The organism is Acidimicrobiia bacterium (genome assembly GCA_035471805.1).
Classification (GTDB): Bacteria; Actinomycetota; Acidimicrobiia; order Spongiisociales; family JAHEDJ01; genus JAHEDJ01.
Window position 1 is genome coordinate 1 of record DATIPS010000023.1, and the last position, 56,777, is coordinate 56,777.

The following is a 56,777-nucleotide window of genomic DNA, read 5'->3' on the forward strand; positions in this document are numbered from 1 at the left end:
CAGTCCCATCGCCGGCCACATCGATGGCATCTGGGCCAACGATTACATCGAGACCCCTGCCCCGCCGGGCTTCCTCGACCGCCTCGACATTCGCGAATCCGAGCGACGGATCACCCGCCTCGGCTACACGCTCGACAACACCGGAAAGACCAAGGCCGTCTTCGAAGTCAACAAGGGCGTGAACAAGAACCCCCAGGTCGACGTGAACTCGCGCATGTCCGAGGAGCAGCGCCGGGTGCCCATCCGGCACATGATCTATATCGCCGACGGTCCCAGCGATGTGCCGGTCTTCTCGATTCTCAACCAGCACGGTGGCAAGACCCTCGGTGTCTACAACACCGAACCGGTGAACAACTTCGCACAGGTGAAGAGACTTCAGGAGCAGGGTCGTATCCAAGGCATGGCCAAAGCCGATTACCGCGAAGGAGAAGCGGCCTTCCTCTGGTTGATGGACAGCCTCGACCAGATCGCAGATGAAATCGTCACCGCCCGCCGCCGCGCCTTCGCCCAGATCCCGCGCGCCCCCGGCCACGTCGACGAGGACTGAAGGAGTCTAGGGATCCGGTATTCAGATTCCGGATCGAGCGAAGCAGAACCTGAGCTCAGAACCCGTCAATCGGAAGGTGCCGCCGGGGCCTACCGTCCTTTGAACTCCGGCGCCCGCTTCTCCACGAACGAGGCAACCCCCTCCACCAGGTCCTCGGTTGCGAAACAGATCACCTGGCCATGATGCTCCTGCTCGAGTGTCTCCTCGAACGAGAGCTCGAAAGATCGATCAAGGTTGCGTTTGGCGAACATCTGGGGAATCGGAGCACCGGCGGCAAGTGACTCGGCGAGGCGCTGTGCCGTCTCTCGCAGGGATCCGGCATCCACGACGTCGAGAACGAGACCTATCTGCTTGGCTTCCAAAGCATCGACGATCCGGCCGCTCAACACGAGTTCCTTCGCTCTCTGAAGACCGACCAGGCGCGGTAGCAGCCAGGTGCCTCCAAAGTCGACGGTCAGTCCGCGCCGCACGAAGATCTCTGAGAACCTCGCTCGATCCGAGGCGATGACAATGTCACAACCGAGGGCAAGATTCATCCCCGCACCGGCCGCCACACCATCAACCGCAGCAATCGTCGGCTTGGTCAACCGGTGCAGAGCGAGCGCCGCCGCGCCGACCTGCTTCATGCGCGCCACCTGCACATCCACCGACTGCACACCTGAGTTCTCGGTGCCGAGTTCGGCGCCCGAGCAGAACTCGCCACCGGCGCCGGTGACGACCAGGGCTCGCTGTGCGGACAGATCGAAGTCGGTGAACGCGGAGGCGAGTTCTTCCCAGCCGGGGACGGGGATCGCGTTCAAGTGTTCCGGATGATTCAGGGTGAGCCAGCGAACCGGACCGTGATCGACAGTTTCAACGAACATCACCCCAGCCTATTAGTCATTCCCGGCAGAGTCCCGCTCACAGTCCCGCTCCCCGATACCATGGGCGCCGATATGGGATTCAATCCGTTCCGGGAGCAACGCAGCACTGCATTCGATATCGGGATGGTCGTTGTTGCACTGGCGGCCACCGCCGGAGTAATCATCTGGGCAATCGCAGGATGAACGAAGCCGTTGTGCCGGTCCAGCCGTACGCGGCGAGAAAGCACTACATCTGCCCGGGCTGCGAATCCAGCATCGATCCCGGCACCTTCCACGTCGTGGTAATCCCGCAGGACACCCCCGACTTGCGGCGGCACTGGCACCGGGGATGCTGGTTCAAGGAGCGTCGCAGACGTTTCGGTCGCGCTTCCTAACACACCGACCTGAGCCAACGTATGCGAGCACCGGAGTCGATGAGCGAAACCGCCACCAGATCGATTCGCGTTGCCCTGGGCTTGAGACCCTCGGCAAGTCGACGGACGGTGTGGGCCTTTTCGTCGGTGAAAGCTTCCTCGGGCAGGAAATGATCGTCCCCGACCGCCACTGCGGTCTTCACCTCTATTGCGACGCGCCGCCCGTGATCGTCCGCGAGGATGTCGATCTCACCGCGACCGGCCCTGACGTTGCGATCGACGACCACCAGACCGTGCCGCTCCACAAAGTCGGCGGCTATCCGCTCGCCGAGTATTCCGACTTCCGCTCTCGTCAGATTTGAACGCCGGCTTCGAGTTCCTCGATGTTGACGTCCCGGAATGTCATTACGCGTACCTTTGAAAGGAATCGCGCCGGTCGGTACATGTCCCAAACCCAAGCATCCTCAAGCTCGATCTCGAAATACACGGAACCGTTCGACTCTTGTTTGCCGACGACAACAGAGTTGGCGAGATAGAAGCGGCGTTCGGTCTCTACGACGAACTTGAACATCGGGAGGACGTCGCGATACTCCTTGTAGATCTGGAGCTCGGCTTCGGTTTCGTATCGTTCGAGGTCTTCTTCGTGCATTCACAGACTCCCTGTGTGGTGCCCGGGGATCGAGATCTTACAGATTCCCGGGCCCAACCGTTGTACCTTCTCGGTGAGACAGATTCGCTACAGCGAACCAAAACGGTCGAACGGCCAGAGACGGACAAAGGCCCTGCCGACGATCGAGTCCTGTGGGATCGAACCGAACTTGCGACTGTCCTGGCTGGAGCTCCGATTGTCTCCCATGACGAACACCATTTCATCCGGAATCGTCTGAGGACCGAAGTCCTGCATTATCACGCCCGGCGACAGGTACGGTTCGTCGATCGGCACTCCGTCTATGAAGACCCTGTTGTCTTTGATCTCAATGGTCTCGCCGGGAAGGGCGATGATGCGCTTGATGAGATCGTCCGGAACGAGAGCGGTCTGGATCCCCAGGGATTCCTTCACGGCCGTCCAGGCGGCTTCCACGAAGGACTGGTCTTTCGATGCGGCCGCAAACGGCGAGTCGAAGACAACGATGTCTCCCCGATCAGGTTCGCCGAACGTGTAGCTCAGCTTGTTGACCATCACCCGGTCGTCCACTTCCAGAGTAGGAATCATCGATCCCGATGGAATGAAGAAAGCCTGGACGAAGAAGGTCTTGATCAGAACGGCGACGACGAGCGCCACCAGGATCAGAATGGGAAGCTCGATCAGGAACGAAACGAATCCGCCCCGCTTTTTGTGTTTGGGGCGAACCCTGCGCACCGGCTCCTGATTCTCGGGCCGATCGCCGGCTTCCGGACTGTTGCGAAATGGACCGATATCGAACGGATCCGCTCCGGCCCAGCCATCATCGCCATCGCCGCCGGGGAATCCAGCTGCGTCAGCCACGTCTGGGTCCATACTCCGGCCGACACCGGATCGAGACCACTAACGCTGCTCTTTGATTCGCGCAGACTTGCCGACCCGGTCCCTCAGGTAATAGAGCTTGGCCCGTCGCACATCGCCGCGACGCACGACCTCGATCTTCTGGATGATCGGAGCATGAACCGGAAACACCCGCTCGACACCGACGCCGAAGCTCATCTTTCGAACGGTGAAAGTACTTCGGAGGCCCCCGCCATCTCTGGCGATGGCAACACCTTCGAATGCCTGCACGCGCTCGCGGCCACCCTCGACCACGCGGACGTGCACGCGGACGGTATCGCCGGCTTTGAACTCGGGGATGTCGTCGCGTATGTACGCGCTCTCGACCTGGTCAAGCATGTTCATTGGAAACTCCTTGAGACGCGCCGGAGAAGGCCGGCGGCTAGAGATTGTATACCGTTGGGACCGTCTAGTCCAAGATGGATCAGTCGAGTAGATCGGGTCTCCGCCGGCGCGTCCGCTCGAGCCTTTGATCGGCTCTCCACTCTTCGATACGGCCATGGTCGCCGGACAACAGCACCTCCGGCACCTTCCACCCGCGATAATCCGCCGGCCGCGTGTAATGGGGCTCCGCCAGGAGGGAGTCCCGAAACGACTCGCCGGCGATCGACTGCTCGTTTCCCAGCACTCCGGGAATCAGCCTTCCGATACCTTCGATCACCGTCAGCGCGGCGGCCTCTCCACCCGGCAGAACGAAATCACCGACCGAGACCTCTTCGTCGATGAAATGCTCGACTACCCGCTCGTCCACTCCCTCATACCGGCCGCACACGAGGGTCAGATGGTCGAGAGTCGCGAAACGATCCAGCATCTCCTGATCGAGGGGCTTCCCGGCCGGGGTCATGAGCACCCGCACGGTATCGGACAACGGCTCGAGCGCCTTCGCCAACGGTTCGATCATCATCACCATGCCGGCCCCACCCCCGTAGGGGGCGTCATCCACTTGACGATGAAAACCCGTGGCGAAATCACGCAGGTCGACCGTCTCAATCTCGAGGTAACCCGCTTCAATTGCCCGGCCGACGACGCCGGCGTTCAACGGGCTCGAAAAATATCCTGGAAAGATGGTTATGACAGTGATCTTCACGACCGAAAGAAAGGTAGTACGACTTTGATCATGGGGTATGCTCGCATCCCGGCTTCGCGGAGGGAAACAGACCGTGGCTGACACAACGAACTCAAGCGCAGACCCGTGGGGCTTGCCAGAAAACGACTCGATATCGGTTCCTAGTCCGGATTCGGTCGACCATGAGGCGGTATCTGCACCGATCGAACCGGTCGAACCCGCTGAAGAATCACTCGAGATATCGGAGCCGGCCACCGGCGATTTCGGTTTCGAGTCGGTCGGTGAAGAACCGGCCGAAGGTTCCCTGCCCGACGAGGAAGCCGACCCGACGCCTCCGTCCAAACCTGAATCGCGCGGGCCTCTCTCTCAAGTTCTCGCCGCCTCCGGACTTTTCGGTGGATACCCGCTCCCACCTGCGGCCGAATCAACGGATGAGGAAGAGACCGGAGAAGCCGGGCAGATACCCGAGCCGGTCGAAGAGAGCCTCGACACGTTCACTCTCGAAGCAGCGGCGGAGGACGATGCGACCGAACCGCCCGGTCTCACCGAACCTACGAGCGGCGCGGCGCTCGGCGTCGGGGCCACCGATGCGGATCTACCTCCCGAACCGCCGCCGTGGATGGTCATCGAGTCGACTCCAGCCGTACAAGACGCAGTCACCGAAGAACTGCACGAAGCGGCGGTGGAAGAAGTCGCCACAAACGGAATCGAAGCGGCCGTCGATGAGGCTGCCGCGGCGTTTGCCGAAGTCACTCTCCCGGCGGACGCAGACGTCGAAACGCCGCTCGAAGAATTGTCCGAACCGGTCGAAATCGCCGAAACGACCGCCCCGGATGCCGAGTTCGAGTCTCTTGTCGCCGAACTGGCCGACACGGCCCTCGACATTGCCGGGGACGCAGGTAGCAGTCCGGCAGACGGAGGTTTCACAATCGATCGCGACGACACCCCTTCGGTCTACAGAGAACTCGAGGGTCTGGCCACGCCGGAGCCGGTTGCCGATATCCCGCCGGTCGATGAGGCCACCGTCTCGTTCGAGGAGATCGCCGAAGAGGATTTCGCCTTCTCGGCGGGAGAGACCGCCGATGACTACCAGGCCGAGGCCGCCGGTGAGATCGAACCTGCCGGCGAGCCGGCGGCGGCCCCCGCCGAGTGGGGCGTCTTCGAGTTCTCCGATGAGCCATCCGAGCCCGACGCTCCGGTCTTCGGCGTCACCTTCGGAAGGGACGGCGATCCGGAACCTGCACCGGAACTAGTCGATGAACCTGAGCTAGTCGATGAGCCCTCCGACGAAAGCGAGGAGGATCACGCCCAGGTCTTCCCCGAGCCGGGAGCAGAGTTTCCCGGCGATGCAACTCTCGAACCGGAGGTCGGAGCGGCGGAAGTTACCGATCCCCTGCCGGACACGCCGTCGGGAATCGACGAGATGGTCTACGAATCCGCCGACGATTCACCGGAAGAGCCTCTGATCAGCTTCGAACCCGCCCTCTCGGTCGTCGACGAAACCCCTGAGCACGAGGAACCCATCTTGCCGGAACCGGCAGATACCGAAGCGCTGATCGATGTCCTCGCGGAGTCGGAGGAGCCGGTCACTTCGCAACCGTCGGAGACCGCCCCAGCCCCATTCGATGCGACGCCGGACGCCGGCGGTTCGGCTCCGGAGGAGACGCCTGTCGAAACGGCGCCCGAACCGGAGCCCGATGCGGCACCAGCCATCGAGTGGGGCTCACGCTGGCAGGAGTCCGCCCAGGGATGGGTCGAGGATGATCAGGGTCGCAGCACGTGGCGGCCCATCGTCACAACCAGTCCGCTTCTGTCTGAATGGCAGATCGACACCTACCTGGGCGTGGTGTCGGCGGACGTCGTGCTCGGGTCGGGGCCGGTCGAGTTCGAAATGACTGCGGGGCGTACCAGCGCCATGCGCTCGATGGTGGATGAAGCGATGTTGCGCGGTGCCCACGCAATCGTCGGTGTGTCCACGACCGTGGCACCCGTCGGACGGGCAACGGTACTGACGGCCACCGGGACCGCCGTGACCCTCAAAGCTCAGGACTGACCGGTCGTCCGTGGCCGGTCCTCAGCCGGCCGCGGACTTCCACAGGACGAATATCCCCAGAATGATCAGCGGTACGCCGACGATTGATCCCACAACCGTCAGGCTGAGCAGAATACCCACGGCAACCAGGACAAGCGCCAGCGCACCCCCGGCCAACCGGAGCGCCAAGCCGATCAGACCACCCACCGCCCGTAACGGCCAGGTGATCATGCGCGATCCAGCCGAACATCGCCCGACACCGACCTGAACCGGATCGAGACGGACTCACCATCCACGACTTCGGTCGCGTCCTTGCGGCTCTCCGGCAAGTGCACGTTGCCCGTCATGGTTTGGAGGTCTACTTGAACGCGCCGGCCCGAAGGTATCCGGGCGGTCAAGTCGCCGGAGACGGTCTTGCAGTCGACCTCTCCGCCGAGAAAACGATCTACTTCGATGTCACCCGAAGCCGTCTTGATGCGAAGATCTCCGGAGGCGGCTCCGATCTCGATATCGCCCGAGGCAGATGAGATCGTGCAATGGCGCCCAACCGTTCGGATGTCGATATCGCCGGAAGCCGTCGTGATCTGCACCCGCCCCTGCACCTCTTCGACGTCGACGTCGCCCGAAGCCGCCTTGAGGGTGAGATCTCGTTCGATCTTTCTCGCAGATACGTCGCCCGAGGCGGCCGACACGCGCAGATCCCCGATCGTGCTCATCACTTCGACATCGGCAGAAGTCACGGCAATGTCGACCTCGGAGTCGTGCGGAACACGCAGGGCCACCCGATGAGATCCGGACGAAAAGCTTCGCTCGGATGACTGGCGAATGGAGACCGCATCACCATATCGTTCGACCGTGAAGGCATCGGCATTCTTACCGTCGATCATCACCTCGACTCCACCGTCGTCGTGACCGTCGACGAGAATCCGACCTGTACGGGTCCGCACCTCGATGCGGGGCCTGGCCCCGACCTCATAGAACTCTCTGCGCACGCTCATAGATCGAAGCTCCCCGTTACCTTCCCGCCCCGCTCGGTACGTTTTCTTGCCTTGGATGAAAGGGTCTTGACGACCCAAGTGTTCACCGAGTCGCCGGCCTGACCGGCGTTCTCTTCTACGAGATCCTTCAGAACCTCCGGCAGGCGGAGGGTGAGACGTGCTTCGTAGTCTCCGGTTATCTCGCCGCCGTCTTCCTCGGACGGCCTGATGCGCAGAGCAGGTTCACCATCTGTGAGCACTACTTCAACCTCGTAGTCGGACAGTTGGGCTCCGACCTCGAGAGCTGCCTGCTGGGCAAGATCGAGAGCTATTTGCTTCATTGCCGGTTCGATGGCGGCGAGCATCATGCGCGTCGCTGCCTCTACCCCGGGGTCGTCACCGCCGATCATGACCTGCTGCGCCACAGCTTGCTCGAGAGCGGCGATCGCTGCTGTTGTGTTCATCGACCCACCTTTTCGCGGTCTTCCCAGCGGCGCCTCACAGGCATGAAGCTCCTGATGAGCTCTCGCCGGTGCACGCGGTGGTATTCCAAACCCATCTCCGGAGTAGTAAACATTTGAGCGTCCTTTCGTGCTGACATCATTATGATGTCACAATGCTGTCAGACTGTCAAGGACTTCCGAACGGCGCCGGATCCCCTAGATGAGCTTGCGGTCCTGCGCCCAACGGCTGAGCTCGTGGCGATTCGAGAGTTGCAGCTTGCGAAGAACGCTGGACACATGAGTTTCCACCGTCTTGACCGAGATGAAGAGCTGCTCCCCTATCTCCCGATAGGTATATCCGCGCGCGATGTGCTGGAGCACCTCGCGTTCACGCGGTGTCAACTGGTCCAAGTCGGGATTGATCTCGGTTACCGGAATCGAACTGAACGCATCCAGAACGAAACCGGCCAGCATGGGCGAGAACACTGCATCGCCTGCCGCAACTCGCCTGACTGCTTCGGACAGCTCGGCAGACGAGATCGTCTTGGTCACGTAGCCGCGCGCTCCCGCACGGACGACGGCGACAACATCTTCGGCAGCGTCGGACGCCGAGAGTGCCAGGAAGGCTATCTCCGGATGTTTGGGAGAGACGGCCTCGATCACGGCCCTGCCTCCGCCGCCCGGCATATGAACGTCGATGAGCACGACGTCGGGGAGCCGCTCGGCGATCAACTCAATCGCAGCGCCGACCTCCGAAGCCTCTCCGACGACCTCGATGTCGTCTCCGACCTCGGCGCGCACTCCCGACCGAAAGAGGTCGTGATCATCCACGATGAAGACTCTTATGGTCAAGCTCCGAACCCCAACTCGAGAATCACCTCTGTACCGGCTCCCTCATTGGACCGAATCGTTGCCGATCCACCATGTCGTTCCAGGCGTGCGACTATCGATTCGGTGATGCCTTTCCTGTCCGCCGGCACCTGACCCGGATCGAACCCCGAACCCCGGTCGCGCACGAACAGGCCGGCGGACCCATCCGTCACCTCTGCAAAGACGGAGAACTCGTCCACAGAAGCATGCCGTGCCGCGTTGATCGCTGCCTCCCGGCCCGCTTTGACCAGCGCGTCGACGGCCGGACCGACCGTTGTGTCACCCACGACGATCGTCTGAATCCGAACCCCGAACAACTCCTCGACTTCCGCAGTCATGGCGCGTACCGCGGCCGCGAAGCTCTCCGCCGGAGACGCACCAGATCCAAAGAGCCAGGCTCTGAGCTCGCGTTCCTGGCGGCGGGCAAGCGATACCGTCTCGTCGAAATCGCCGGCGCGCTGAATCAGCGCCAGAGTCTGGAGAACGGAGTCGTGCAAGTGCGCGGCCATCTCAGACCGTTCCTCCGCTCTGGCTCGCGAAGCACGCTCCGCGGCGAGGGCGTCCTCGGCTTCCCATCGCAGACGATCACTCCGCCGGATGACACCCACCGCCCAACCTGCCAGCAGGCCGCCGAATATGTAGATCAGCACGGCAGCCGAATCGGTCGTCGGGTCGGATCCGGTGCTCTCGATGAGGCGCAGAATCGTGGCCGTCGAAAGTGCCGCGGCGGTGGCAAGGCCCCCGGCGATGGCAAAGCTGAATACCCCCATGAAGACCGTTGACATCGGGTAGCCGCCGTAGAAGTTCGAGGCCGTCCCGGCTATGTCGCTGCTGAACAAGACCCAGATCGTCACGCAGACGTCGGCCACGAGCCACCACCAGGTCCGTAACACGAAGCTGTCTCTCCGATGAAACCAACCGGTCAGAAACGACCATCCGCCGACCCCGACCATTGTGGCGACCACGACGGCTGGTCGATCGGGTGACGCCGACCCGGCCAGAGTTATCAGGCCGAGCATCCCGAGCCAGATGCCGCCCACCACCCGGTAGCCGACGACCACCCTGCCGATGACGCGGTCGATATCCGCCGGGGCAATGGTTGATTCCATGCGCGGAGGCTACCCGGCGAGTATTCACAATCGGCGCCATATCCGCCGCCGTGAGGTCCGGCTACCGTGGAGCGCGCCATGACGAAACCGCTCTCACCCGCAGCAATCGTCTTCGCCATCGTTGGAGCGAGCATTCACCTGGTCATGGGGTTCTTCGTGGCGTTCAGCGGACTGCTCGTCCCACCGTGGGGAGTGGGTGTCCTGGTCGCAGTGTGGTTGGGGCTTACGGTGTGGGGCGGACGGAGCTGGCGGAACGGGCCGTCCATAACCATGGGACTGCCGCTGCTGATGGTTGCCTTCTGGTTCGCCTTCCTGACGTTCGGCGACCTCGTCCTGGGCTGGACCGCCTAACCCAACGTTCAGGTTCGCTCGACTACCTCATACAGCGTCGTCCGCTGAGAGGGCGTCCTCCCGGCCTCCCGAATGACCGTCTCGAATTGTTCAGACGTCATCTCTTCACCGTGTGACGCGCCGGCCGCCCGCGTGATTATCTCGCCCATCAGGGTGCCGCCGATATCGTTGGCCCCGGCATTGAGAAGACGTCCGACGCCGTCCAAGCCCAACTTGACCCAGGATGCCTGGATGTTCGGGATCAACCCGTCGAACGCGATCCGTGCAAGTGCATGGATCAGCACGACCTCGTCCCAGGTCGGACCAGGACGGGCGCGCCCCCGCAACCAGATCGGCGATCCCATGTGAACGAACGGAAGCGGCACGAACTCTGTGAACCCGCCGGTACGTTTCTGGATCTCTCCAACCACCTCGTAATGGTTGGCCCACGAAGCAGGTCCATCGATGTGGCCGAACATGACCGTGGCCGTGGCGCGCAGGCCGACCTCATGCGCCGTCAGCATCACCTCCGCCCATTCGGCCGTCGTTATCTTGTCCGGGCACAGATGGGCGCGCACCCGGTCATCGAGAATCTCCGCAGCGGTGCCGGGGAGCGTGCCGAGACCGGCGTGGCGGAGCCGCACGAGGTAATCCCGAAGATCCGACCCGAGAGTCTCAGCACCCTGCCAGACCTCGAGCGGCGTGAATCCGTGTATGTGGACGTGGGGCAGACGCTCCTTGATCGCTTCGACTACTGCCACATAGAAGTCGCCTGTGTAATCGGGGTGAATTCCGCCCTGCAGAGTCACTTCCGTCGCTCCCCGCGCGACGGCCGACTCCGCCAGATGAACGATTTGCTCGACCGTCATCGAGTAGGGCTCGCCCCGCAGGTTCAAGCTGCGCGGTCCCTTTGAGAATGCGCAGAACCCGCAGCGGAAGTAGCACAGATTGGTGTAGTTGATGTTGCGATTGACAACGTAGGTGACGGTCTCGCCGGCCGTTTGCTGCCGCAGCGTGTCGGCCGTGAAGCCGACCGCATCGACCTGAGCCCCTCGGGCGTGGAAGAGCATCTCCAATTCGTCACGGGTCGGCCGGTGTCCCTCGAGCGACCGTTCGAGAATGGGTCTCAACGCCCCCGCTCCTTCCAGGCCTTCCGGGCCCGCCGCGCCGACCCAGGCGGCGTCTGCCCATTGCGCCGAGAACCGTCGGGCCGGCAGAGGCACTCTCTGGTCCTTGCCCGGCGCCCACTCATACCGGGGTCGCACAGCCCCCCGCCCGTCGATCTGGTTCAGCCAGGTTGTGAACAGATCATCCGACAGTTCTCGCCGCACCGAGTCGAGGTCCAGATCGATCGGGAAGGCCGGACGTTCGATCAGCGCGCCGAGCGCGTCACGCAACTCGCCGATCCTCTCCATACCCCAGTCGCGCAGCAGCAGATCGGAGGCGCCCTCCTCAACTGCTCGCACGGCATCGTCGACGGTGTCGACGAACACCGAGACCGACGTCTCCACTCCCGGCAGAGCAGCCAACGATGCCGCCGCGGCCACGTTTGAACGGCCGGTTCGCAAGAAGGCCGCCCGGCTCCTGGCAACACCATCGAGCACCACGGACCGCGCTCCCTCGTCGAGCACCGTTATCCGCCACCCGGCGACACCGAGTTCCGCCAGCCGCACGGCTTGCTCCGGTGCTACCACCCAGGCTGCGGGTGATCCGTCCGTCCCCGCCGTCTCTACGGGCAGAATCCCGCCCGCGAGAGCGGCCGCACGATCGTCCCCGCGGACGCCGATCATCTCGAGGGTCGTCGTTCCTTCGCGACGCCGTGTGACGGCGGACAACTCGGTCACTTCCGAAGCCGGGCGAACCCTGCAGAATGTGATGGTCACCTACCCACTCCCTCCCGAATCGCCGCGTAGCCTTCGTCGTCCGTCGCCGCCCGGATGGCGGACAGCACGCCCTCGTCTATCCACCTGTCGGTGATGAACTCGGGATACACGGGTAGGCGAGGACGGAGTGTATAACCGGCCGCCGACGTCCTGTGATCGAGTTCGGCCAGGTGAGGCCATGGTTGTTCCGGGTTCACCCAGTCGATCGTCAGAGGGGACACGCCACCCCAGTCGTTGATACCGGCCCGCAAGTAGACCTCGTACCTCTCGGTCAGGTTCGGCGGAACCTGGATGTTCATCTCGGGTCCGAACAGCCATCGGGCCACTGCTACGACCCGGGCGAAGTAGAGGGGCACCGGCTCGGCGCTGCGTTTCATTCGTGTATCGGCCTTGGCCCTGAAGTTCTGGACGATGATCTCCTGAATGTGGCCCGAACGGGAATGAAGGCGTTCGAGGGCCAGGAGCGAGTCGACGATCTCCCGGTTGGTCTCACCGATGCCGATGAGCACGCCCGAAGTGAATGGCACCGCAGCGCGGCCGGCCGCCTCGATTGTGGCCACTCGCCCGACCGGGTCCTTGTCGGGACAATCGAAATGAGGCATCCCCCTCTCCATCAGGCGAGGTGAGATGTTCTCGAGCATGAGGCCCATCGAGGAGTTGGAAGGCCGCAGCATCTTGATGGCGGCCTCATCCATGAGCCCCGGATTCGCATGCGGAAACAAGCTGGTGGTAGTCGCGACCAACTCGGTCATCTCCCGGACGTAGTCCAACGTCGAGTCGAGCCCGCGTTCGTCCAGGAATCGACGCGCTTGGTCCCAGCGGTCCTCGGGCCGGTCTCCGAGAGTGAAGAGTGCCTCGGTGCAGCCGTGCCTTTCCCCGGCCCCGGCTATGGCGAGAACTTCATCCGGCTCGAGATATTCGCCGCCCGCCCCGGGCGGCTTGGCGAACGTGCAGTACGTGCACCGATCCCGGCAGAGCGTCGTCAACGGAACGAACACCTTGCGGCTGTAGGTGACCGTTCTCCCGTGACCCTCGTCTCGAAGTCGGCCGGCTTCGTCAAACAGCGGAGCGGCGTCGACCGACCCATCCAGGTAGGCGACTGCGAGATCGGGGTCGAAACGCGGGTGAGGCATGAATCGACACGCTAGTCCCGGTCGCGCCGATAGATGGGGCCGGTCCACGGCTACTCTCATGGGAATGCGGAGATCGTTCCTCATTCTGCTCGTCGTTCTGTCCGCAGTTGCCTGCGGAAGCCTGGCGCCGACCGCTTCTTCGGATGCGCCCGAGACGACGGTTCAGACGAGCTCACCCACCACCGAGGGGCCGGTGGCGGCCCCCTGTCTCGAAGGTTTGAACAGTTTCTTCGGCGACGGCCCACTGGGTTCTCAGTCCGGCGATGCAGCCGACGCCGCGACCATCACCGGGCTTGCAATGACCCCGTATGAAGGTTGCGAACGGTTGGTCGTTGAACTGGCTGCGGCATCAGGCGCACCGGCAACGTCGCTCGGTGAGACCCGTGCCGAGTTCATCCGGGCAAACGGCATAGTCCGGGTACATCTCGATCCGTCGATTACCGGAACGGCTCTGTCGGATGTCGTGTTCGGCGGGTCGCTGATAGACCGTGTCTACGTAGTCCGTGATTTCGACAACTCGTTGTTCTTCGACGTTCACCTGTCCGGGCCCGCTGTCGCCAGATTCTCGGAGGTCTCCAGTCCCGCGCGGCTCGTGGTCGACCTCGCCCCGGGTGGTGGCGAAATACGCCGAGCCGCCCACGAGAGCTTCATCGTCGTCATGCCTGTTGACGACACCTTGACTCCGCCGGTCTCCGTCGAGGGATACGGACGCACATTCGAGGCGAACGTCGTTATCCGGGCGCGCCGGGACGGCAACATCGTGGCCGAGGCCTACACGACCTCGACCGACTACCTGGAGACGTGGGGCCGATTCGAGGTCGGCCTGCCGGCCGACATCACCGGAAACCTCGAACTCTTCATCGGTGAAGATTCAGCTCGCGACGGTGCGGAACAGGGTGTTCGCCTCGAGGTGACCGTGGAGGGTTGAAGGCGAACTCCCCTTCAGACCAGCCCTTCGATGAGGGTGACCCGGATCTTGCCTTGTTCGGGCAAGACCTCCGGCACGAGTTCGTCCACAAAAGGAACTTCGATCGTCTTTCCGGTAACGGTCTCGATGACCAGGCGGTCTTGAGCCGATCCTGCAATGACGCCAACGACTTCTCCGAGCCGATCGCCGTCGGCATGCACGGCCAGTCCAATGAGATCCTCCGGCCAGAATTCGCCCGAGTCGAGCTCTCTCAGCTCGACCCCCCGCGCCACGAGCTCGAGACCATGCAGCGCTTCTGCGTCGTTGCGCGATGTCACCTCTGCAAACCCGACCAGCAGAGTGTTCTTGTGAGGACGGGAATGGATGACTACCAGTTGGCGGTCCCCCGCTTCGAGCCGGGCGCCGGGTTCGAACAAACGGTCGTCGTCGACCAGCACCCGCACTGATACCTCGCCCCTGATTCCGTGGGCCCGGCCGATACGGCCGACGGTCAGATCAGTCGACGAACTCAACGCCGGCGCGCAGGCCTTCTTCGTCGGCCGCAGCCTGGGCGAGCGTGCGAATGGCACGGGCGACCCGACCGCGACGTCCGATGACCCGGCCCATGTCGGACTTGGCCGTGCGGACCTCGGCTGTGACCTCTTCGGGGCCCTCTTCGATGATCGTTACCTCGACCTGTTCGGCGTCGTCGACGATTTCTGAAACGACGTAGCGGACCACCCGCTCGACGATTTCTCCCTTACTCACTCAGATTCCTCTCCGGCTTCGGCCTCGGGTTCTGCCGGTGCTTCTTGAGCATCCCCGGCTTCTTCAGCTTCTTCGACCGATTCCTCGACCGGTGTCTCGGCGGCGTCGTCAACGGATGCCTCTTCGGCATCCGCATCAGCGTCTGCTTCTTCAACGGTCGGAGCAGCCTTCACACCCACGGTGTAGATTTCGCCCTTGGCCACTTTGAACCGGGCCCATGCGCCGGAAACCTCGAGCAACTTCTGTGCGGTCTCGGTTGGTTGTGCGCCCTTCATCAGCCAGTCGAGCGCCCGATCGTTGTCGATCTCGATCAACGACGGATCCTGACGTGGTTCGTAACGGCCGATGGCCTCTAGATAGCGCCCGTCGCGGGGCCTGCGGCCGTCCATCACGACGACCCGGTAGACGGGCTGCTTCTTCTTTCCATACCGCTGGAGGCGGATCTTCACCGCCATCTCGTCACCTCTTCCCTTTTCGTCCCGGCATCAGCCCTCCGAGACCCGGCATTCCCGGGAAGCTTCGGCCGTCAGCCATCATCTTCATCATCTTCTGTGTTTCGGCGAATTGCTTCAGCAGACCGTTCACTTCCTGAGGGGTGGTGCCCGATCCTGCTGCGATTCGCCGTTTGCGACTCCCGTCGATGCTTTTCGGGTTGTGCCGCTCATCGGGAGTCATCGAGCGGATGATCGCTTCGACTCGACCCAAGTCCTTGTCGGAAACCTCAATGTTCTTCAGCGCCGACGAGGCGCCTGGGATCATAGCAAGCAACCCGTCGAGTGGCCCCATCTTCTTCAGCTGTTGAAACTGACCCAGGAAGTCCTCCAGCGTGAAACTGGCTGTTCGAAGCTTGTCGGCCATGAGTTTGGCCTCTTGCTCGTCCCAAGCGGTTTCGGCTTTCTCGATCAGGGTGAGGACATCTCCCATACCGAGAATCCGCGACGCCATCCGATCCGGATGGAACGGTTCGAAGTCGCTGAGGCTTTCCCCGAGCCCGGCGAACTTGATCGGCCGCCCCGTGACCTCGCGCACCGAGATTGCCGCTCCGCCACGAGCATCACCGTCGAGCTTGGACAGGACTATGCCGGTGAGATCGGTGTACTCGAGGAACCCCTTGGCAACGTTGACCGCGTCCTGGCCCGTCATCGCGTCGACCACCAGAAGTACTTCGGAGGGGTTTGAAGCCTTTCTCACCTCTGCCAGTTCGCCCATCAACTCGGAGTCGATTTGCAGGCGACCGGCAGTATCGACGATCACGACGTCGTTGCCGAGCCGCTTGGCTTCCTTCAGCGCGGCCTTGACCAGTTTCGCCGGCTTGCCTCCCCGCTCGGTGTAGACGGGAACGTCGATCTGGCGGCCCAGGGTCTCCAGCTGATCGATTGCTGCGGGCCTCTGCAGGTCTGCGGCCACCAGCAGAGGGCGCTTACCCTGTTTGCGAAGGTGAAGGGCGAGCTTGCCTGCAGATGTGGTCTTGCCGGAGCCTTGCAAGCCAACCATCAGGATGGTCAGCGGCGGCGTGGAGGACGAGTTCAGGCGGGCGACTTCGACACCGAGAGTGGTGATCAGCTCCTCATGGACGATCTTGATGACCTGCTGGCCCGGTGACAGGCTCTTTGAGGTCTCTTCTCCGACCGCCCGCTGCTTGATCCGGGCAAGCAGGGTCTTGGCGACGGTGACGTTGACGTCGGCCTCGAGCAGGGCCAGCCGGACCTCTCTGAGCGTCGCGTCGACGTCGGCTTCGTTCAAGCGCCCTTTGCCGCGCAGTTTCGTGAAAATGCCGGTGAACCGGTCGGAGAGGGATTCGAACATGGACGTCACAGTGTATCCAGTCGCGAGCCTCTAGCGGCCGGCCGGCGGCAAACAGCCGGCGCTGCCGGTGCATTACGCTCGTCCATATGAACGATCGTGATTCAGCGCTCCGTGCCGACATTCGGCGACTCGGCAACGAGCTGGGTGAAGCGCTGGTTCGACAGCACGGACCGGAGCTCCTGGCGCTGGTCGAGCAGGTTCGATCTCTCACCAAGACGATGCGGGAGCCCGGGTCCTCTCCGGACGGCGAGGACCTCGATTCGTTGCTCGGCCACCTCGACATGGCGACCACCATCCGGCTGGTTCGCGCCTTCACCACCTATTTCCATCTCGCCAACGTCGCCGAGCAGACCCACCGCGTTGATCAGCTGAGCCACCGCACCGATCGCGAGCGGGAGTGGTTCGAAGCCGCGGTGGACGCCGTTGGAGAATCAGACACCAAGATCTCCGAGCTGACCGCACTCGTGGAGCGGCTCGAACTCCGCCCGGTGTTCACCGCCCACCCAACCGAAGCCGCCCGCCGATCGATCCTGACCAAACTCGGCGATCTGGCCGATCTGTTGGAAGAGAGAAACGATCCGCGGGCGGATGCCGGAGATCATCGCCGCATCGATCGCAGAGTGAGGGAGCTCATCGATCTCCTCTGGCAAACCGATGAACTCCGGCGTGATCGCCCCGAGCCGATCGACGAGGCACGCTCCGTTGTCTTCTACTTCGATCAGCTCTTCGAGCGAGTGGCACCGGCGCTGCTGGATGAGGTGGCGGTTCAACTGCAACGGTTGGGAATCGATCTCCCCGCCTCGGCACATCCCGTTCGTTTCGGGACGTGGGTCGGCGGCGACCGCGACGGAAACCCGAACGTCACTCCCCCCGTCACCACCTCGGTCTTGGAGATGCAGCATGAGCACGCCCTTCGGAATCTGATTGCATCGATCGAGGACTTGGCCGACGAGCTGAGCACTTCGACCCGCATCCGCAGCGTTTCGGAGGCGATGCGCGAGTCGCTGGTACGCGATCGGAGCCTGCTCCCCGAGGTTCACAGGAGATTCGGCGACATGAACGCTGAAGAGCCCTACAGGTTGAAGTGCGCCTTCATCCATCAGCGCCTGGCCAACACACGGCGTCGGATCGAGGAAACCAGCCGCCATATCGAGGGACTCGACTATTCGACTGCCGATGACCTACTGGCGGATCTCGAGATCATGCGCGGCTCGCTCGTCGAGAACCACGGAGAGCTCCTGGCCTCCGGAGTGGTGACCCGGATGATGAGGAACGTCGCCACCTTCGGGTTCCACCTGGCCACGATGGACATACGGGAGCATTCGGAGAAGCACGAGGAAGCGCTGGTCGCCCTGTTCGCGGGTATTGGAGCCGACTACGCCGCTCTCGATGAGCAACAAAGGCTGGAACTCCTGGATGCGGAGTTGTCCGGCCGCAGACCGCTGGCGGCGCCGGCGGCGGTGTTCGATTCCGGCGTTGCGGCCACCATCGACACATTCTCATCGGTGCGCGCCTCGCTGGATCGCTTCGGTGACGGGGTCATCGAGAGCTACATAATCTCAATGACACGCGACGCCTCCGACGTTCTGGCCGCCGCCGTTCTTGGTCGGGAGGCCGGTCTGGTAGACGTACCGAGCGGCGTCGCCCGTATCGGATTCGTCCCGCTCCTCGAGACCACCGACGAGCTCCGCAAGGCCGGCAGGATTCTCGATCAGATGCTCGACAGCCCGTCCTACCGACAGCTGGTGCGGTTGCGTGGCGATCTGCAGGAAGTGATGCTCGGCTACTCGGATTCGAATAAGCACGGCGGAATCACCTCTTCGCAATGGGAGATATACAAGGCCCAGAGAGAGTTGCGTGATGTCGCCGATCGGCACGGAGTCGTGCTCCGCCTGTTTCACGGCCGGGGCGGCACGATCGGCCGCGGAGGCGGACCCACACACGAAGCCATCATGGCTCAGCCGTTCGGGACGCTCGACGGTTCCGTGAAGATCACAGAGCAGGGAGAGGTCATCTCGGACAAATACGGCCTGCCGGGTCTCGCCAGGCGCAACCTGGAACTCACGCTTGCCGCCGTTTTCGAAGCATCGTTGCTCCATCGAGAACCGCGCCAGTCTCCCGTGGTCCTCAAGGGGTGGGATGAGGCCATGGACGCGATCTCGTCCGCCGCCTACGCGGCGTACCGGTCCCTGGTCCGGGACCCCGGCCTGGTCGACTACTTCCTGAGTTCAACGCCGGTCGACGAACTCGGGGCAATGAATATCGGAAGCCGCCCGTCGCGGCGCCCGGGCGGCAGTGGATCTCTCGAAGATCTGCGAGCCATCCCCTGGGTATTCGGCTGGACGCAGACCCGACAGATCGTCCCCGGTTGGTACGGTGTCGGATCCGGGCTGGCCGCCGCCCGGGCAGAGGGTCTCGGCGACGTCATCGATGAGATGTACCGGAACTGGTCGTTCTTTCGCACTTTCATCTCAAACGTCGAGATGACCCTCACCAAGACCGATCTGGAGATTGCGCAACGCTACGTGGAGTTGCTGGTCGATCCATCTCTACACCCGATTCTGGAGCGGATTCGCGAGGAGTACGAGCGCAGCGTGAGCGAAGTTCTCCGCGTCACCGGCGATGAGCGACTCCTGGACGGGTCACCTCTGCTGCAGCGCACCCTGGAGGTGCGGGATCGTTACCTGGATCCGCTGCACTACCTGCAGATGTCGCTGCTGGCGCGGTCGCGACGGTCTGCGGAAACCGATCTATTGCTTCAGCGGGCTCTGCTCCTGACGGTCAACGGGATTGCGACGGGGTTGCGGAACACCGGCTGACCGAACCGTGCCGCCGCGCTGACCGGCGCCCCTCTGGGGGAAACGGCCGGAATCCGCGGGTGCGGGGCCGGCGGCACGACGGTGACGGACGGACTTCCGGCGTGGACGGTAGATTGAGGGCACCCACAAACAGGAGCCCAGAGTTGAGTCTCACGGTCGTCGATCACCCGCTCACCCGTCACTATCTCTCGACGCTGCGCGACGAGAAGACCCCGCCCGAGAAATTCAGGGAGACGACCAGACGACTGGCCTACACGCTCCTGATCGAGGCGACTGCTGACCTCGAGCTGGCCGAGGCGCCTATCAAGACTCCTTTGGAGCCGACCACCGGCTACCGGATCGGGAGGAACCTCGTGGCGGTTGCCGTTCTCCGCGCAGGGCTCGGACTGCTCGACGCGGTCATCGATCTCCTGCCGGATGTTCATGTCGGATATGCGGGTGTGCAACGGAACGAGGAAACGGCGCTCCCCCAGGAGTACTACACGAAGTTCCCGGATCTTCGAGACGCACGGGTCATCATCCTCGAGCCGATGCTCGCCACCGGGGGCTCGCTGTCATGGGCGGTTGAGAAGGTGAAGGCGAACGGAGCACACGAGATCCTCGCCCTGTGTGTCGTGGCTGCCCCGGAGGGTGTGGCGAGAATGGAGAAGGACCACCCCGACGTCCGGGTCGTCACGGCCGGCCTCGACCGCGGGCTGAGCGACACGTACTACATCCAACCGGGCCTCGGCGACATGGGAGATCGACTGTTCGGGACCCTTTGAGGGAGGGTTCTCGGTTCTGAGATCTAGGTTCTGAGCTAGCGAAACCACTTCACGGTTGCGCCTCCGAACCCAAAACCCATCCCCTGGAACTCTCCGCACCGCCCGGCGATTCCCCAACGCGAACCTCTAGATTCACCTTGTGAACTTCGAGGACAACGTCCGGGAGATCCTTTTGTCGCTCGCCCCAGGCGAGGTAGTGACATACGGCGAAGTAGCGGCCCAAGCCGGGCGCCCGGGTGCTGCCCGCGCTGTTGGCAATTATCTTCACAAAAGCACCGGGCTTCCGTGGTGGCGCGTCGTAGCCTCGTCCGGACGCCTGGTCCCCGGGCTGGAGGAGCGCCATGCGGAGCTACTCCGATCCGAAGGCGTAGAGCTGCGCAACGGCAAGGTTGCAAAGAACCGGTAGATTCGCGTATGCCCGATTTCGCGATTGCGACGAACTGAAGAGATCGGAAGGTGAACCGTGCTGGATCGAGCGATCGTCATTGTGATGGATTCCTGCGGGGCGGGCGAGGCCCCCGACGCACCCGACTACGGTGATCAGGGTTCCGACACGCTCGGCCACACAGCACAGGCCGTCGGCGGCCTCGATCTCCCCAACTTCCAAACCGCGGGACTGGGCAACCTGCACGGCAACTTGCTCGGTGTTCCTGCGGTTTACCGACCGACGATGGGCTTCGGGCGGTTGGCCGAGGCCAGCGCCGGCAAGGATTCCACGACGGGCCACTGGGAGATCGCCGGAGTCATAACCGAGGAAGCCGACGCCACGTTCACAGACACGGGGTTCCCAACGGCGCTGGTCGAAGGAATCGAAGAGGAATCCGGACACAAGTTCTTCGGCAACTACGCCGCATCCGGCACCGAAATCATCGAGGACCTGGGGCCCAGGCATATGGAGACCGGGAAACTGATCCTCTACACGTCGGCCGACTCTGTGTTCCAGATCGCCGCCCACAAGGACGTTGTCCCTCTCGAGGAGCTCTACCGGGTATGCAGGATCGCCCGCAAACACTGCAACGACTACCGCATCGGACGGATCATCGCCCGTCCCTTCGAAGGCGAACCTGGAGCATTCCGGCGGACCTACGAACGACAGGACTTCGCGCTGCCACCCCACGCCTCGACAATGCTGGACATTGCTCAGGAGCACGGTATCCCCACTCTCGGAATCGGCAAGATCGAGGATCTCTTCACCGGTCGCGGCCTCGATCGGGCCGTTCACACAGAGGGAGATACAGATGGACTCGAACACACGCTCCGGGCCCTCGAGGAGATGGCTCGCGGTTTGATCATGGTCAACCTGGTCGACCTCGACATGGTCTATGGACACCGTGAGAATCCGGCAGGATACGCAGAAGGCCTCCAGGTCATCGACAGCTTCCTACCAGAGCTCAGCGCTTCACTCGGTTCCAACGACGTTCTCGTGTTTGCTGCGGATCATGGAAACGACCCGACCGACGGAAGCACCGACCACACGCGAGAATACGTTCCGCTTCTCGTCGCAGGCCTCAACGCCGCCGGGGTGGATCTCGGTAATCGCTCGACCTACGCCGACGTCGCCGCCACCATTTGCGATGGTTTCGGGATCCCCCTCCCCGCCGCCGGAACCTCGTTCCTCGAGGAGATCAGCTAGACGGCCACGCCCCCCGAACGGACCTCGCCGTATACCAGAGGTGTTCCCCGCTGCTCCGAAATCTCGAACGCACCTTCGGTCATGGGAAGAGTGTCGGCCAGCCTGGCTTCCTCGTTCCAGTAGATGCGGGCCAGCACCTGCCCGGCGTTGACCTCATCTCCGACCTTTACCTCGATGGCCAGACCGACACCCGGGTCGATGTCGTCTTCCTTCCGCTCGCGTCCGGCACCGAGCCGGAGAGCAGCCATCCCGATATCAAACGCGTCGATGCGCACCACATACCCGGCATGAGTAGCGAGCACCACGTGCTCGTTCTTCGCGTGCGCAAGGAGTGACGTGTCGTGGAGCACTGCAGGATCGCCGCCTTGGGCCAACACAACCTGTTCGAATTTCTCGAATGCCGCACCCGACGACACCGCTCTCTCGAGGCGGAGCCTGGCATCGGCCCGGGTGGCTTCGATTTCGGCCAACAGCAGCATCTCCTCAGCCAAGCGATAGACGACTTCAACAAGGTCGCGCGGTCCGCCCCCATGCAGCACCTCTACCGATTCTGCAATCTCGTTGGCATTTCCGACCATCCGCCCCAGTGGCTGATTCATGTCGGTCAAGACCGCTACCACGGGCGTACCCCGTGCCTCTCCGATACCAACCATCGTCTCGGCGAGAAGGCGGGCCTGATCCAGTTCCTTCATGAATGCTCCGCGCCCGACCTTGACATCGAGCACCAATGCACCCAAACCGACGGCAAGCTTCTTGGACATGATGGATGAGGCGATCAGTGGAATCGAAGGAACCGATCCCGTTGCATCCCGCAACGCGTAGATCGCCCCATCGGCGGGTGCCAGAGTCCCGGACTGGCCGGCGAGCACCAGCCCGGTCTTTTCCACGACAGCAATAAACTCCTGCGGCGACAATCGTGTTCGGAAGCCCGGGATCGTTTCTAGCTTGTCGACCGTTCCGCCGGTGTGACCGAGACCTCGGCCACTCATCATGGGCACCGCCACTCCGCAGGCTGCCACCATCGGTGCCAGAGGAATGCTCACCTTGTCACCCACGCCGCCCGTCGAGTGTTTGTCGACTTTTGGTGCATCGATATGGGATAGATCCAGGACCTCGCCCGAGTGAAGCATGGCATCGGTCCAGACATCGAGCTCTGGGCCGTCAAGACCTTCCTTGAAGACGGCCATGAGCATGGCGGCCATCTGGTAGTCCGGGATCTGGCCTTTCGAGTACTCGGCGATCAACCAGCGGATTTCCTCGCTCCGCAGGATCCCACCATCACGCTTACGCTCGATGAGTTGCCGGAAGCTGAAGGCCATTTCGACTCTCCTCGGTAGAACCTGAGCGTCTTTCGTCAGACATCAGAACACTAGGCCGTCGAGTCGACCGTCTCCACGACCCGACTCTTATGGACATTTGCCGGCCACCCGTCGATACTCCCCAGTCGTCAACGACTGGCAGAATGATGAACTTCGGCGAGATTCAGAATGCAGCCAAAGCCATTGGCGAGCTCAGCGGACGAGGGAGGCACCAGGTTGGCGCAGTACTGGGTTCGGGCTTCAGCAGTTATGCCGCCGGCCTACCGAACGCTGTTGCTATTCCATACCGGGAGATCCCGGGCTTTCCGGTTCCGCAAGTTGCGGGCCACGCCGGAACCGCCTATTCGGTGGAACTGGAGGGTGTTCCGGTTCTCCTTCTGGCCGGCCGAGCGCACCTCTACGAAGGGCATGCAATCGATCAAGTGGTGTTCGCAGTCCGATCCGTTATCGCCAATGGAGCCGATACCATTCTGCTCACTAACGCCAGTGGAGGCTGCGGCGAAGGGCTCGAACCTGGCGACCTCGCACTGATCCGAGATCATCTCAACCTCACAGGACAGAACCCACTGTTCGGACCGAATGATGACCGACTCGGAACCCGCTTTCCTGATCTAAGCGCTGCATACGATCCAGATCTGCGCCGTTTGGCCAGCGACGTTGCCCAAACGGTCGACGTTGAGCTCCGCGAAGGTGTATATGCCTGGTTCACAGGACCAACATACGAAACGCCCGCCGAGGTTCAGATGGCGAAGAGACTCGGTGCCGACCTGGTCGGCATGTCGACGGTTCCGGAGACGATCGCGGCCCGGCATATGGGCGCCAGGGTCATCGCCATCTCATTAGTGACCAACCTGGCCGCCGGCATCTCTCCCGTGCCACTGTCTCATGCCGAAGTGCAGGAGACGGCGGACGCAGCTCGCGAACGTTTCACACGGCTGATCGACGCTCTCCTCCCTCGTCTGGCTTGAGCGGGCGCTCCGCGGCCGCCCCCGCCTTTGAGCATCTTCGGGAGTCCAATTGTCGATCCGGTGTGAGCAATTGTTAGCATCGGTTCACTAGTCATATACGCGAAGGAGCGTCGAATGAGAGTCGCCGTCTGCGTCAAGCAGATTCCCGACCCGGCCTCCCCATACGATCTCGATCCGGATACGCATTTCGTGGTCCGTCCCACAGATCAGGTGCTGGACGACACCGACCGCTACGGAGTTGAGATGGGGCTGCAACTCGCAGAGCAAACCGAGGGGACGGTCACACTGGTGTCGATGGGACCCGGCGGGAACCTACAAGGAATCCGCCAGGCTCTCGCCATGGGAGCCGACAAAGCCGTCGTCGTCGACGACGGAACCCTGCAGGGATCTGATTCACTGGCCACCGCCGGGATTCTGGCGGCCGCCATCAAACGGGAAGGGTTCGATCTCGTCATAGCCGGGACCGAGTCGACCGACGGCTACGCCGGGATCCTGCCGCAGCAACTCGCCGAGTTGCTGGGTGTACCCGCCCTGACCTTCGCCAAGAAGGTCTCCGTAGAAGGCGCCACGGTTCGTATCGAGCGCCAGACGCAGACCGGATACGACGAAGTCGAGGCGCCCGCCCCTGCCCTGGTGAGCGTCACGGCGGGAGTGGTGGAGCCCCGCTACCCGACCTTCAAGGGAATCATGCAGGCGAAGTCCAAGCCCGTGGAGACGTTGACGGCGCAAGACCTGGGTGTTGGAGTGACCACCCGGCAGAAGATCGTGGCCGTCCGCCCGGCACCTGAGAGAGCCTCGGGAGAAGTGATTGAAGATGACGGCGAGGCTCATCTGAGAATCGTGGCATTGCTCGAACAGGCAAAGGTGATCTGACATGACCAGAACCTGGGTCTTTGTTGAAGAAACTGAAGAGGGACCTGCAACCGTCGGGCTCGAGTTACTGACCAAAGCGAGAGGTTTCGGCGGCGAACTGGCCGCCGTTTTCCTCGGAAAGGGATCGGAGGAGAACCTCGCCGTACTCGGCGCGCACGGAGCCGCCAAGGTGTTCCACATGACTCCTTCCGATGCTCTGCCCACCGCCGCGGCGGCCGCGGCCCTCGCAGACCTGGCAGGCAGCCACTCCCCCGACCTGATCCTCTTCGGCCTCACCTATACGGGCCGCGATGTGGCCGGGCGCCTCAGCGCCCGTATGAACAAGACCATCTTGTCGAACGCCACCGATATCTCGGTGGAAGGCGGAACGGTGACCGTCACCAATGAGATCCTCGGCGGGACGACACTCGTCGATGCCGTCTTCGAGAACGATCCGCCGTACCTGGTCATCGCCCGCCCGAAGTCCTTCCCCGCTGAGCCCTCCGGCGGCGGTGCACCCGAAATCGAAACGGTGTCGCTGCCGGACATCGGCCACGCCGGTTCGGCGATCGTGACGGCGAGCCACACCGAGCATCTCGAGGGACCGAAGCTCGAAGACGCTGCCATCGTGGTTGCAGCAGGTCGGGGAATCGGGACGGAAGAGGGGTTCGCGGTAATAGAAGAGCTTGCCTCCAAGCTCGGCGCCGCCACGGCCGCGACACGGGCGATCGTCGATGCGGGGTGGGTCCCCTATTCCAAGCAGGTCGGCCAGACCGGCAAAACGGTCAAACCGGATGTGTACATCGCGGCCGGTGTCTCGGGGGCGATGCAGCATCTGGTGGGGATGAAGGACTCCAAAGTCATCATCGCCATCAACAAAGACGAGGAAGCCCCGATCTTCGGGGTGTCTGATCTCGGCGTGGTCGGCGACCTGCACAAGGTCCTGCCGAAACTCATCGAAGCACTCGGCAACCGCTAGCCCGGCCGGCCGTCGATTGGCACTGAGCCTCCTCAGGCGAGGAGGCTCAGTCGCGTTCTAACTCTCCAGCTTGAATCCGTAGGGGAGCAGTTCGTCGAGAGTGTGTTCGCGTAACTGTCCTGAACCGGCTGTGACGATGACCCTCTCGACGCCGAACTCGTTCATCAACTGGCGGCAGTTGCCGCACGGGTAGGCCCCGTCCACGGAGTCGGCGTCAATGCAGGCAACGGCGACCGTGGGGATCTTCCGGGCCCCGGACGCGACGGCATGGCTGATCGCAACTCCCTCCGCACAGATAGCAGAGCCGAAGGCTGCGTTCTCGACGTTGGAGCCGCTGTAAACGGCCCCGTCGTCCGCAACCACCACCGAGCCGACCCGGAATCCACTGTAGGGGGCATAGGCCCTCTCAGCCGCCTCACGAGCGCTCTCAGCGAGATCTGCCGCGTTCATGCGTCCGCCAGAAGTGCATCGACGAACGCTCTGGGCTCAAACGGGATCAAATCCTCCACACCCTCTCCTATGCCGATGAACTTCACCGGAACACCGTAGTCCTGCTCGATCGCCACCACGATGCCGCCCTTGGCGGTGCCGTCGAGTTTCGTGAGCACTATCCCGGTGACCCCGACAACTTCGGTGAACTGTTCGATCTGGGCAAGGCCGTTTTGTCCGGTCGTGGCGTCGAGCACCAGCAATACCTCGTCGACCGAACCGGCCTCTCGTTCCAGTACGCGGACAATTTTTCCCAGTTCCTGCATGAGGTTGTGCTTGGAGTGGAGCCGGCCGGCCGTGTCCACGATGACGACGTCCAGGCGGCGCGCCCTGGCTGCCTGAAACGCGTCGAAAGCCACGGCTGCCGGATCGGCACCAGCCTGCCCGGAGACGATCTCGACCCCGACCCTGTCCGCCCAGGTCTTCAGCTGCGCGTCGGCAGCCGCCCGGAATGTGTCCGCGGCTCCCAGTAGCGCCGTCGAACCCGACGCCTCGATCCGGGCGGCGAGTTTGGCGATGCTGGTCGTCTTGCCGACTCCGTTCACGCCGACCACGACGACCACACTGGGCGAACCGTCGAGATGGAGGTCGCGCTCCTTACCGTCGAGGATGGCGAGCAGTTCGTCATGGAGGATCTGCCTGGCGTCGACTGCCTCACCGGGATCGGAAGCACGCACCCGTCCGACCACTTCCGCGGTGGCTCGCACACCAACATCCGCAGCGATGAGGGCCTCTTCCAGCCCGGCCCAGAACTCCCCGTCCACCGGTCCCCGATTGAAGAGGCCTTTCAGGCGACCGCCCAGCGCTCGTCGGGTCTTCTCGAGACGATCGGCAAGCGACCCGGCTCCCGGGATTGTGTCCGGCCGGGGCCGTGTCATCTCCAGCGTGCCGGCTTGCGCGAGGCCACGTCGACGCCGGCGGAGAACGAACACGCCCAATACGATGGCAAGCGCGACCGCGATGGCGATGAGAAGCACGGGATCCATGACGGACGATTCTACGACGAAGAGACCGTCACGGGAGATTCAACCATCCGTTTGGCGATGACTTTCGACGAGCCACCCGGCTCCATCGTTACCCCGTAGAGGATGTCCGCAGCCTCCATGGTCTGCTGCTGGTGCGTGACGATCACGAGTTGGGCGGTCCGACGGAACTCGTCGACCAGCCGCAGGAATCGACGGAGATTGGCATCGTCGAGGGCCGCTTCGACCTCGTCGACGATGTAGAACGGGCTTGGACGGGCTTTGAACACCGCGAACAGAAACGCCAGCGCGGCCAGCGACCGCTCACCACCGGACAAGAGCGACAATCGGCCTACTTTCTTGCCGAGCGGCTGAGCCTCGATATCGACACCGGTGGCGAGCAGGTCGTCCGGTTCCGTCAGCACGAGGCGGCCTCGTCCTCCCGGGAAGAGCACCGAGAAATGCTGTTCGTAGGCCGCCGCCACCTCGTCGAAAGCGGTCTTGAACAGGCCGACGATCTCCTCATCGAGGGCGGCAATCACCTTGCGGAGTTCGTTCCTGCTGCTCTCTAGATCATCCAACTGTTCCTGGAGATTAGATCGCCGCGCCTCGAGTTCCTGATACTCATCCGCAGCCAGCGGGTTGATCGTCCCCATCCTCCGCAACTCGGCCTCGAGCGAAGCCAACCGCTCCCTGTGATTGGTCCCTTCTTCGACATCCGGAGCAGGTGCGGCGAGTGCTTGCTCCTCTGAAGCGTCGACGTCGCGGCGCAACGCCTCTGCCACCGACTCCAAACGAACCTTCAACTCGGCGGATTCGACGTCGAGCCTGGCGCGTAGTTCCTTCCTCTCGGCGATCGACAGCCGGATCTCGTCGAGCAGGGTGCGAGCTGCCGTGAGTCGCTCTCCGGCCTCGCCGGCAGCTCGACGAAGTTCGATCTGGCGCTCGCGCAGGGTCGCTATGTGCATCCGGACGGCCGCAAGGCTGCGCCGGGCACCTTCCTGAGCCTTCTCCAGCACCTCGAGACGTTGCGGGTCGTCGGGGCGATCGATCAGATCCTGGAGCTCGCCCTGTATCGAGACCAGACGGTCCTCGAGCAAGCGGCGGCGTTCGACGACCGCGCCCAGCTCGGAGGCGGCTTGCTGTCTCTCCTCCCGTGCGGCGTCTCGTTGCACGGCAACCAACCTGCGGCGCTCGGCCAGTTCCTCCCATGCCTGCTGGCGTTCAGCCTCTTCGCCCTCCAGCGCATTCAGACGTCCTCGCAGCTCGGCGATCCGGGACTCCCGCCCGGCCGCGGACTCCAGCAGAAGGGATCGGCGTTGCTCGAGCCGGTCGATCTCGTGTACAACCGCGCTCCGCGTGCGCTCGAGGCGGGCCAGTGCTTCCGTGGCTCCCGAGAGGTCGGTCTCGATGAGCTCCAAAGCCTCGAGCGCCTTGCGCTCGACATCGCGTGTCATCTCGAAGTCCCGGCGGGCTGCCACGTGCCTGCTCTCGGCCCGGGCCAGGGCAATCCCGGCCTCCTCGAGCGCTACGCGCGCATGCTCGAGGACGGCCGGCGTGGCCCCATCGGGGTGGGCCACCCGGATGCCGTCGGCGGTGATCAGATCTCCCTCGGGAGTGACCACCCGGAGGGCCGGGTGCTTTGCAACGATCTGCCATCCGGCCGACCATCCCTCGGCGACGATCACATCGCCGAGAAGGGCCGCAGCCAGGTCGCGATCGGCTTGCGGCCCCAGGATGTCGACGAGGACCTGCAGGCCGTATGCTGCCGCAACGGGCCTTGCCGGTAAATCGCCCGAGGTGAACCGGGAGGTGACGAGAGGAACACCTCCAAGACCGTGGGCCTTGAGATCTCCGACGACCTGTTCTACGGCCTCCGGGGATTTCACAGCCAGTGCATCGCTCCAGGCACCTAATGCCGCATCGACTGCGGCCGCGAAGCCATCCGGTACGTCGAGAACCATGGAGACGCTCCCCCGCACGCCCGAGGCAGCTGCCGCCCGGTCCCGGGCTTGCGGGTCGGCGAGGCCGTCTGCTGCGGCTTCGAGAGCCTCTACTCGTGCACCTGCCGCCGAAACGAGCAGGCGAGCTTCCTGGAGGTCGGATTCGGCGCTCTCCCAGATCTTCTGCTGGTTGCGACGGTCTGCGACGGCCATTTCGTGGCTCTGCTGGGCCACGGTCGCGTCGATATCGTGCTGCTCGATCTCATTCTTGAGCCGGTCTGTCTCAATCGACTCGGCTTCCAGCTGCGCATGGAGTGCTTCGAGCCGACGACCGACCTGATCGGCCTCACGCTCGTCTCTCACAACGGCGGCGTTCAACGACCCGAGGTCGCCGCGCACCGCCGCGATCGCCCCCTCTGTCGGCATCTGCTCCTGTTCGGCAAGCGAGCGCTCTTCGTCCTCGAACTCTCGATGAGCCCGCTCTGCCCGGTCGGCCTCGGCCCTGGCGCGCCGTTCTTCGTCGGAGCTCTTGGCCAGTTCAGACTGGATCTGCCTAGCTTCTTCTTGCACATCCCGCCGCCGCTCGCCGGCCCCCTGGATACGTTGCGAGAGAGCGCGATGTCGCTCGTGTGCCACCTGACCGATGCGCCGGAATCGTTCGGCGGCCGTTTCGAGCCGCGCCGCCGCCGCGGTGTCTTCCTCGAGCCTGCGACCGGTGTCTCCTGCCGCGACCGTCAACGGCCCGATAGAAGCAGACAGCCTCGCCTCCTCTTCCCCGGCCTCGACCAGCCATTTGTCCAGTTCGGCGTGCTCGCCGTCGACGACGGACAATCTCCGGCTGATGGCACGGAGGTCCTCTCCACCCAGGTAGAGGCGAAGTGCCCGCACCTCGCCGCGAACGACCAGGTAGCGCTCTGCCGCCCTGGCCTGACGCCGGAGAGGCCGGATTTGTCGTTGGAGTTCTCCGAGTATGTCCTTGAGACGGACAAGGTCGGCATCGGTGGCGTCGAGACGCCGGATGGCGCGGTCCTTTCTCAACCGATGCTTGAGCACCCCGGCCGCCTCCTCGATGACCGACCTGTGGTCCTCGGGTTTGGCGTTGAGAATCTGATCGAGTTGACCCTGGCCGACAATGACGTGTTGATGTCTGCCGACGCCACTGTCGGACAGCAACTCCTGCACATCGAGGAGGCGCACGTCGACGCCGTTGATCTCGTAGTCCGATGAACCATCCCTGTACAGACGGCGGCTTATCGAAACCTCATCGAGGTCGAGGGGCAGCGAACGGGACAGGTTGTCGAAGGTGAGGGTGACCTCGGCTCTGCCGAGGGCCGGCCGGGTGGCGGTTCCGGCGAAGATGACGTCTTCCATCTTCTGTGTACGCAACGTGCGAGTCGACTGGGTGCCCATCACCCACGCGATCGCATCGACGATATTGGATTTGCCCGAGCCGTTGGGCCCGACCACGACCGTGACGCCGGGTTCGAGTTCCAGGCGCGTTCGATCGGCGAACGACTTGAATCCAACTATCTTCAGCGTCTTGAGATACAACGAACTACACCTTTGTGATTCCGGCAGGCTATCACAGACCGAAAGCGATCCAGCGTTTGCTACAAGCGAATTTCGAAGCCCCTCGTGGCCTTCTCGGGGTCGACCCTTCTCTCCGCAACTTCGCCGACTCGCGCCCAGCGCGGACCGCGCCGCACCCACCGTGCAAACGATTCGACGGCCGTCGCGGATCCCTGAGCATGGATCTCAACACGACCGTCGGCCAGGTTGCGGACCCAGCCGTCAACTCCGGCCTCCCGCGCCGCCTCGACGGTGCCCGCCCGGAAGCCAACCCCCTGAACGCGACCGGACACGACCAACCGCACGGCGGTCAGATCTGACAGGTCGGACACCAGAAGCTGCTCCTTCCTCCGATCACCGTTCGCTCGATTGCTGTTCCATCACGCCCGCAGTGTTCACCGGCGCGTCCGTAGACCTTCAAACGTGCGAGATACTCCCCCGCCCTGCCGTCGGGCAAGAGATATGCGAGGTCGTTGAGGCTCGTCCCGCCGAACCGCAGCCCGGCACGCAGGACGGGGCCGATGGAGCCGCGCAAGAGACGGACCTCCTCCTTGGTCAACGTCCCGGCCGCCCGGCCCGGACGGATGCGCGCCCGATGGAGTACCTCATCTGCGTAGATGTTGCCCAGCCCGGCAACGAACCGCTGGTCGAGCAGCAATGACTTGATGGCAACCGTCCTGTCCGCCAGCCGGGCGATCAGCTGGGGATAGCGCGGGAGATCGTCCAATGCATCCGGGCCGAGCAGGGCAAAGGGCTGTGCGTCGAACTCATCCGGTGTCAAGACGGCGGTGAACCCGAAGGTACGCGGATCGACGAAGTGCAGTTCCTGATTCCGGTCGGTCTCGACGACCACGTGCGTATGAGGAATTCGATCGCTTCCGGCGGCCTCGAGACGAATCCGGCCCGACATTCCCAGATGGATGACCCAGGTGAGGTCGCCTTCGACTTCGATCAGCATGAACTTGCCATGCCGTCCCACCGAATCGACGCGCCGGCCGAGAAGGCGGTCGCGAAAGTCGCGCGGACGCGGTTGACGACGGGTCATCCGCGGGTGATCAGCCCGAACACCGACGACCACTGCTCCCTCCAGAGCAGGAGCGAGCGACCGACGAACGGTCTCTACTTCGGGAAGTTCGGGCATATCGAGTTTCCGGGTGGCAGCTGGCAGGTAGCAGGATACGGGCTCACCGAAGCAAGTTGGGGTGGGCTACGGCTGCCGTTGCTCCTGCAGAGACTCGAGGGCTCGCTGGGCGGCGGCCTGCTCGGCTTCCTTCTTCGAGCGGCCGCTGCCGGCTCCGATGATCTCCCCGTCGACCATCACGGTCGCAGAGAAGACGCGATCGTGATCTGGGCCGTCTCCGTCGACTTCATACGCGGGTGTCTTCGTCTGCGCGGCGAGCACTTCCTGCAATCGCGTCTTGTAGTCGAGGCGACCGGGACTCGCTGCCTTCTCCCGGATCAGCGGCTCCCAGTGCTCGATGATCACCGAGCGGGCCGCCTCCATTCCGGCATCCAGGTAGACCGCCGCCAGGATGGCTTCCAGACCGTCGGCGAGTATCGAAGCCTTCTCGCGCCCACCGGTCGACTCCTCTCCCCTGCCGAGCCGAATGTCCGCACCCAGTTCGATCTGTCGGGCGATTCGAGCCAGCTCGGACCGGTTGACGCAGGCGGCCCGCACCTTGGCCATCTGACCTTCCTGCAGTTGCGGAAACTCGAAGAAGAGGAAATCGGTGACTACCAGCTGGAGAACGGCATCTCCGAGGAATTCGAGTCGTTCGTTGGAGGGCTCGGCCGGCTGTTCGGACTCCAGCGATCGGTGGGTCAATGCATGCACCAGCAGATCCGGTGAGCGAAAGGTATGCCCGAGGCGCTGCTGAAGCTCCTTCAAGTGCTGATCCGCCTGGCTACATGGCCGGCCAGATCTCGAGCAGCCCCTTCGGCCGCCATCCTGACCGCATGGGCGATGGCGATTCTGGAAGATGAGCCGTGCGCTATCACCACCACACCGTGGGTACCCAACAGGTGCCCGCCACCGTGCTCTTCGTGATCGATGCTCTTGCGGATCTCCGCCATGACCGGGACCAGGGCGGCCACTTCTTCCGGAGGGAGCTTGATCAGTGCGGACCGGAAGAACTCGGCAATGAACTCCACCGCGCCTTCGGTTGTCTTGAGAAGGACATTGCCCGTGAAACCGTCTGTGACGAACACGTCGGCCCGATCTGAGGCGAGATCGCGGCCTTCCACATTGCCGATGAAGTTGAGACTGGTGGAGCGAAACAACTCGTAGGCGGCCTTCTCCAGGTCCCTGCCTTTGCCCTCCTCCTCGCCGATGTTCAAGAGGCCGACGCGCGGGCGCGGCACTCCGAGGTAGAGCTCTGCAACCACGGCACCCATGACGCCAAACTGCACCAGGTGCTCCGGCTTGCACTCGGTATTGGCCCCGGAATCGAGGACTACCGTGTGACTGCCCGGGGTCGGAAAGATCGAAGCGACCGCCGGTCGCAAAACACCGGGCAGCCTCCGGAGAAACACTGCCGCGGCGGCCAGCGTTGCTCCGGTGGAACCGGCGGAGACCAGCGCGTCGGCTTCGCCCGCTCTCACCAGCCTCGCGGCCACCGCGATCGAAGCATCCGGCTTCTCCCTGATGGCTCGCGCCGGATCCTCGTGCATCTCGATCAGTTGTTGAGCCCCGACCACGGGGAGATCCGCTCCGAGCGCGGACAAGCGATCGGCAATGATCGAAGGTTCACCGACGAGAATCACTTCATGGCCGGCCGCGGCCGCGGCTACGCCACCGGCGATTATTTCGTCGGGGGCGTTGTCACCCCCCATCGCGTCGAGGGCTACACGGGCCATGGTCGGCAGGCTATTCGGTGTCGATAATCTCGCGACCGCGGTAGGTACCGCAGTTCGGGCAGGCGCGGTGCGGCAGCTTGGGGCTGTGGCACTGCGGGCAATTCGACGCGCCGGTACGATTCAGCTTCCACTGAGCTTTCCGCCGCCGCGTGCGAGAGCGCGACATCTTCTTCTTGGGCACCGCCATGGGCGCACTCCTTAGGTGTCCTGAGGGTCCAGCAGCTGCCGCAGGGCAGCAAGTGGGTGGTCCGACTCGTCAGTATGGCCGGAACACGGATTGGTATTCAAGTCGGTTCCGCACACAGTGCAAAGTCCTTTGCAGTCGGGCCGGCAGAGAGGGGCCAGCGGAAGGTCCAGCACGACCTCGTCTCGAACTGCCGGTTCGAGGTCGATCGTCCCGTCGGACTGGAGGCGGCGGCCGTCTTCGTCGGGCACCGCCTGGTAGACCTGCATCACATCGACCGACCGTTCATCGTCCCATTCGGATAGGCAGCGGTGACAGGTAAGGGTCGCTCGGAATGTCGCTCTGCCGTTGGCAACGACACCGTCGGACAAGGCCGAAACCCGCAACGTCAACCGGACGTCGTCATCGACCTGCCCGCTGTCGAGGTTCACCTCGACATGGCCTTGAACCCGGTATTCGCGGTGGTCCCCGGGCCGCAGTTCACCAACGGCGACGACGAACGGCGAGGGAACAGAGTCACCCGAAGCTCTACTCACTCAGGTACCTCTGGTGGAGCGGGACGCGCCCGATGGAACTCGGCTCTGGCCTCCCGGATCTGTTTGAGCAGGTTGGCGAAGAGTATCTCGAGATGCTGGAGCCGGTCCTCGGCAAAGTCCTCGGCCTCGAGGCGAATACGACGAGCATCCCCCTCGGCGTGACGGACCAGCGTGTTTGCCTCTTCGACGGCCTCGGCAAGAACGTGGGAATCGCTGACGAGTTCACTTGCGCGTTCTGTGGCCTCGCGGCGGATCTGCGCGGCCTTCTCCTGAGTCCGAGCGATGAAAGCCTCACGCTCGCGAATCATCCAGCGTGCCGTCCGTAACTCCTCGGGTAGTTCGGCCTTGACCTGCTGGAGCGCCCTGATCATTGCCTCTCGATCCAACCGGACCTGATCGGAGAGCGGAACGGACCGCGCCTGTTCAACACCCCGGATGAGGCCATCCAGGAGCTCGACCACGCCTGTCGGATCCGGAAGCTCGACCATCTCCTCAACTTCCCGGTCTTCTGGAATCTCATTCATCGCGGCATCTTTGCGTTGATCGCCCGCTGCACTTCGGCAGGCACCAGGCGGTCGGTGTTTCCACCCAATCTTGCCACTTCTTTCACGAGCGATGAGGAGATGTACCCATGTGAAGGGTTGGTGGCGACGAAACAGGTCTCGAGTCCCGACAGGTGATGATTCATCTGCGCCATCCGGAGTTCGCTGTCGAAATCGGCGACCCCGCGCAGCCCCTTGACGATCACATCGATCCCTCTTCCCACGGCGAAGTCGACGAGGAGCCCGTCGAAAGCCTCGACGCTGACCCGGTCGACGTCGCGGAAGACTTCCCGGAGTAGATCCACACGCTCTTCGGCGCCGAACATCGGGCTCTTGGAAGGATTGCCGATGACGCCGACCAAGACCTCGTCGAAGATGGCGACGGACCGCCGGATCACATCCACGTGCCCGTTGGTCGGCGGATCGAAACTGCCTGGGCAAAGTGCAATGGTCAAGGCATCTTCCTCTCGTATCGCCAGAGGCGAGTTCCTCCGTACCGGCGGGTATCGACCCTGCTCAGACCGGCCGGCGCATCCGGCTCGGCTTCACCGTCGGGACGGTGAAGAACGACGGTCCCTCCGACAGGAATCCTACCGGCGATGAGTGTCAGTATCTCACTTACGGAAGCAAGATCCAGTGCATACGGCGGGTCGACGAACACCAGGTCGAACTGATCTCCCGTTGACTTGAGGTATCTGACGACGTCTTCGGCGACGATTCGACCCCCGAGCCCCACCATCCCGATATTCTCCCGAAGGGCCTCGAGCGCGGGTCGTCCCTGCTCAACGAATACCGCCGAAGCGGCTCCCCTGCTGAGGGCCTCGAGACCGAGTGAACCGGAGCCTGCGTACAGGTCGAGCACCCGGCCGGCCCGAATGAGTTCGCCCAGCGAAGAGAAAAGGGCCTCCCGGGCGCGATCCATCATCGGCCTGGTGGCCATTCCCCTGGGGCTACGCAACCGGCGGCCGCGCGCTTGTCCGGCAATGATTCTCATGCGGGGCAAGGCTACTTGTCGGAACATCCAAACCTCCGTTGGCCGAGAGCCGTGCCTGCAATGGGATGGTCACGCGCGCCGTACTCGTCGGTGTGGGAACGGTCGCTGGTTGACGACCATCGCGCCGCGAGTCTCCTCCCTCTCCGTCGCTGTTCGTTCTCGACCGGCATTCGATCGAGAAACGGAAGAAGGGGGCGCGCCCGGCCGGACCGTCAGCTCGCCGGCTCGAATCGGCCGGACGGGTCCGGGCCGGCATCCTGTCTCAGGACACGAACAACCACTCGACGGCGTCCCCGAGCATCTCTCTGATCTCTTCTCTGATCTCCGGATGTGCGACTAGTTCAGGATCGCGGGCGACCAGATCGAAAGCCTCTCGCCGCGCCGCAATGAGTGTGTCGGTGTCCTTGAGGATGTCGGCGAGTCTCAGATCGGCCAGCCCGGACTGGCGGGTACCGAACACCGTTCCCTGCCCTCGAATCCGCAGATCCTCTTCGGCCAGCCTGAAGCCGTCGTTCGTGGAGACCATTGCCGCGATCCTTGCTTCGCCCTCGTCGGTGGTCGGGTCGGCCACGAGGATGCAGAAGGAGACATGATCTCCTCGCCCGACGCGGCCGCGCAACTGGTGAAGCTGGCTGAGTCCGAATCGATCGGCGTCCTGTATGACCATCATTGTCGCGTTCGGGATGTCGATACCGACCTCTATGACGGTTGTGGCCACCAGGATGTCGATCTGCCCTTCCCTGAAGCCCCTCATCACGGCTTCCTTCTCCCTCGACGGCAGCTGACCGTGCAGGAGCCCGAGCCGCAGATCGGGAAATACGCCTTGGAGACGTTCGTACTCGACGGTGGCGGAGGCAGCTTCGATCTTCTGACTGTCCTCGACCAGCGGGCACACGAAGAAGGCTTGCCGGCCCCGGGCGACTTGTTGCCGGACCTCCTCGTACACGCCCGACAGAGCCGCCGGATCAACGGCACGCGTCTCGACAGGTGTCCGACCGGGCGGCATCTCGTCGAGCACCGAGACATCGAGATCGCCGTAGAGGGTCATGGACAACGTACGCGGGATCGGCGTTGCGGTCATGATCAACAGATCGGGGTCTACGTCTACCGCCTTTTCCTTGAGGAGCACCCGCTGATGGACACCGAAACGGTGTTGCTCATCGACGACGGCCAACCCGAGGCGGTTGAAATGGACGCCTTCCTGTATCAAGGCATGGGTGCCGACCACCACGTCGATCTTCCCTTCACCTATCCAGCCGACGAGTTCTTCGCGTTTCGTTGTTCCCCGCGGCCTGAAGTTGACTTCCGCATGACTGGCGGTGAGCAGCGCCATGGATACCTGGTGTTCCCCCGGTTCCTCCACGAACAGCGAATCCATCCCAGTTCCGTCGCTCGTGGGCGGCTGCATTCCGGCCGACTCGATGAGACCCGAGATCCCCAGGAAGTGCTGCACGGCCAGCACCTCGGTAGGTGCCATGACCGCCGTTTGATAGCCGCTGCCCACGGCGGCCAACAGAGCGAACACCGCCACCAGCGTCTTGCCCGACCCAACTTCGCCCTGCAACAGCCGGTGCATCGGGTGTGGAGCTGCCAGATCATTGAGAATGTCGTAGACCGACTGGATTTGGGCGTTGGTCGGCGGAAACGGAAGGTGGTGGGCAAACGCCGATGCCAGTGGATTGGCCTCCCGCCCGGCCAGCCGGGTGCCGGGCGCGTTCGCATCCACGCCGGAGAGGAGGTGCCGGATTTCAGGCGGGTAGATTCCCTTTGCCCGGCCGCTCCCGGTCATCCTCTCCATTGCACTCATCAGTTCGCCGGTACTGCTCACCAGCTTCTCCGCCGAATCCAGGAGAGCACCGACGGCCATCGCGATCCGGCGGACCTCCTCGGCATCGCCTCGCCCCTCGGCCGCCACCGCCAGAAGGGCATCGGCCAGGTCGGGAACCTGCCCGGCCAGGGACTCGATCTTGGCGGCGTCATCGACTTCTCCCGAAGCCGAGGCAAGGAGCGTGGCGACGTTCCCATCGAGAGAAGCCGCGATTTCACCGATGAACTCCCCTGAGGCGCCCTCGTGCGCAATCCATTGCAGCTTCATCCGGGTTGCCACCAGCGACATGTGACGGCGCACGAGATGCGGGTTGACGCGATGGCTGAATCCCTGAGCTTGATCGATCATGCGGCGTTTGTTCAAAGCCAGCGCTACTTCGAGGCGGAACAGCTCATCGAAGACCAGACGGCGGCGGGCGGGCTGCACGTCCTCCATGGTCTCCGGGAAGTGCATGCCGGCTATGGCCAGGTCGCGGTCGATCAGGCCGAGGCGGACGACGAGGTCCGCCGGCAAAGGATCGAGCACCGGTCTCGAGCGCAACAGGGCATTGTGTACGGCACGGCGCATGTGGCCGGGTCCGACTTCCCCGATCGACGGGTGGATCGGAACGACACGTCCCGTCACCAATGATTCGAGGTCGCCGGTCAGCATGTCGACGGCAGGGCTGTTCATCTGCCGTCTGCCCTTTCTCGCTTCGAGCTTGCCGCTCACCGCAACTTCGGCACCCTCAGTGAGCTGGCGAGCACGAAACGCCTGGTTGAACCAAACGCACCGGAGGCTTCCTGTTTCATCGGCGAGGTCAGCCTCGACGATTGTCAGGTTGCGGCGCGGGCGACGCGTTGACACCCTGCCCACCCGGCCCATGACCGTCACCTCCTCGCCGACAGGCAGCGAGTCGATTGGAGTGACGGTGCTGCGGTCCAGGTATCGCCTGGGAGTGTGCAAGAGGAGGTCGGTGACAGAGGCGATACCTGCCTTCCGCAGGGATTGACCACGCTTCCCCGTCAAGCCCTTGACTTGCTCGACGGGGACCGACGTCAGGTAGGCGAGGCTTCGACCAGTCACTCCACGGAGAGATAGTAGGGGTAGAGCGGTTGACCACCGACGACCACCTCGATCTCGACATCCGGACGCTGCTCGGCAATCCAGCGCACGGCGGCTTCGGTGGCTTCCTCGAGCGCGCCTTCTCCGGTGATGAGCGTTACCAGCTCTCGTTCCGGATCGACCAGATGCTCCAGCAACCCGACCAGTGCTTGTGCGAGAGACTCAGAAGCAGATGTGATCTCTCCGTCGGCCAGGCCGAACCAGTCGTCTTTGCGGATTTCGCCGAAATCGACGACCGCGTTCCGTACCGCCCTCGTGACCTCACCGGTGATCACCGAGTCGGCTGCCGCTCTCATCCGGGCCACCAAGGCGTCGATGTCGGGAGCATTGGGCATGAAAGAGACCATTGCGGCCAGTCCCTGCGGCACCGACCGTGTCGGAACGACGTGGACCCGCTTCGTGCTGTGCGCATCGACCTGATCGGCCACCGGAATGATGTTCTTGTTGTTGGGCAGCAAGATCACCGTCCCTGCCGGCAGAGCTTCCACCACTTCGAGAAGGTCGGCTGTCGAGGGGTTCATCGTCTGTCCGCCCTGCACGATGCCGGATGCTCCGTTCGTCCGGAACAACTCGGCAATACCATCCCCTGCTGCCACCGGGACGACGGCGACGGGGGCGTTGAAGTACTCGCTGATCGGCTCGAAGCCGGGTGTGTGAAACGCACTCTCGCCGACCTGGTCCAGGAGGTCCGTGACACGAATGTCGCGAACGCGCCCGACATCGATTCCGGCCTCGATGGCCGCTCCGATGTGGTTGGTGTGAATGTGGCAGTTCCACATGCCATCTCCTCCGACGACCACAATCGAGTCTCCAAGCTCACCCCAACCGTCGCGAAAGCCGTCAACGCTCTCGGCTTCCAGGAAGAACATGACCTCATAGCGAAGATCACTCTCCTCCCGCTGTTTGTCCGCTCCTGCCGCTACCGCATCCACGAAGAGCCGGTCCGGAAAGACCACATCGGTACCCGTCACCTCTTCGAGGAAAGCGCCGATGAGGAGGAGCAATCCGGCGCCGCCGGCGTCCACCACTCCTGCTTGTTTGAGCACCGGCAGCAGTTCCGGAGTCTGCTCCAAGGCCAGCTCGGCACGTTCGTAGACGCGCTCCAGCAATGTGCTGAGATCCTCCTCGGCGGCAGGATCCGCATCTGCGGCAGCTTCCGCCGCCGCCCGGAGCACGGTCAGAATCGTTCCTTCCACCGGGCGCAACACTGCCTGATAGGCCGCCTCCGAAGCCAGGTCGAGTGCCTCGACTAGATCGGCGGAGCCGACATCCGACCGAGACCGGAATGTATCGGACAAGCCACGGAGAATCTGCGAGAGGATCACGCCGCTGTTGCCTCTTGCGCCCATCAGAGAGCCGTGGGCGATTGCCTGTGATACCTCGGCCATACTCTCCGCATCACCGATGGCATCGATCACCGACCCGACGGTGAGCCGCATGTTCGTACCGGTGTCGCCGTCCGGGACCGGGTAGACGTTCAGCCGGTTGAGAGCTTCGCGATGCTCCCCGAGCCGGTCGTAGTAGAGTTCGATTATCCGCTTGAGGCGGCCGGCATTTAGCCGCATAGAAAAGTCCCTAAGGTCAGATCGGCCGAGTATACGGTTTCCCGGCAGATCGCTCCGGTGCTAAGCTCCGGCGCCGTTCCCCAAAGGTTTACTGATGTCCTATCGCTGTGAAGTCTGCAACAAAGAACCGAGCTTCGGCAGGAAGGTCTCCTTCTCGCACAAGCGTTCCAACCGCCGCTGGACCCCCAATATCCAGCGTGTGCGCGTCAAGCACGGATCGAACACCAAACGAGTGCGGGTCTGCACCTCCTGCCTCAAAGCCGGCAAGGTCGAGAAGGCCTAGCCGACCATCATGCAGGGCGTCGTCAAGACATACGACACCGGCACCCAAACCGGCGTCATCGTCCTCGATCCCGAACGAGACGAGGTCTACCTGCGCCCCGGCTCACTGGAAGGCAGCATGTTTCGTTTCCTGCGGCAGGGCCAGCGCGTGACCTTCGACCTGGTCGAAGACGAAGACAAGAGTTTCGTCACCAACGTGCGCATCGGCCACGACGGGTATTGAGGCGTCCGCCGGTCGCTGCCGGCGACCGTCGGGGAACATCTGCCGATCAGCCGAGAACGCTGTCGAAGGCATTCATCGATGATCGGAGATGGCCGAGAGTCGCCTCGGCTGCTGCTTCCGGGTCACGGTTCTGAATCGCGGTCAGGATTGCCCCATGACCCTCATTGGCTTCGCTCAGCAGACTTGGAGCTTCCAGGGCGACCCCGACGTACATCACCGATGCATCTTGCAGGGTCCGGATGATCCCGGCGATGCGCGGTGAGAGGCTGGTCTCGTAGATTCCCATGTGGAACTCGCGGTTGAACTGAACCCAGCGTGCCGGGCTGGTCTCCTCCAGCATTAGCTGGTGAAGGCGCTCCAGACGTTCGAGGTGCTCGGGGGTGACTCGTTCGACAGCCTTGCGGATCGCCATCGGCTCGAGGAGCATCCTGACCTCGTAGATCTCCTTGAACTCCAGGAGGCTCAGCTCCTGGACCACTGCGCCGCGATGCGGATCGAATCTCACCAGCCCTTCGGATGCGAGATCACGCAGGGCTTCGCGCACGGGAGTAGTGCTCACCTCCATCATCTCCGCGAGGTCGGATTGAACGAGCCGGGAACCGGAGGGAAGCTCGCCGGCGAGAATCTTGTCGCGCATGAGTTCGAGAACGAGCTCATGAGTAGTGCGGCGAGCATCCGAAATCGACCGGGCATTCGCCACGACGGGCTCCATCGAGTCTTTCACTCCACGCTCCCTTCGACTCTTCCCATTGCCATACCTTCCATTCCGTCTCCGCGCACAAAACCCGCATGCTCTGAACAGGTTCCGGGCAACGCGATTCGAACGTCTGTGCCCGGATCTACCCAGCGGAGCCCTCGCTCAACCAAGCTAAATCGCCGTAGAACATCGTGATCGCGGCCGGTCACAACACTCAGTGATCTGATATCCTACAGGATGCAGGATGGAACGTCGGCCGGAAACGAGGAGCATCATGTCAGAGGGTCCCTGGAAGTCAGATCTGTTCTTCTCCAGCCCATGGAACTACTTGCCGGAGGTCACGGATTCGTTCCAACTCCCGGACAAGATTCAAATACATGATGTCACCCTGCGTGACGGCGAACAGCAAGCGGGTGTGGAGTTCACGGCCGACGAGAAGGTCCGGATCGCCGAAGCACTGTCGGAGGCAGGCATCCACCGGATCGAGGCGGGCCTTCCGGCTGTGTCCCCTTCTGACACCGAGGCCGTGAAGAGGATTGCGGCGGCAGGATTGGACGCAGAGATCTATGCGTTTTCCCGTTGCATGGTGAGCGACGTCGAACTGGCACTCGAGTGCGGAGTTTCCGGCGTGATCATGGAGGTGCCGGCGAGCCACCATGTGATCGAGAAGGCCTACCGGTGGCCGCTCGAACGGGCAATCGAGGCTTCGATAGAGTCGACGCTCTTCGCACACGAGAACGGTTTGAAAGTCACCTTCTTCCCGATCGACGCCACCCGCGCCACGATGACGGACCTGCTGGACGATCTCGAGGCCGTGGCGACGAACGGCTACGTGGACAACATAGGTCTCGTGGACACGTTCGGTGTGTGCTCGCCCCATGCCATCACCTACTACACACGTCGCGTGAGGGAACGACTGAAGGTTCCGGTCGAAACACACTTCCACATGGACTTCGGCATGGGTGTCGCCAACACGATCCTGGCAGCCGGGGAAGGTGCCTCGGTGCTGCAGACCACAGTCAGCGGCATAGGTGAGCGGGCAGGCAATGCCCCGACAGAGGAAACAGTCCTGGCGCTCCTGACGATGTACGGGATGGACCTCGGGATCAAGACGGAGAAGTTCACGGAGATTGCCCGTCTGGTGGCCGAACTCTCGGGAGTTCACCAACCGGCGAACCGGCCGGTGACCGGCGAGAAACTGTTCAACGTCGAATCTGGAATCATCACCACCTGGCTCAAGAACGTCGGGGACGATCTCACCGAACCCTTCCCCTACCGGCCCGAACTGGTCGGACAACCTCAACCCGAATCGGTACTCGGCAAAGGGTCGGGCCTCGACTCGGTGGCCATCTGGCTGGGCAAGAACGGGATCAACGACGCAGAGACGTCCCAGATCGAGGCCATCCTCTCCGAGGTCAAGGGAAAGTCGCTGGCCAAGAAGGGACTGCTCGACAACGACGAGTTCCTCGACATCGTCCGCGAGGTGCTGCCGGACCGGGTATAACGACGGCGCCGCGGGCAACCCGAAACCCAACACGGCCGCGGCATTGCATGCCGCGGCCGTCCTAATTCAGCCCGAGGATCTCAACCGTCGATTCTCCGGACCGGATACGGGCCATCCAGTTTCGCTCCTGGGCTGCCAAACGTTCGACCGCACTCAACGCCTCCGCCGTGTCTTGGACCGGAACGACTGTGACTCCATCGGCGTCCCCGACGACCATGTCGCCGGGGTTGACCACGACACCTCCACACTGGATCGGAACACCGTGAGCGCCCCGGAATCCTTTGTGAGGGCCTGCCGGGCAAGTCGCCCTGGCGAAGACCGGAAACTCCAACGAGGAGATTTCGTCGATGTCTCGAACGGCGCCGTCTATGACCACACCGACTAATCCCCGCTCGATCGCCGCCACGGTCATGACCGCGCCCCAAACCGCCCGGGCTGTGCCCCCCTGCGCGTCCACGACGAGGACGGATCCGGGCCTTGCCTCCACCAGCGCTCTGTGGATGGTCGACGAGTCTCCGATGCCCGTGGTGACTGTGTGAGCCGGACCGGCGAGCCGCTTGCCGCTCAGGCGCCGTATGCCGCCGTCCATCGCGCCCATCCGACCAACGACATCTGAGAGGTTGGCAGTGGCAATCCCGATCCACGCGTCGGGATCGAAGCCGTCCGGCGGAGTCAATCGTTCTCCCTGCTGCGCACGACTGCACCGAGACAGGAAACATCGAGATCGCCGAAACCGAGCTCCAACCCGGCCCGAGTTAGTTCTCGGACGGCCTCCACGACACCACCCGGCCCGAACTCCTCGCCGACCAGTTCCATGTCTTTCGCAGCCTGACGAAGCGAGAATCCCCCGGAAGGTGCGTCACCGGCTATGGAGTCGGCTCGGGCGGCGGCGAGGGGGGAGATCCGCTCGATGACGGAAGCGAAGGTCGGGATATCCAGATTGGGCTCGCGTTCGCGAACCCACGACAGGCTCTCGGCTGCGGCGGCGATCACGGAAACCAGAAAGCCGTTCACACCCAGCTTCGCGACCGATCCGCTGCCGATCGGGCCGAACACCACCGTCCGTTTCGCTATCGCGTCGAACAGGCTCTGGTATCGGTCGAACAACGCCTGGTCTCCGCCGCCGAGGATCGTGAGCTGCGCGTTCTCGGCAGGCTTCACAGAACCGCTGACCGGCGCGTCGAGAAACTCGAACCCGGCCCCGACCACGCGTTCGGCGAGGCCCTCGGCAGCAGCTGGTCCAACAGTGGAAGACTGGATCAAGACCGATCCCGGTCTTGCTCCGCTTGCCCACCCGCCATCTCCAAACACGACCTCCTCGACTGCATCGGCGGCCGAAACCATCACAAACGCCACTCCGGAATGCTCGGCGACGGCCTTCGGGGAATCGACGAGGTCGACGCCGTCGGGCGCCTCGACCGGCGATCGGTTCCAGGCGAACACACGATGCCCCGATCGAGCGAGGTTGGCGGCCATCGGCCGTCCCATCGCGCCTAGTCCCATGAATCCAACATCCATGCCAAGTCTCCTTCAGTAGCGGCCGGGCAACAACGTCGGCCGGTGCCCCGGCGAAGAGCCTCGGGTTGCCGAGCCTGTGCTCCCGAGCCTATCTCCAACTTCACCCGACCGGCGGCGGACCGCGCTGCCGGACCTACGGAGCAACCACCCGGTTGCGAAGCCTTCCCAGGCCCTCCACCTCGCATTCGACCACGTCACCGGGCCGGAGGAAACGAGGCGGATCCATGACGAAACCGACGCCGTGCGGAGTCCCGGTCAACAGCACATCTCCGGGCTCGAGTGTCATGCCCCTGGCGAGGAAATGGATCAGGTGATCGACGGGGAACAGCATCTCGCTGGTGGAGGAGTCTTGTCGAACTTCCCCATTGACCAGGGTCCTTATGCCGAGCGCCTGAGGATCCGGCACTTCGTCGGCCGTGGTGATCCACGGCCCGATTGGACAATAGGTATCGAAGCTCTTCGATCGGACCAGCTGACCGTCGGACTTCATGCAATCTCGCGCCGTCACGTCGTTCGCCACGGTGTAGCCGAAGACCGACCGAAGGGCTTCGCCCTTGGCGATGCCTTTGGTGCGGGTTCCGATGATCGCGGTTAGCTCGGTCTCATAGTCGGCCATGGCGGTCATCTGTGCGTCGACGACTATGTCATCGGTCGGACCCGTCAGTGAAGTGTTGGCCTTCATGAACAGGATCGGGTTCACCGGCGGTTTCGAGTTGGTCTCGCGTATGTGATCCGAGTAGTTGAGACCGATCGCCATCAACTTGCCCGGCGCGACGACCGGAGCAAGGAACACAGGATCGACGGCACCTCCTCCGAGCGCCGCGACGTCCAGCGCAGCAAGAGCCTCTGCCGCAGCTACCAGTTCCGGCGTGGTAGCCACATCGATTCCCAAAGACCCGAGGTCGAGCCATGAATCGTCTCCACACCGGACTGCATAGGCAGGGCCGGAAGGCCCGGCTATTCGAGCAATTTTCATGGTTCTATTCCTTTCGGATCAGCCTGTTCCCTGGATCTCGAAGATCTCCGACTTGTGCCAGAACAGCAGCTTCCTCTCGGTCCAGGCCACGAGGCCGAACAAGAGAAGGCCGATTATCCCGAGATAGACGATCAGGGCGAATACACGGTCAATCCTCAACGTTTGCGCGCTGAAGCGAATCAGCTCACCCAATCCATGGCCCCCACCCAGGTATTCACCGACCACCGCCCCGACCACAGAGAACACCGCGGCAGTCTTGAGGCCGGCGAAGATGAACGGCAATGCGGAAGGCAGTTTCAACTTGCGCAACGTTTGCCATCTGGTCGAGTCCATCGATTGGAACAGCATCAGGGATTCCGACTCAACCGCCGCCAGACCGGCCGCCGTATCGACAATCACGGGGAAGAAAGCGATGAACGCCGCCATGACAATCTTCGAGTTGACGCCAAACCCGAACCAGGCCACGAAAACCGGGGCGAAAGCGACCTTCGGAAGTGCGTTGAACGAAACCAGGTAGGGCATGACCGCTCGCCGCCCCAACCGGGTTTCGCCGACGACTACCCCGAGAAGGAAGCCGAGGGTCGCAGCAGACAGAAATCCCCAAATCACCTCCTGGGAGGTGATCCAGAGTCCTTCGGCGACATGCCCACCGGTAAAGATGTTCTTGGTCGTATCCCACAGTTCCTCGAACATATCAACCGGTCCGGGGAAGAGTATCTTGGTGCGCTCCGGCATCTGGCCGGAGACCAGCCACCAGATTCCCATCATGGCGAACCCCAAAACGGTGATCGAAACCCACTGGGGCACCCGGTCGATCCACTTGCCCGAATACCAGAGTTCCTCTGCGTCGGACATCTCGCTGGGAGCGCCGAGTATTTCAGTCTTCTGACTCATGCCAGGCCTCCGCCGTTCATGCCCATGTCGAGACTCGCACGGACCTTCCGCACCAATGCACCAAACTCCGGGGTGGTCATCATGTCGAGTGTGCGCGGGCGTGGGAGGTCCACTTCCACGATGGTGTCGATCCGCCCGGGACGGGCGGACATGACGAACACCTGGTCGGCCAGGAAAACCGCCTCGGGAATCGCATGCGTGACCATGAATGAAGTGGCTTCACGCTCCAGGCAAATCCGCTGCAACTCGACGTTCATGTACTCACGGGTCAACTCGTCAAGCGCACCGAAAGGCTCGTCGAGCAGCAGTATCGCCGGCCCGGTTACGAGCATCCGGCAAATGGCGACTCTCTGCGCCATTCCCCCCGACAGCTCGAACGGACGCACCTCGTCGAATCCCTTGAGTCCTACCAGCTCCAGTAGGTTGAGAGCATCTTCGGATCTCGCTTTCGCCTCCGCCGCGCCCGATCTGATCTCGATCGGCAACAGCACATTGTCGAGCGATGTCCGCCAGGGCAGCAGCGTCGGCTGCTGGAACATGATCCCGATGTCCTGGCGGGGGCCGGTAACCGGCTCGCCGTTGAGCAGGATCTCCCCGGAGGTCGCCGGTATCAGCCCGGCCATGATCTTCAGGAGGGTCGACTTCCCGCAGCCGCTGGGGCCGATGACACTGGTGAAAGTGCCGTGGCGAAGAGTGACATCGACATTGTCGAGGGCCTTCAAGCCGCGTTTGTGAAACGTCTTGTTGAGTTTGGTGATCCTGACGACTTCATCGTTGATCGGGCGGGACTCCTGTCCCGCCCGATCAACCGAATCGGTTGATTCGATCATCCTGAATCAGCTACCGGCGTTCGCGTGAGCCTTCTCAACGTACTCATTCGTGAAGGCGGAGCTGACGTCGGGCAGTTCGGCGAGCGTGCCGTCGTCGACGAGACTCTGCCCCCAGTCGGCCCATGCCTGCGGATCATACGTGCCCCACGGCAGCCCACCCAGCGGTTTGCTGACCACGAGAGTCAGATCCAGCAGCGCTCGAGCAAGCTCGGGATCGGTTGCCTCTTCCGGGTTCATCTTGGCACAGTCGGCCTCTGCGGCATCCGGGTTGGCCTCGGCAAAGAGGGCACCCTTGACCAGTCCGTTGACGAAACCCTGAACCAGATCGGGATCGGAGTCGATCAGCTGCTGGGTCGTTGCGTATCCGTTTCCGAACACGGTCTTGTACTCCGGAGGAGTGATCTCGAGCAACGGCAATCCGCGAGCTTCAATGATGGCCATGTCGGGCACTGCGGCGGCGTAGGCTTCGATTTCACCGCGCTCAAAGGCTGCCGTGGCCGGGCCGCCGTCTCCGACGGGTAGGAACTCGAAATCGACGCCCTCTTCGAGACCGGCTGCGACGAGGATCGGGCGCACGAAAGTGACTTCCGAGCCTTCTGCGGTTCCCACTCCGATGACCGTCGGTCCGTCGGTGCCTTTCAGATCGGCCGGCACCTTGTAGTCGGAGTCCTCGAGTACCACTAGTCCGAAGAGTGCCTGGGCGAACCCGTTGTAAATGGCAACGGCGTCTCCACCCTCTGCCCGGGCGGCGAGCACCGGTCCGGGTCCGGGAATGCCGAACTCCGCCTGGCCGGCGGCCATAGCTTGCAGGACCGCGCCTGATCCGTCAACGGCTTCGAACGAGGCGTCGATGCCCTCCTCCTCGAGGAATCCCTGATAAATGGCAGAGCACAGCTGGAACCAGATCACCGCGGAAGGATTCGGCGCCAGAACGGTGACTTCGGTCAAGTCGGCTGCGGCGGCCGTTGTGGCGGTGTCTCCTGCCCCGGTTGTGGACGTGTCGTCGGAGCCCCCGCATGCGGCCACCACCAGAGCCAGCACGATGAGCACAACGGTCAGTGAACGCTTGCGAAACATCCTTACCTCCAAGTCAGGCTTTCGCCATGAGTTTCCCATTTGGGCAGTCGTAGACGGTCGATCTGCTCTGCCACGCCCAACATCCTACATCATATGCGATGTAGGATGCTTGGAGATGAGACTGATTTCCTATGAACATGCCGGGGCGCGAGCGGTCGGAGCCATCGTTGGCGACGAGGTCGTCGATCTCAGTTCCACCGGACTCGTCCCCACGGACATGGTCGATGCTATTGCCGGGTGGTCGCTCGAATCCGCCCTGGAAGCAGTCCGGCAAGGCCCCCGACGGCCCCTGTCGACGGTCCGGATACTCGCCCCGCTGCAAATGAGAAAGAACGTCATCGCGGTCGGCCGGAACTACCGCGATCACGCGAAGGAGTTCTCGGATTCCGGATTCGACGCCTCGGAAAAGCAGATGATTCCCGACAATCCGGTCGTCTTCACCAAGTCACCTACCTCGGTGATAGGGCAGGACGAGCCGATCGTCCTCGCCAACGACCCCACCGGAACGACCGACTACGAGGGCGAGATGGCTGTGGTCATCGGTCGCCGCGCGAAAAACGTGTCTGAGGATGATGCTCTCTCGTGCGTGTTCGGATGGACGATCGTCAACGACGTAACCGCCCGGGACCTTCAGAAGCGCCACGTCCAGTGGTTCATCGGAAAGAGCCCCGACACGTTCTGCCCCATGGGTCCGTGCATAACCACCCGCGACGAACTCCCGGATATCCGTTCATCCTGGATGCGTACGCGTGTGAACGGTGAACTCCGTCAGGAGGCCCCCATCTCGGCGCTGATCTTCGATACCGAGTCGCTCATCGTCACCCTGTCGTCCGTCATGACGCTGGAACCGGGAGATGTCATCGCTACCGGAACCGGTCTGGGCGTCGGAATCGGATTCGACCCCCCGCGCTACCTGGCCGGAGGCGATGTCGTCGAGATCTCCATCGATGGCATCGGCACGCTCCGTAATCCAGTCGAATAAGCCCTCGTCCGCGATCGTTCGTTCCCGCGGGCGCATAGGGTGGGATGCATCCGAATCACAGAGAGGTCATGATCATGGGACGATTCGCCATCAAGACTCCCCCACAGCATGTGAGCTGGGACGACACGCTGGCCGTGTGGAAGGAAGCAGATCAGATAGACCTGTTCGAGTCGGCCTGGGTCTTTGACCACCTCTACCCCATCGCCGGTGACCCTCATGGCCCCTGCCTCGAAGCATGGGTCACTCTCACGGCGCTCGCCCGTGCCACCTCCCGGATCCGGGTGGGAACGATGGTGCACGGCATGCACTTCCGGCATCCGGCCGTCACCGCCAAGATGGCGGCGACGCTCGATATCGTGTCCGGTGGTCGTCTCAATCTCGGGCTCGGCGCCGGCTGGTTTCAGACCGAGGTCGACGCCTACGGTCTCGAGCTCGGAACCATCAAGGAGCGTATGGATCGATTCGAGGAGGGGGTGGAGGTAATCGCTCGCTTGTTGTCGGACCGTTCCCTCGACTTCGAAGGCGACTATTACACGTTCACCGATGCCCACTGCGAGCCGAAAGGCCCGCAGAGCCCGCGTCCGCCGATCGCCATCGGCGGCGGCGGGGAACGCCGGACCCTGAGGACCGTTGCGAAGTGGGCCGACATCTGGGATGCACTGAGGATCGAGCCCGATGCCTGGAGCCACAAGAACGACGTTCTCCTCTCACACTGTGAGGCCGTGGGACGCGACGCCGACGAGATTACGCGCAGCGCCCACGTCTTCACCCCCGCCGATGCGGATCCGAATGCCCTGGCCGACCAGGCTGCACGATTGTTCGAGACCGGTCTGGACATGGCGGTCTTCAGCCTGAGGGCACCGTTCGACCCCGGAATGGTGCAGCCGCTGGCGGAGGCGTTGCAGCAGGTATGACACAGGCCGATTGGTCATCCCCACCATCGTGGAGTCGCCGCAGCACAGGCATGGTGCTTCGCTCCTGACTTGGCGTCCGGGAACGAAGCCGACGTGCCACGCCGCAAAGAACTCGCCGTTCCTGTCGTCTGGATGGAGATTGCGAGTGAGCAGAATCTCGCCCCGGTCGATTATCACCGCCTTGGCGGCAAGGCGCATCGAAGGGACACCCTCGTTCATCAGGACTCTCAACCACGGTGGTCCGATGACGAGTTGGTCGTCCCGGAGGGCGGGCGATGCATGCGGAAGGGGTACTCACCTACACGTGAATGCCGTCCTCCCCGACCGACCAGACCCCAATCACACCGAGGGCCCGGGCGAACCCGGGCCCTGCGCTGGAAACTGATGCCGGCTAGAGGTTCACCACCGGACAGGTGAGCGTCCGGGTGATCCCTTCGATGGCCTGAATGCGTGCTACAACGAGTTTCCCGAGTTGGTCGACATCGCCGGCAGATGCCCTGACGACAACGTCATATGGGCCGGTCACGTCATCTGCGGATTCGACACCCGGAATCTTGCGCGCTTCCTCGGCTACCGAGGCTGCTTTGCCGACCTCGGTCTGGATCAGCACGTACGCTAGAACCACGGACCCCTCCTTCTGTCTGGGTTGCTTCGGAGAATACCATCCGTGATCAACCAAGTTTGGATGAAATCGAAGACGCACTCCGCAATGCGACCCCGTCGGCTCCGGCGGTCGTGAAGGCGACAGCCGGTGACTGTTCTGCTTCCGTCAGCATGTCGCGCAGGAGCCGGATCCGGCTCACTCCTGCTTCTGCCCACAGGTATGCAGAGAGACTGCCCGGAATGGTGTTTATCTCGTTCACATAGAGCTTGTCGCCGTCTTGGAGGAAATCGATCCGAGCCACAGATCGAGTGCGGACCAGGCCGGCGACGACGGCCGACATCGAACGGATCGACTCAGCCAACTCGGCCGGAATGTCAGCGGGGATCTCACGGGCGGAACCGTCGAGCCCGCCGCCGGAGAGGTACTTCTGCCGGTAGTCGTAGATGCGTGCCGTGTCATCCGGTCGAATCGGCGCTTCGATCGGGGAGAGCTCGAACTGCGGGAATGTACGAACCGAGATGTTGAGGTCCCTGCTGTCGGGCAAGAACGGCTCGACGACTGCCCCCCTTCGCATGTGCGAAGACGATGCCGACAGCGCCTGAGCAGTTGCCCAGTCTTCCACTACCTCTATACCGATGGACGAGCCACCGAAGCGCGGCTTGGCAATATAGGGACCGTCGAAAGCCGGGGCTCGACCCGGACCGACGAGCGCCCGGGGCAGTGTCGGCAGCCCGGCCGCCGCCACCACCGCTCCAAAAGCGAACTTGTCCATCCCGAGGACCGAACCGGCCGCGTCTGGACCGGTGTACCGGATCCCGGCGAGGTCTAGCGCACCCTGAAGGGTCCCATCCTCACCCGGGCCTCCGTGACAACAGTTGACGACGGCCGAAGGCGCCAGCGCCTTCTTCTTGAGGAAGAACCCCCCTCCCGGAGCAGCCTCGAACCGGAGCTGCCTTGCCTTGACCGGGACCCCGTCCGCGAAGTCTGCGGCTTCCATACCCGCATCGACCAGGTGCCAATCGGCGGCCTTGGACCAGTAGATAGCGTCCACTGCCATCCCCGCCCCGGTCAACGTTCGTGCTGCCTGCAGGCCGGTCAGAATGCTGATGTCGTGTTCCGGCGAAGGTCCACCAAACAAGACGGCCGGTCTGCTCATGGCTTGCTCCTCATTACGGGTAGTGGTCCGGCAAGTCGTTCTCGTAGAGAACGACATCCCCCAGACCGAGGTGTGTACGCACCCATTCGACTGCTTGCGATCGGGAATCGACCACGATAACGGATGCAGCACCTCCGGCGGTACCGCGCAGCAACGCCCGACGGTTGGTGCGACCCACGATGAGGATGTCCGTGGCGATCCCTGCCGCGTGTGCCGCCATCTCCGTATTCGCTTTCGCCTGGGCCGCCCCGAGCTCCACCATGCCCGGAGTCACCAGCACCCGTCGCGCACCGGACCCCAACTCCCCCAGCATCGCCAATCCTGCCTTCGCGCCGGCCGGGTTCGAGTTGTAGGTGTCGTCGATGATCGTGAACCCGAGTTCGCTCTGCGACACGGTCTGACGATGTGCCGGCCGGCCGGCTCGGACCAGAGAGGAAGCGATCGAGTTCTGATCGAATCCAAGAGCCACGGCGGCCCCGATCGCGCAGGCCACATTGGTTGCAAATGCCGGCGGTGGATCAAGAGCGGTCACGAAAGCCCCACCGATCCAGACCTCCTGTCTTCCGGCCTCCTCCCGCACACAGACATCGGCGCTCGAGTCCTTCGCGGAACATCTGATCACCCGACGTTCACCTGCCAGCCGATCCGCCAGCCCGGCCAATAGCTCGTCGTCGATGTTGAGCACCGCAACCCGCGCTCCTGCGACGATCTCCGCTTTCGCTTGCAATGTTCGCTCCAGGGACCCGAAACGCTCGAGGTGGACGGGCCCGATCGCGGTGATAACGCCGACTTCCGGAGGAATCCACGAACACAGCGCGGCGATTTCTCCCGGACCGTAGGTCCCCATCTCCGCCACGAAAACCTCAGTGCCGGGGGTGAGATGCTCGTTGATGGTGCGGGCCAAACCCATGGCGTTGTTGAAGCTCGCCGGGCTCACAACGGTCTGAAAACCGCTGTCCAACAGCAGCCTGGCGTACTCCTTGGTCGTGGTCTTGCCATACGAGCCGGTGATCGCCAGGACCCGTGGACCGATCGACACCAGCTTGCTCCCGGCCTGCTCGATCCAGCGCTTGCCGAGAACGGCTTCGATAGGAGTCGCCGCAGCAAGAGCCAGATCAACCAGAATCGGCATCAGGAAGGCCGACACGGCCCCGGCGACCGCCGCGCGACCCGAAGCCGCCCCGGCGGCGGCCACGATCAGCGTCAGCAGGCCGGTGACGAAGGCGAGGCGGCGGAGGCGACCCGTCCAGCGAAGCGGCGCCGTGGTGCCGCGTAGACCCAACCCGAGCGGTCCCAGCGCGCCTGCCGCGACCGGGAAAACCGCCAACCAGTCCCACCAGGGCGAGCCGGCCAATCCGGCGATGCCGGCGAGGACCAGAGCCAGGTTCCCGAGACCTGTTCCTGCCCACCAGCGAACGGCAAAGCGCATACTCGATCCCGCGATGTAGTGCTCACGCTGGGCAACCCGCAAGAATCTGAGCGAGGCAGGAACCGCGGCGGCGAGGCCCAGCAGGAGCAGCGCCCACGTCACTTCAGCAGTCCGTCGATGGCAGCCCTCAACCGATCGGGATGAGAGAGGTGGACGTCATGGCCGGCACCGGCGACCACGTCGAGGGTCACATCGGCAATGGCGTCGACCGCGCTTCTGGCCACCGCCGGCGGCACTGCGGCATCATCCGCGCCCCACACCAGTCTCACGGGACACGTGAGACGTGCCAGTTCGCTCTCATAGCTCTCGTTGACGACCTTGACCAGTACGTCGCGCATGACCCCGGTCGCTGCTCGATAGTCGGCGGAACCGAACCGGCGACGGGCCCGCTCCAGCCGCTCATCCGAAATGAGGCCTGCCTTGCGGGCGCTCCGAATCAGACGATATCGCCACGGAATGCTCGCGGCAGGGCGCTCCCGGCGAACCAGGGGCACGCCGACCAGTACGAGGCCGGAAACAGCATCGGGGAGCGCGGCCGCCAGAGCCACCGCGACCCGGCCACCGAACGAATGTCCGACAACGACCGGCGGCGCGTCGAACTCACCGAGCACGTCCTCGATCAGCCCTGCATATCCGGCAGCTCCGACCGGATGCTCGGGAGCCGGTGACGCACCAAAGCCGGGAAGATCGAGCGCAATCGCCTCATAACCCTGCAACAGACCATCGAAATCGGCCCGCGTTCGTCCCCATCCGTGCAGTGCGAGAACTTGCAGCGGGCCTTCTCCGTGCCGCACGCCGAAGAGAGCTCCATAGGCACGTAGCGTCATCGGAAGCCCGACGATCCGAGATCGGTCATGGCGCGGAGATTACCCTGACCGTCGTGACCATCCCTTCAATCAACGAACTGCGCTCGACGAGAGCGGCGATGGCTGCCTCCAGGGGCCGGGTCGTCAAACTCGCTCTTCGCGCCGGATGGCTCATGCTCGCCGGGTTTCTGTTCGCCTCTTGGCGGATCGGGGAAATCGGGGACATACGCGCATGGGCTCCGTTGGCGGCAATCGCGGTGGTTCTCGCGGCGCTGGCCATCCCCAACTGGGAGCTGACGCTCCGCCGCGGCTCCGGAGACCTGCTGCTGATACTGGGCGTGATCACAATCGGGTCTGCGATGAGCATCATGGCGACCATCCCGGCCTTCGCTTCGTTCGTTCTCATCGGCTATTTCGGCGTAGTGGCGCTCATGGCGGCACTCTCTCACTGGGTCGTTCCGCTGGTGACGGCATTGGTACTGATCGCAACGAACTTCATCGCCCGGGCCGCCTTCGATCGCCTGCCGACCGCCGAAGACATAGTGGTCCCGACAATCACCCTGGTCGTCGTTGCGATAGCCACCGCCGCTATCACAAACGAGCTGCGTCGGGAGATTGGCGTCGGAATCCGGAGACAGCAAGAACTCGAAGCCAGGGAGCGAGACCTCGAGCGCCTCTATGAGGTATCTCGAACGCTGGCCGCCGGCGATTCGCTGACGCGGGTTCTTCCCGAGCTCGTCGGCAAGATAGCCACCCACCTCCAGGCCGAAGTCGGGGTCGTATTGCTTCACGATCGAGACCGGGCCGCTCTTGAAGTGGTGAGCCCCATCTGGGCGGCGGGGCATACCCTGGAAGTGAACGGCTACCTACTCCCTCTGCGGCGAAGAGGCGACATAGAGCAAACGTTCGTGTCCGGACAGGCGCGCCGGTTCGGCCAGAGCGACGCCAACACTGCCAACCACCTTCTGAACGAGCTCGGCGTCGAGCACGCCCTCGCGGTCCCGCTCAAGGTAGAGAACCGGACGATGGGGGTCATGATGGTGGCGGACCGCACGGACGGAGCGCCGTTCACAGACGAGGACCTCGAAGTTCTCACCTCTCTGTCGGCCCCTGCCGCACTGGTTCTCGCCCACCTCGGCCGCTTCGAGGAGGCGGCCGAAACCGGCCGCCGGATGGAGGAACTCGCCCAACTCAAATCTGATTTCGTTTCGGTCGTATCGCATGAGTTGCGGACCCCGCTGACAAGCATCATCGGCTCGCTCGACACAATTGCCAGACCCGAACTCGCTCCTCAGAGCAGCAGCGCACTCAGCTTGCTCGACTCGGCCCGCAATCAGGCAGCTCGCCTCCGCCTCCTGATCGAGAACCTGCTGATGACCTCCCGCATCGACAACCAGGCCCTGCCCCAGCACCCGGCCGAGATAGACCTCGAACCCTTCATAAGGGGTGTCATCGAGGAGATCCCCGAGGCACCCGAGCACGTCGCCCTTCGGGTCGCCGGTTCGATCAGTCTGAGGGTCGATCCGGATCACCTCGGACGGGTAGTCATCAATCTGGTCCAGAACGCACTGAAGTATGCGCCCGGCGCCCCCATCGAACTCTCCGCCGTAGTCGCAGCTGATCGGATTGAAATCAGCGTCGTCGACCATGGTCCCGGGATCTCACCCGACATGCGCGCCAAGGTGTTCGAACCCTTCACCCAACTGGAGCCGGCGGCGACGAGATCACGCAGCGGGACCGGGCTGGGTCTGGCCATTGTCAAGGGTCTGGCCGAATCGATGGGTGGATCGGTGCGTCTCGAGGAGACGCCGGGCGGAGGGGCGACCTTCGTCGTCGATTTGCCGCTCCGCCCCCGGTCGGTACCGCGTTCTTCGGACCACGGGGAACTGGATTACTCCCGGAGCCCCGCCGCCACGGAATGAAAGCCGCCATCGACGTGAACGACCTCCCCCGTCGTCATCGGCGTCCAATCGGAGAGGAGCAGCGCCACCATCTGCGCGACCGGAGTCGGATCCGATGAATCCCACTCGATGGGCGATCGCTGCTGCCAGGCTTTCTCGAGAGACTGGAATCCGGGTATCGACTTGGCAGCGATCGTTGACAACGGACCGGCCGAAACAGCATTGACACGGATCCTGTCGGCGCCGAGGTCGCGGGCCAGGTAGCGGGTTACGGACTGGAGTGCTGACTTCGCAACACCCATCCAGTCGTAGATCGGCCATGCCTGCGAATTGTCGAAATCCAGAGCGACCAGAGCTCCCCCGCCGGCCGACCTCATCAGCGGTGCCAGACCCACCGCCAGTGTCTTGTAAGAGAAGGCTGAGGTACGAAAAGCCGTAACGGCACTCTCCACAGGCGTGTTGAGGAAGT

At 63.2% G+C, this 56,777-nt stretch carries 62 protein-coding genes (1 of these 62 running past the window's edge); 18 read left to right on the plus strand and 44 right to left on the minus strand.

All coding sequences use genetic code 11. The annotated features are described in order from the left end of the window. Positions 1–547: haloacid dehalogenase-like hydrolase (locus VLT15_04690; protein ID HSR44513.1), on the plus strand; the 547-nt coding region annotated here is incomplete at its 5' end. A gap of 89 nt (positions 548–636) precedes the next feature. On the opposite strand, the gene VLT15_04695 is transcribed toward VLT15_04690, so the two are convergent. Then, the gene (locus VLT15_04695; protein HSR44514.1) at positions 637–1,410 is read right to left on the minus strand and encodes an enoyl-CoA hydratase/isomerase family protein; all 774 of its coding nucleotides are present in this window, start codon (positions 1,408–1,410) and stop codon (positions 637–639) included. A 179-nt stretch (positions 1,411–1,589) separates the two neighbouring features. Here VLT15_04695 and VLT15_04700 point away from each other — a divergent pair, with 179 nt between their 5' ends. Beyond that, the gene (locus VLT15_04700) at positions 1,590–1,784 is read left to right on the plus strand and encodes a hypothetical protein (protein HSR44515.1); all 195 of its coding nucleotides are present in this window, start codon (positions 1,590–1,592) and stop codon (positions 1,782–1,784) included. On the opposite strand, the gene VLT15_04705 is transcribed toward VLT15_04700, so the two are convergent. From VLT15_04705 to trmD, 5 genes are all read right to left on the minus strand, one after another. Further along, positions 1,781–2,221 (minus strand): YraN family protein, encoded by a 441-nt coding sequence (locus VLT15_04705; protein ID HSR44516.1) that lies wholly within the window; start codon positions 2,219–2,221, stop codon positions 1,781–1,783. The two genes, VLT15_04700 and VLT15_04705, sit on opposite strands and share 4 nt — an antisense overlap. After that, positions 2,116–2,412 (minus strand): DUF2469 family protein, encoded by a 297-nt coding sequence (locus VLT15_04710; protein ID HSR44517.1) that lies wholly within the window; start codon positions 2,410–2,412, stop codon positions 2,116–2,118. The genes VLT15_04705 and VLT15_04710 overlap by 106 nt, the downstream gene beginning before the upstream one ends. Positions 2,413–2,499: 87 nt before the next feature. After that, entirely contained in the window at positions 2,500–3,249 is a 750-nt protein-coding gene (gene lepB / locus VLT15_04715; GenBank protein ID HSR44518.1) for a signal peptidase I, read from the minus strand. 39 nt (positions 3,250–3,288) lie between these two features. Then, on the minus strand, positions 3,289–3,630 hold the full coding sequence (gene rplS, locus VLT15_04720) for a 50S ribosomal protein L19 (protein ID HSR44519.1): 342 nt from the start codon (positions 3,628–3,630) through the stop codon (positions 3,289–3,291). Between the two features lie 79 nt (positions 3,631–3,709). Then, positions 3,710–4,372: a tRNA (guanosine(37)-N1)-methyltransferase TrmD gene (gene trmD, locus VLT15_04725; protein HSR44520.1), complete on the minus strand. Its 663-nt coding sequence runs from the start codon at positions 4,370–4,372 to the stop codon at positions 3,710–3,712. 73 nt (positions 4,373–4,445) lie between these two features. Here trmD and VLT15_04730 point away from each other — a divergent pair, with 73 nt between their 5' ends. Next, entirely contained in the window at positions 4,446–6,404 is a 1,959-nt protein-coding gene (locus VLT15_04730) for a heavy metal-binding domain-containing protein (protein ID HSR44521.1), read from the plus strand. Between the two features lie 21 nt (positions 6,405–6,425). On the opposite strand, the gene VLT15_04735 is transcribed toward VLT15_04730, so the two are convergent. From VLT15_04735 to VLT15_04755, 5 genes are all read right to left on the minus strand, one after another. Continuing rightward, the gene (locus VLT15_04735) at positions 6,426–6,614 is read right to left on the minus strand and encodes a hypothetical protein (GenBank protein ID HSR44522.1); all 189 of its coding nucleotides are present in this window, start codon (positions 6,612–6,614) and stop codon (positions 6,426–6,428) included. After that, positions 6,611–7,381 (minus strand): DUF4097 family beta strand repeat-containing protein, encoded by a 771-nt coding sequence (locus VLT15_04740; GenBank protein HSR44523.1) that lies wholly within the window; start codon positions 7,379–7,381, stop codon positions 6,611–6,613. Before VLT15_04740 ends, VLT15_04735 begins: the two co-directional genes overlap by 4 nt. After that, the gene (locus VLT15_04745) at positions 7,378–7,824 is read right to left on the minus strand and encodes a hypothetical protein (protein ID HSR44524.1); all 447 of its coding nucleotides are present in this window, start codon (positions 7,822–7,824) and stop codon (positions 7,378–7,380) included. Before VLT15_04745 ends, VLT15_04740 begins: the two co-directional genes overlap by 4 nt. Positions 7,825–8,019: 195 nt before the next feature. After that, a complete protein-coding gene (locus tag VLT15_04750) occupies positions 8,020–8,655 on the minus strand; it encodes a response regulator transcription factor (GenBank protein ID HSR44525.1) in 636 nt (211 codons plus the stop codon). Then, complete coding sequence (locus tag VLT15_04755; protein HSR44526.1) at positions 8,652–9,782, minus strand: ATP-binding protein; 1,131 nt, start codon at positions 9,780–9,782, stop codon at positions 8,652–8,654. Before VLT15_04755 ends, VLT15_04750 begins: the two co-directional genes overlap by 4 nt. Before the next feature lie 78 nt (positions 9,783–9,860). On the opposite strand from VLT15_04755, the gene VLT15_04760 reads away from it, so the two are divergent. After that, on the plus strand, positions 9,861–10,133 hold the full coding sequence (locus tag VLT15_04760) for a hypothetical protein (protein HSR44527.1): 273 nt from the start codon (positions 9,861–9,863) through the stop codon (positions 10,131–10,133). Positions 10,134–10,141: 8 nt separating this feature from the next. Here VLT15_04760 and cofH read toward each other — a convergent pair whose 3' ends face one another. Continuing rightward, positions 10,142–11,995 carry a 5-amino-6-(D-ribitylamino)uracil--L-tyrosine 4-hydroxyphenyl transferase CofH gene (cofH, locus tag VLT15_04765; protein ID HSR44528.1) on the minus strand — a complete coding sequence of 618 codons (1,854 nt, stop codon included), beginning with the start codon at positions 11,993–11,995 and terminating at the stop codon, positions 10,142–10,144. Further along, positions 11,992–13,128, minus strand: a complete 1,137-nt coding sequence (gene cofG, locus VLT15_04770; GenBank protein ID HSR44529.1) for a 7,8-didemethyl-8-hydroxy-5-deazariboflavin synthase CofG — start codon at positions 13,126–13,128, stop codon at positions 11,992–11,994. Before cofG ends, cofH begins: the two co-directional genes overlap by 4 nt. A gap of 64 nt (positions 13,129–13,192) precedes the next feature. Between cofG and VLT15_04775 the strand changes: the two genes are divergently transcribed. Next, a complete protein-coding gene (locus VLT15_04775; protein ID HSR44530.1) occupies positions 13,193–14,056 on the plus strand; it encodes a Gmad2 immunoglobulin-like domain-containing protein in 864 nt (287 codons plus the stop codon). 14 nt (positions 14,057–14,070) lie between these two features. Here VLT15_04775 and rimM read toward each other — a convergent pair whose 3' ends face one another. Genes rimM through ffh form a run of 4 tightly spaced genes read right to left on the minus strand, consistent with a single transcriptional unit; the run spans position 14,071 to position 16,609 of the window. Next, the gene (gene rimM / locus VLT15_04780) at positions 14,071–14,568 is read right to left on the minus strand and encodes a ribosome maturation factor RimM (protein HSR44531.1); all 498 of its coding nucleotides are present in this window, start codon (positions 14,566–14,568) and stop codon (positions 14,071–14,073) included. Beyond that, complete coding sequence (locus tag VLT15_04785; protein ID HSR44532.1) at positions 14,552–14,803, minus strand: KH domain-containing protein; 252 nt, start codon at positions 14,801–14,803, stop codon at positions 14,552–14,554. Before VLT15_04785 ends, rimM begins: the two co-directional genes overlap by 17 nt. Further along, the gene (gene rpsP / locus VLT15_04790; GenBank protein HSR44533.1) at positions 14,800–15,258 is read right to left on the minus strand and encodes a 30S ribosomal protein S16; all 459 of its coding nucleotides are present in this window, start codon (positions 15,256–15,258) and stop codon (positions 14,800–14,802) included. The genes VLT15_04785 and rpsP overlap by 4 nt, the downstream gene beginning before the upstream one ends. A gap of 4 nt (positions 15,259–15,262) precedes the next feature. Next, a complete protein-coding gene (ffh, locus tag VLT15_04795) occupies positions 15,263–16,609 on the minus strand; it encodes a signal recognition particle protein (GenBank protein ID HSR44534.1) in 1,347 nt (448 codons plus the stop codon). Between the two features lie 71 nt (positions 16,610–16,680). Here ffh and ppc point away from each other — a divergent pair, with 71 nt between their 5' ends. The 4 genes from ppc to VLT15_04815 all read left to right on the plus strand — a co-directional run bounded on the left by ppc (position 16,681) and on the right by VLT15_04815 (position 21,825). After that, a complete protein-coding gene (ppc, locus tag VLT15_04800; GenBank protein ID HSR44535.1) occupies positions 16,681–19,428 on the plus strand; it encodes a phosphoenolpyruvate carboxylase in 2,748 nt (915 codons plus the stop codon). Between the two features lie 143 nt (positions 19,429–19,571). Next, positions 19,572–20,192, plus strand: a complete 621-nt coding sequence (upp, locus tag VLT15_04805; protein HSR44536.1) for a uracil phosphoribosyltransferase — start codon at positions 19,572–19,574, stop codon at positions 20,190–20,192. 196 nt (positions 20,193–20,388) lie between these two features. Then, complete coding sequence (locus tag VLT15_04810) at positions 20,389–20,598, plus strand: MGMT family protein (protein ID HSR44537.1); 210 nt, start codon at positions 20,389–20,391, stop codon at positions 20,596–20,598. A 57-nt stretch (positions 20,599–20,655) separates the two neighbouring features. Next, on the plus strand, positions 20,656–21,825 hold the full coding sequence (locus VLT15_04815; protein HSR44538.1) for a phosphopentomutase: 1,170 nt from the start codon (positions 20,656–20,658) through the stop codon (positions 21,823–21,825). On the opposite strand, the gene VLT15_04820 is transcribed toward VLT15_04815, so the two are convergent. Further along, complete coding sequence (locus VLT15_04820; protein HSR44539.1) at positions 21,822–23,144, minus strand: thymidine phosphorylase; 1,323 nt, start codon at positions 23,142–23,144, stop codon at positions 21,822–21,824. The two genes, VLT15_04815 and VLT15_04820, sit on opposite strands and share 4 nt — an antisense overlap. Positions 23,145–23,290: 146 nt before the next feature. Between VLT15_04820 and VLT15_04825 the strand changes: the two genes are divergently transcribed. The 3 genes from VLT15_04825 (at position 23,291) to VLT15_04835 (ending at position 25,943) form a co-directional block, all read left to right on the plus strand. Next, on the plus strand, positions 23,291–24,112 hold the full coding sequence (locus tag VLT15_04825; protein HSR44540.1) for a purine-nucleoside phosphorylase: 822 nt from the start codon (positions 23,291–23,293) through the stop codon (positions 24,110–24,112). Between the two features lie 114 nt (positions 24,113–24,226). Further along, entirely contained in the window at positions 24,227–24,985 is a 759-nt protein-coding gene (locus tag VLT15_04830) for an electron transfer flavoprotein subunit beta/FixA family protein (GenBank protein ID HSR44541.1), read from the plus strand. A 1-nt stretch (position 24,986) separates the two neighbouring features. Continuing rightward, entirely contained in the window at positions 24,987–25,943 is a 957-nt protein-coding gene (locus VLT15_04835; protein HSR44542.1) for an electron transfer flavoprotein subunit alpha/FixB family protein, read from the plus strand. A gap of 57 nt (positions 25,944–26,000) precedes the next feature. On the opposite strand, the gene VLT15_04840 is transcribed toward VLT15_04835, so the two are convergent. From VLT15_04840 to VLT15_04905, 14 genes are all read right to left on the minus strand, one after another. Further along, entirely contained in the window at positions 26,001–26,393 is a 393-nt protein-coding gene (locus VLT15_04840; GenBank protein ID HSR44543.1) for a cytidine deaminase, read from the minus strand. After that, positions 26,390–27,418, minus strand: coding sequence for a signal recognition particle-docking protein FtsY (gene ftsY / locus VLT15_04845; GenBank protein ID HSR44544.1), 1,029 nt, complete (start codon positions 27,416–27,418; stop codon positions 26,390–26,392). Before ftsY ends, VLT15_04840 begins: the two co-directional genes overlap by 4 nt. A gap of 11 nt (positions 27,419–27,429) precedes the next feature. Further along, positions 27,430–30,888, minus strand: coding sequence for a chromosome segregation protein SMC (gene smc / locus VLT15_04850; GenBank protein ID HSR44545.1), 3,459 nt, complete (start codon positions 30,886–30,888; stop codon positions 27,430–27,432). 59 nt (positions 30,889–30,947) lie between these two features. Further along, on the minus strand, positions 30,948–31,229 hold the full coding sequence (locus tag VLT15_04855; protein ID HSR44546.1) for an acylphosphatase: 282 nt from the start codon (positions 31,227–31,229) through the stop codon (positions 30,948–30,950). Further along, positions 31,217–32,047, minus strand: a complete 831-nt coding sequence (gene mutM, locus VLT15_04860) for a bifunctional DNA-formamidopyrimidine glycosylase/DNA-(apurinic or apyrimidinic site) lyase (protein ID HSR44547.1) — start codon at positions 32,045–32,047, stop codon at positions 31,217–31,219. The genes VLT15_04855 and mutM overlap by 13 nt, the downstream gene beginning before the upstream one ends. 66 nt (positions 32,048–32,113) lie before the next feature. Beyond that, a complete protein-coding gene (gene rnc / locus VLT15_04865) occupies positions 32,114–32,794 on the minus strand; it encodes a ribonuclease III (GenBank protein HSR44548.1) in 681 nt (226 codons plus the stop codon). Continuing rightward, entirely contained in the window at positions 32,791–33,762 is a 972-nt protein-coding gene (gene plsX / locus VLT15_04870) for a phosphate acyltransferase PlsX (protein HSR44549.1), read from the minus strand. Before plsX ends, rnc begins: the two co-directional genes overlap by 4 nt. 10 nt (positions 33,763–33,772) lie before the next feature. Continuing rightward, entirely contained in the window at positions 33,773–33,949 is a 177-nt protein-coding gene (rpmF, locus tag VLT15_04875) for a 50S ribosomal protein L32 (protein HSR44550.1), read from the minus strand. An 11-nt stretch (positions 33,950–33,960) separates the two neighbouring features. Beyond that, the gene (locus VLT15_04880; protein HSR44551.1) at positions 33,961–34,482 is read right to left on the minus strand and encodes a DUF177 domain-containing protein; all 522 of its coding nucleotides are present in this window, start codon (positions 34,480–34,482) and stop codon (positions 33,961–33,963) included. Further along, positions 34,479–35,006: a hypothetical protein gene (locus tag VLT15_04885; GenBank protein HSR44552.1), complete on the minus strand. Its 528-nt coding sequence runs from the start codon at positions 35,004–35,006 to the stop codon at positions 34,479–34,481. Before VLT15_04885 ends, VLT15_04880 begins: the two co-directional genes overlap by 4 nt. Continuing rightward, entirely contained in the window at positions 35,003–35,479 is a 477-nt protein-coding gene (gene coaD, locus VLT15_04890; GenBank protein HSR44553.1) for a pantetheine-phosphate adenylyltransferase, read from the minus strand. The genes VLT15_04885 and coaD overlap by 4 nt, the downstream gene beginning before the upstream one ends. Beyond that, positions 35,476–36,018: a 16S rRNA (guanine(966)-N(2))-methyltransferase RsmD gene (rsmD, locus tag VLT15_04895; protein HSR44554.1), complete on the minus strand. Its 543-nt coding sequence runs from the start codon at positions 36,016–36,018 to the stop codon at positions 35,476–35,478. The genes coaD and rsmD overlap by 4 nt, the downstream gene beginning before the upstream one ends. 262 nt (positions 36,019–36,280) lie before the next feature. Beyond that, positions 36,281–38,911, minus strand: coding sequence for an ATP-dependent DNA helicase RecG (locus VLT15_04900; protein ID HSR44555.1), 2,631 nt, complete (start codon positions 38,909–38,911; stop codon positions 36,281–36,283). Further along, the gene (locus VLT15_04905; protein ID HSR44556.1) at positions 38,908–40,515 is read right to left on the minus strand and encodes a DAK2 domain-containing protein; all 1,608 of its coding nucleotides are present in this window, start codon (positions 40,513–40,515) and stop codon (positions 38,908–38,910) included. The genes VLT15_04900 and VLT15_04905 overlap by 4 nt, the downstream gene beginning before the upstream one ends. Positions 40,516–40,609: 94 nt before the next feature. Here VLT15_04905 and rpmB point away from each other — a divergent pair, with 94 nt between their 5' ends. Together rpmB and VLT15_04915 are read left to right on the plus strand one after the other, a co-directional pair. Beyond that, a complete protein-coding gene (gene rpmB, locus VLT15_04910; protein ID HSR44557.1) occupies positions 40,610–40,798 on the plus strand; it encodes a 50S ribosomal protein L28 in 189 nt (62 codons plus the stop codon). Positions 40,799–40,807: 9 nt separating this feature from the next. Beyond that, positions 40,808–41,020 carry a cold shock domain-containing protein gene (locus tag VLT15_04915; GenBank protein ID HSR44558.1) on the plus strand — a complete coding sequence of 71 codons (213 nt, stop codon included), beginning with the start codon at positions 40,808–40,810 and terminating at the stop codon, positions 41,018–41,020. Between the two features lie 46 nt (positions 41,021–41,066). Here VLT15_04915 and VLT15_04920 read toward each other — a convergent pair whose 3' ends face one another. Next, entirely contained in the window at positions 41,067–41,744 is a 678-nt protein-coding gene (locus tag VLT15_04920; GenBank protein ID HSR44559.1) for a GntR family transcriptional regulator, read from the minus strand. A gap of 217 nt (positions 41,745–41,961) precedes the next feature. On the opposite strand from VLT15_04920, the gene VLT15_04925 reads away from it, so the two are divergent. Continuing rightward, on the plus strand, positions 41,962–43,221 hold the full coding sequence (locus VLT15_04925) for a pyruvate carboxyltransferase (protein ID HSR44560.1): 1,260 nt from the start codon (positions 41,962–41,964) through the stop codon (positions 43,219–43,221). 61 nt (positions 43,222–43,282) lie between these two features. Here the strand turns inward: VLT15_04925 and VLT15_04930 are convergent, their stop codons facing one another. From VLT15_04930 to VLT15_04955, 6 genes are all read right to left on the minus strand, one after another. Next, positions 43,283–43,897, minus strand: a complete 615-nt coding sequence (locus VLT15_04930) for a hypothetical protein (GenBank protein HSR44561.1) — start codon at positions 43,895–43,897, stop codon at positions 43,283–43,285. Further along, positions 43,894–44,739, minus strand: a complete 846-nt coding sequence (locus VLT15_04935) for an NAD(P)-dependent oxidoreductase (protein ID HSR44562.1) — start codon at positions 44,737–44,739, stop codon at positions 43,894–43,896. Before VLT15_04935 ends, VLT15_04930 begins: the two co-directional genes overlap by 4 nt. 133 nt (positions 44,740–44,872) lie before the next feature. Further along, positions 44,873–45,715, minus strand: a complete 843-nt coding sequence (locus VLT15_04940; protein HSR44563.1) for a fumarylacetoacetate hydrolase family protein — start codon at positions 45,713–45,715, stop codon at positions 44,873–44,875. Positions 45,716–45,733: 18 nt separating this feature from the next. Next, positions 45,734–46,609 (minus strand): ABC transporter permease, encoded by an 876-nt coding sequence (locus VLT15_04945; GenBank protein ID HSR44564.1) that lies wholly within the window; start codon positions 46,607–46,609, stop codon positions 45,734–45,736. Next, complete coding sequence (locus tag VLT15_04950; GenBank protein ID HSR44565.1) at positions 46,606–47,439, minus strand: ABC transporter ATP-binding protein; 834 nt, start codon at positions 47,437–47,439, stop codon at positions 46,606–46,608. The genes VLT15_04945 and VLT15_04950 overlap by 4 nt, the downstream gene beginning before the upstream one ends. Before the next feature lie 6 nt (positions 47,440–47,445). Further along, entirely contained in the window at positions 47,446–48,516 is a 1,071-nt protein-coding gene (locus tag VLT15_04955) for an ABC transporter substrate-binding protein (GenBank protein HSR44566.1), read from the minus strand. A 115-nt stretch (positions 48,517–48,631) separates the two neighbouring features. On the opposite strand from VLT15_04955, the gene VLT15_04960 reads away from it, so the two are divergent. Then, on the plus strand, positions 48,632–49,498 hold the full coding sequence (locus VLT15_04960) for a fumarylacetoacetate hydrolase family protein (protein HSR44567.1): 867 nt from the start codon (positions 48,632–48,634) through the stop codon (positions 49,496–49,498). Between the two features lie 44 nt (positions 49,499–49,542). Further along, complete coding sequence (locus VLT15_04965) at positions 49,543–50,412, plus strand: LLM class F420-dependent oxidoreductase (GenBank protein HSR44568.1); 870 nt, start codon at positions 49,543–49,545, stop codon at positions 50,410–50,412. Positions 50,413–50,803: 391 nt separating this feature from the next. Here VLT15_04965 and VLT15_04970 read toward each other — a convergent pair whose 3' ends face one another. The 4 genes from VLT15_04970 to VLT15_04985 are packed head-to-tail and all read right to left on the minus strand — an operon-like array spanning position 50,804 to position 54,428. Continuing rightward, entirely contained in the window at positions 50,804–51,037 is a 234-nt protein-coding gene (locus VLT15_04970; protein HSR44569.1) for an Lrp/AsnC ligand binding domain-containing protein, read from the minus strand. 46 nt (positions 51,038–51,083) lie between these two features. Next, the gene (locus tag VLT15_04975) at positions 51,084–52,172 is read right to left on the minus strand and encodes a hypothetical protein (GenBank protein HSR44570.1); all 1,089 of its coding nucleotides are present in this window, start codon (positions 52,170–52,172) and stop codon (positions 51,084–51,086) included. Positions 52,173–52,185: 13 nt separating this feature from the next. Then, positions 52,186–53,703, minus strand: a complete 1,518-nt coding sequence (gene murF / locus VLT15_04980) for a UDP-N-acetylmuramoyl-tripeptide--D-alanyl-D-alanine ligase (protein ID HSR44571.1) — start codon at positions 53,701–53,703, stop codon at positions 52,186–52,188. Further along, the gene (locus VLT15_04985; protein ID HSR44572.1) at positions 53,700–54,428 is read right to left on the minus strand and encodes an alpha/beta hydrolase; all 729 of its coding nucleotides are present in this window, start codon (positions 54,426–54,428) and stop codon (positions 53,700–53,702) included. Before VLT15_04985 ends, murF begins: the two co-directional genes overlap by 4 nt. Before the next feature lie 53 nt (positions 54,429–54,481). Here VLT15_04985 and VLT15_04990 point away from each other — a divergent pair, with 53 nt between their 5' ends. Beyond that, entirely contained in the window at positions 54,482–56,329 is a 1,848-nt protein-coding gene (locus tag VLT15_04990; protein HSR44573.1) for an ATP-binding protein, read from the plus strand. On the opposite strand, the gene fabI is transcribed toward VLT15_04990, so the two are convergent. Further along, positions 56,299–56,777: the 3' portion of an enoyl-ACP reductase FabI gene (fabI, locus tag VLT15_04995; protein HSR44574.1), read on the minus strand. The gene runs 304 nt beyond the window's last position; the window shows 479 of its 783 coding nt (coding positions 305–783); the start codon falls outside the window, past its right edge — the gene reads right to left on this strand; the stop codon is at positions 56,299–56,301. The two genes, VLT15_04990 and fabI, sit on opposite strands and share 31 nt — an antisense overlap.

Bases quoted from the DNA above. Each gene is read 5' to 3' on its own strand.
- VLT15_04840 (HSR44543.1), bottom strand. From the start codon at position 26,393: ATGAACGCGGCAGATCTCGCTGAGAGCGCTCGTGAGGCGGCTGAGAGG.
- VLT15_04825 (HSR44540.1), top strand. From the start codon at position 23,291: ATGAACTTCGGCGAGATTCAGAATGCAGCCAAAGCCATTGGCGAGCTC.
- ftsY (HSR44544.1), bottom strand. From the start codon at position 27,418: ATGGATCCCGTGCTTCTCATCGCCATCGCGGTCGCGCTTGCCATCGTA.
- VLT15_04945 (HSR44564.1), bottom strand. From the start codon at position 46,609: ATGAGTCAGAAGACTGAAATACTCGGCGCTCCCAGCGAGATGTCCGAC.
- VLT15_04820 (HSR44539.1), bottom strand. From the start codon at position 23,144: ATGGCCTTCAGCTTCCGGCAACTCATCGAGCGTAAGCGTGATGGTGGG.
- VLT15_04925 (HSR44560.1), top strand. From the start codon at position 41,962: ATGGAACGTCGGCCGGAAACGAGGAGCATCATGTCAGAGGGTCCCTGG.
- VLT15_04950 (HSR44565.1), bottom strand. From the start codon at position 47,439: ATGATCGAATCAACCGATTCGGTTGATCGGGCGGGACAGGAGTCCCGC.
- VLT15_04745 (HSR44524.1), bottom strand. From the start codon at position 7,824: ATGAACACAACAGCAGCGATCGCCGCTCTCGAGCAAGCTGTGGCGCAG.
- VLT15_04985 (HSR44572.1), bottom strand. From the start codon at position 54,428: ATGACGCTACGTGCCTATGGAGCTCTCTTCGGCGTGCGGCACGGAGAA.
- VLT15_04940 (HSR44563.1), bottom strand. From the start codon at position 45,715: ATGAAAATTGCTCGAATAGCCGGGCCTTCCGGCCCTGCCTATGCAGTC.
- VLT15_04735 (HSR44522.1), bottom strand. From the start codon at position 6,614: ATGATCACCTGGCCGTTACGGGCGGTGGGTGGTCTGATCGGCTTGGCG.
- rpmB (HSR44557.1), top strand. From the start codon at position 40,610: ATGTCCTATCGCTGTGAAGTCTGCAACAAAGAACCGAGCTTCGGCAGG.
- VLT15_04755 (HSR44526.1), bottom strand. From the start codon at position 9,782: ATGGAATCAACCATTGCCCCGGCGGATATCGACCGCGTCATCGGCAGG.
- rpsP (HSR44533.1), bottom strand. From the start codon at position 15,258: ATGGCGGTGAAGATCCGCCTCCAGCGGTATGGAAAGAAGAAGCAGCCC.
- VLT15_04965 (HSR44568.1), top strand. From the start codon at position 49,543: ATGCATCCGAATCACAGAGAGGTCATGATCATGGGACGATTCGCCATC.
- rpmF (HSR44550.1), bottom strand. From the start codon at position 33,949: ATGGCGGTGCCCAAGAAGAAGATGTCGCGCTCTCGCACGCGGCGGCGG.
- VLT15_04760 (HSR44527.1), top strand. From the start codon at position 9,861: ATGACGAAACCGCTCTCACCCGCAGCAATCGTCTTCGCCATCGTTGGA.
- rplS (HSR44519.1), bottom strand. From the start codon at position 3,630: ATGAACATGCTTGACCAGGTCGAGAGCGCGTACATACGCGACGACATC.
- VLT15_04740 (HSR44523.1), bottom strand. From the start codon at position 7,381: ATGAGCGTGCGCAGAGAGTTCTATGAGGTCGGGGCCAGGCCCCGCATC.
- rsmD (HSR44554.1), bottom strand. From the start codon at position 36,018: ATGAGAATCATTGCCGGACAAGCGCGCGGCCGCCGGTTGCGTAGCCCC.
- plsX (HSR44549.1), bottom strand. From the start codon at position 33,762: ATGGCCCGTGTAGCCCTCGACGCGATGGGGGGTGACAACGCCCCCGAC.
- mutM (HSR44547.1), bottom strand. From the start codon at position 32,047: ATGCCCGAACTTCCCGAAGTAGAGACCGTTCGTCGGTCGCTCGCTCCT.
- VLT15_04905 (HSR44556.1), bottom strand. From the start codon at position 40,515: ATGCGGCTAAATGCCGGCCGCCTCAAGCGGATAATCGAACTCTACTAC.
- cofG (HSR44529.1), bottom strand. From the start codon at position 13,128: ATGCCTCACCCGCGTTTCGACCCCGATCTCGCAGTCGCCTACCTGGAT.
- VLT15_04835 (HSR44542.1), top strand. From the start codon at position 24,987: ATGACCAGAACCTGGGTCTTTGTTGAAGAAACTGAAGAGGGACCTGCA.
- VLT15_04885 (HSR44552.1), bottom strand. From the start codon at position 35,006: ATGAATGAGATTCCAGAAGACCGGGAAGTTGAGGAGATGGTCGAGCTT.
- VLT15_04710 (HSR44517.1), bottom strand. From the start codon at position 2,412: ATGCACGAAGAAGACCTCGAACGATACGAAACCGAAGCCGAGCTCCAG.
- VLT15_04915 (HSR44558.1), top strand. From the start codon at position 40,808: ATGCAGGGCGTCGTCAAGACATACGACACCGGCACCCAAACCGGCGTC.
- VLT15_04695 (HSR44514.1), bottom strand. From the start codon at position 1,410: ATGTTCGTTGAAACTGTCGATCACGGTCCGGTTCGCTGGCTCACCCTG.
- VLT15_04830 (HSR44541.1), top strand. From the start codon at position 24,227: ATGAGAGTCGCCGTCTGCGTCAAGCAGATTCCCGACCCGGCCTCCCCA.
- VLT15_04975 (HSR44570.1), bottom strand. From the start codon at position 52,172: ATGAGCAGACCGGCCGTCTTGTTTGGTGGACCTTCGCCGGAACACGAC.
- ffh (HSR44534.1), bottom strand. From the start codon at position 16,609: ATGTTCGAATCCCTCTCCGACCGGTTCACCGGCATTTTCACGAAACTG.
- VLT15_04960 (HSR44567.1), top strand. From the start codon at position 48,632: ATGAGACTGATTTCCTATGAACATGCCGGGGCGCGAGCGGTCGGAGCC.
- VLT15_04700 (HSR44515.1), top strand. From the start codon at position 1,590: ATGAACGAAGCCGTTGTGCCGGTCCAGCCGTACGCGGCGAGAAAGCAC.
- VLT15_04955 (HSR44566.1), bottom strand. From the start codon at position 48,516: ATGTTTCGCAAGCGTTCACTGACCGTTGTGCTCATCGTGCTGGCTCTG.
- VLT15_04775 (HSR44530.1), top strand. From the start codon at position 13,193: ATGCGGAGATCGTTCCTCATTCTGCTCGTCGTTCTGTCCGCAGTTGCC.
- VLT15_04935 (HSR44562.1), bottom strand. From the start codon at position 44,739: ATGGATGTTGGATTCATGGGACTAGGCGCGATGGGACGGCCGATGGCC.